This is a genomic window from Amycolatopsis sp. VS8301801F10, assembly GCF_046195355.1.
Taxonomy (GTDB): domain Bacteria; phylum Actinomycetota; class Actinomycetes; order Mycobacteriales; family Pseudonocardiaceae; genus Amycolatopsis.
In genome coordinates this window covers 5,332,979-5,390,649 of record NZ_CP176065.1, presented here as the reverse complement: position 1 = coordinate 5,390,649, position 57,671 = coordinate 5,332,979, and the positions used below count along the sequence as shown (strand labels likewise).

Annotated in this window: 48 protein-coding genes, 4 tRNA genes and 1 pseudogene (2 of these 53 running past the window's edge); 16 read left to right on the top strand and 37 right to left on the bottom strand. The window is 71.3% G+C overall.

Annotated features, from left to right (window positions below; genetic code table 11):
• The 4 genes from thrS to F9C11_RS25435 all read right to left on the bottom strand — a co-directional run.
• On the bottom strand, positions 1–114 hold the 5' portion of the coding sequence (gene thrS, locus F9C11_RS25450) for a threonine--tRNA ligase (RefSeq protein WP_409179865.1). Its footprint begins 1,914 nt before the window's first position; 114 of the gene's 2,028 nt are visible here — the first part of the coding sequence; the start codon lies at positions 112–114; the stop codon falls past the left edge of the window.
• A gap of 156 nt (positions 115–270) precedes the next feature.
• Positions 271–882, bottom strand: a complete 612-nt coding sequence (locus tag F9C11_RS25445; RefSeq protein ID WP_409179864.1) for a malonic semialdehyde reductase — start codon at positions 880–882, stop codon at positions 271–273.
• A 157-nt stretch (positions 883–1,039) separates the two neighbouring features.
• Positions 1,040–2,590 carry a sugar transferase gene (locus F9C11_RS25440; protein ID WP_409179863.1) on the bottom strand — a complete coding sequence of 517 codons (1,551 nt, stop codon included), beginning with the start codon at positions 2,588–2,590 and terminating at the stop codon, positions 1,040–1,042.
• Positions 2,591–3,181: 591 nt separating this feature from the next.
• Positions 3,182–4,063, bottom strand: a complete 882-nt coding sequence (locus tag F9C11_RS25435; RefSeq protein WP_409179862.1) for a nitroreductase/quinone reductase family protein — start codon at positions 4,061–4,063, stop codon at positions 3,182–3,184.
• 390 nt (positions 4,064–4,453) lie between these two features.
• On the opposite strand from F9C11_RS25435, the gene F9C11_RS25430 reads away from it, so the two are divergent.
• Entirely contained in the window at positions 4,454–4,993 is a 540-nt protein-coding gene (locus F9C11_RS25430; protein WP_409179861.1) for an RNA polymerase sigma factor, read from the top strand.
• Positions 4,990–5,253, top strand: a complete 264-nt coding sequence (locus F9C11_RS25425) for a hypothetical protein (protein WP_409179860.1) — start codon at positions 4,990–4,992, stop codon at positions 5,251–5,253. Before F9C11_RS25430 ends, F9C11_RS25425 begins: the two co-directional genes overlap by 4 nt.
• A gap of 50 nt (positions 5,254–5,303) precedes the next feature.
• Here the strand turns inward: F9C11_RS25425 and F9C11_RS25420 are convergent.
• Positions 5,304–5,378 (bottom strand) — tRNA-Val (locus tag F9C11_RS25420).
• A 391-nt stretch (positions 5,379–5,769) separates the two neighbouring features.
• Here F9C11_RS25420 and F9C11_RS25415 point away from each other — a divergent pair.
• From F9C11_RS25415 to F9C11_RS25400, 4 genes are all read left to right on the top strand, one after another.
• Positions 5,770–6,195: an SsgA family sporulation/cell division regulator gene (locus F9C11_RS25415; RefSeq protein WP_005159130.1), complete on the top strand. Its 426-nt coding sequence runs from the start codon at positions 5,770–5,772 to the stop codon at positions 6,193–6,195.
• Between the two features lie 126 nt (positions 6,196–6,321).
• Positions 6,322–6,394: transfer RNA gene (locus F9C11_RS25410), tRNA-Gly, on the top strand.
• Positions 6,395–6,415: 21 nt separating this feature from the next.
• A tRNA-Cys gene (locus F9C11_RS25405) sits at positions 6,416–6,486 on the top strand.
• 1 nt (position 6,487) lies between these two features.
• Positions 6,488–6,562 (top strand) — tRNA-Val (locus tag F9C11_RS25400).
• Between the two features lie 637 nt (positions 6,563–7,199).
• Here the strand turns inward: F9C11_RS25400 and F9C11_RS25395 are convergent.
• Both F9C11_RS25395 and F9C11_RS25390 read right to left on the bottom strand, forming a co-directional pair.
• The gene (locus F9C11_RS25395) at positions 7,200–7,373 is read right to left on the bottom strand and encodes a hypothetical protein (RefSeq protein WP_409179859.1); all 174 of its coding nucleotides are present in this window, start codon (positions 7,371–7,373) and stop codon (positions 7,200–7,202) included.
• 159 nt (positions 7,374–7,532) lie between these two features.
• Positions 7,533–8,654 (bottom strand): Dyp-type peroxidase, encoded by a 1,122-nt coding sequence (locus F9C11_RS25390; RefSeq protein ID WP_409179858.1) that lies wholly within the window; start codon positions 8,652–8,654, stop codon positions 7,533–7,535.
• Positions 8,655–8,828: 174 nt separating this feature from the next.
• Between F9C11_RS25390 and F9C11_RS25385 the strand changes: the two genes are divergently transcribed.
• Entirely contained in the window at positions 8,829–10,133 is a 1,305-nt protein-coding gene (locus F9C11_RS25385) for a nitrous oxide reductase family maturation protein NosD (protein ID WP_409179857.1), read from the top strand.
• Positions 10,134–10,172: 39 nt separating this feature from the next.
• On the opposite strand, the gene F9C11_RS25380 is transcribed toward F9C11_RS25385, so the two are convergent.
• Positions 10,173–10,901, bottom strand: coding sequence for a hypothetical protein (locus F9C11_RS25380; RefSeq protein WP_409179856.1), 729 nt, complete (start codon positions 10,899–10,901; stop codon positions 10,173–10,175).
• A gap of 195 nt (positions 10,902–11,096) precedes the next feature.
• Between F9C11_RS25380 and F9C11_RS25375 the strand changes: the two genes are divergently transcribed.
• Positions 11,097–13,550: an SdrD B-like domain-containing protein gene (locus tag F9C11_RS25375; RefSeq protein WP_409179855.1), complete on the top strand. Its 2,454-nt coding sequence runs from the start codon at positions 11,097–11,099 to the stop codon at positions 13,548–13,550.
• A gap of 381 nt (positions 13,551–13,931) precedes the next feature.
• Here F9C11_RS25375 and fgd read toward each other — a convergent pair whose 3' ends face one another.
• Positions 13,932–14,936 carry a glucose-6-phosphate dehydrogenase (coenzyme-F420) gene (gene fgd / locus F9C11_RS25370; protein WP_409179854.1) on the bottom strand — a complete coding sequence of 335 codons (1,005 nt, stop codon included), beginning with the start codon at positions 14,934–14,936 and terminating at the stop codon, positions 13,932–13,934.
• A gap of 384 nt (positions 14,937–15,320) precedes the next feature.
• Positions 15,321–15,698, bottom strand: coding sequence for a YciI family protein (locus F9C11_RS25365; RefSeq protein WP_409179853.1), 378 nt, complete (start codon positions 15,696–15,698; stop codon positions 15,321–15,323).
• Positions 15,699–18,008: 2,310 nt separating this feature from the next.
• On the opposite strand from F9C11_RS25365, the gene F9C11_RS25360 reads away from it, so the two are divergent.
• A complete protein-coding gene (locus F9C11_RS25360) occupies positions 18,009–18,803 on the top strand; it encodes a siderophore-interacting protein (protein ID WP_409179852.1) in 795 nt (264 codons plus the stop codon).
• A 4-nt stretch (positions 18,804–18,807) separates the two neighbouring features.
• Here F9C11_RS25360 and F9C11_RS25355 read toward each other — a convergent pair whose 3' ends face one another.
• Entirely contained in the window at positions 18,808–19,332 is a 525-nt protein-coding gene (locus F9C11_RS25355) for a methylated-DNA--[protein]-cysteine S-methyltransferase (protein WP_409179851.1), read from the bottom strand.
• Between the two features lie 43 nt (positions 19,333–19,375).
• On the opposite strand from F9C11_RS25355, the gene F9C11_RS25350 reads away from it, so the two are divergent.
• From F9C11_RS25350 to F9C11_RS25340, 3 genes are all read left to right on the top strand, one after another.
• The gene (locus tag F9C11_RS25350; protein WP_409179850.1) at positions 19,376–19,993 is read left to right on the top strand and encodes an RraA family protein; all 618 of its coding nucleotides are present in this window, start codon (positions 19,376–19,378) and stop codon (positions 19,991–19,993) included.
• A gap of 628 nt (positions 19,994–20,621) precedes the next feature.
• Complete coding sequence (locus F9C11_RS25345) at positions 20,622–20,915, top strand: hypothetical protein (RefSeq protein ID WP_409179849.1); 294 nt, start codon at positions 20,622–20,624, stop codon at positions 20,913–20,915.
• A gap of 931 nt (positions 20,916–21,846) precedes the next feature.
• A complete protein-coding gene (locus tag F9C11_RS25340) occupies positions 21,847–23,076 on the top strand; it encodes an alpha/beta fold hydrolase (RefSeq protein ID WP_409179848.1) in 1,230 nt (409 codons plus the stop codon).
• 58 nt (positions 23,077–23,134) lie between these two features.
• Here F9C11_RS25340 and F9C11_RS25335 read toward each other — a convergent pair whose 3' ends face one another.
• The 17 genes from F9C11_RS25335 to F9C11_RS25255 all read right to left on the bottom strand — a co-directional run bounded on the left by F9C11_RS25335 (position 23,135) and on the right by F9C11_RS25255 (position 40,134).
• Positions 23,135–23,986 carry an oxidoreductase gene (locus F9C11_RS25335; protein WP_409179847.1) on the bottom strand — a complete coding sequence of 284 codons (852 nt, stop codon included), beginning with the start codon at positions 23,984–23,986 and terminating at the stop codon, positions 23,135–23,137.
• 80 nt (positions 23,987–24,066) lie between these two features.
• Positions 24,067–24,924 carry a helix-turn-helix transcriptional regulator gene (locus F9C11_RS25330; protein WP_409179846.1) on the bottom strand — a complete coding sequence of 286 codons (858 nt, stop codon included), beginning with the start codon at positions 24,922–24,924 and terminating at the stop codon, positions 24,067–24,069.
• A gap of 58 nt (positions 24,925–24,982) precedes the next feature.
• Positions 24,983–26,479, bottom strand: coding sequence for a PucR family transcriptional regulator (locus F9C11_RS25325; protein ID WP_409179845.1), 1,497 nt, complete (start codon positions 26,477–26,479; stop codon positions 24,983–24,985).
• Entirely contained in the window at positions 26,476–27,546 is a 1,071-nt protein-coding gene (locus F9C11_RS25320) for a DUF917 domain-containing protein (protein WP_409179844.1), read from the bottom strand. Before F9C11_RS25320 ends, F9C11_RS25325 begins: the two co-directional genes overlap by 4 nt.
• Positions 27,547–27,560: 14 nt before the next feature.
• Complete coding sequence (locus F9C11_RS25315; RefSeq protein WP_409179843.1) at positions 27,561–28,280, bottom strand: SDR family oxidoreductase; 720 nt, start codon at positions 28,278–28,280, stop codon at positions 27,561–27,563.
• Positions 28,277–29,371 carry a DUF917 domain-containing protein gene (locus tag F9C11_RS25310; RefSeq protein ID WP_409179842.1) on the bottom strand — a complete coding sequence of 365 codons (1,095 nt, stop codon included), beginning with the start codon at positions 29,369–29,371 and terminating at the stop codon, positions 28,277–28,279. Before F9C11_RS25310 ends, F9C11_RS25315 begins: the two co-directional genes overlap by 4 nt.
• Positions 29,368–30,438 carry a DUF917 domain-containing protein gene (locus tag F9C11_RS25305; RefSeq protein ID WP_409179841.1) on the bottom strand — a complete coding sequence of 357 codons (1,071 nt, stop codon included), beginning with the start codon at positions 30,436–30,438 and terminating at the stop codon, positions 29,368–29,370. The genes F9C11_RS25310 and F9C11_RS25305 overlap by 4 nt, the downstream gene beginning before the upstream one ends.
• Before the next feature lie 5 nt (positions 30,439–30,443).
• Complete coding sequence (locus tag F9C11_RS25300) at positions 30,444–31,994, bottom strand: hydantoinase/oxoprolinase N-terminal domain-containing protein (protein ID WP_409179840.1); 1,551 nt, start codon at positions 31,992–31,994, stop codon at positions 30,444–30,446.
• A 25-nt stretch (positions 31,995–32,019) separates the two neighbouring features.
• A complete protein-coding gene (locus F9C11_RS25295) occupies positions 32,020–33,345 on the bottom strand; it encodes a purine-cytosine permease family protein (protein ID WP_409179839.1) in 1,326 nt (441 codons plus the stop codon).
• A 113-nt stretch (positions 33,346–33,458) separates the two neighbouring features.
• Positions 33,459–33,827, bottom strand: coding sequence for a fluoride efflux transporter CrcB (gene crcB / locus F9C11_RS25290; protein WP_409179838.1), 369 nt, complete (start codon positions 33,825–33,827; stop codon positions 33,459–33,461).
• Positions 33,827–34,294 carry a fluoride efflux transporter FluC gene (locus F9C11_RS25285; RefSeq protein ID WP_409179837.1) on the bottom strand — a complete coding sequence of 156 codons (468 nt, stop codon included), beginning with the start codon at positions 34,292–34,294 and terminating at the stop codon, positions 33,827–33,829. Before F9C11_RS25285 ends, crcB begins: the two co-directional genes overlap by 1 nt.
• A 126-nt stretch (positions 34,295–34,420) precedes the next feature.
• Positions 34,421–35,083 (bottom strand): enoyl-CoA hydratase/isomerase family protein, encoded by a 663-nt coding sequence (locus tag F9C11_RS25280; RefSeq protein WP_409179836.1) that lies wholly within the window; start codon positions 35,081–35,083, stop codon positions 34,421–34,423.
• A gap of 1 nt (position 35,084) precedes the next feature.
• Entirely contained in the window at positions 35,085–35,699 is a 615-nt protein-coding gene (locus F9C11_RS25275; protein ID WP_409179835.1) for a TetR/AcrR family transcriptional regulator, read from the bottom strand.
• 118 nt (positions 35,700–35,817) lie between these two features.
• A complete protein-coding gene (locus tag F9C11_RS25270) occupies positions 35,818–36,102 on the bottom strand; it encodes an isoamylase early set domain-containing protein (RefSeq protein ID WP_409179834.1) in 285 nt (94 codons plus the stop codon).
• 106 nt (positions 36,103–36,208) lie between these two features.
• Positions 36,209–37,513, bottom strand: coding sequence for an alginate lyase family protein (locus F9C11_RS25265; protein WP_409179833.1), 1,305 nt, complete (start codon positions 37,511–37,513; stop codon positions 36,209–36,211).
• An 87-nt stretch (positions 37,514–37,600) separates the two neighbouring features.
• The gene (locus F9C11_RS25260; protein ID WP_409179832.1) at positions 37,601–38,434 is read right to left on the bottom strand and encodes a fumarylacetoacetate hydrolase family protein; all 834 of its coding nucleotides are present in this window, start codon (positions 38,432–38,434) and stop codon (positions 37,601–37,603) included.
• Positions 38,434–40,134: an IlvD/Edd family dehydratase gene (locus tag F9C11_RS25255; protein ID WP_409179831.1), complete on the bottom strand. Its 1,701-nt coding sequence runs from the start codon at positions 40,132–40,134 to the stop codon at positions 38,434–38,436. The genes F9C11_RS25260 and F9C11_RS25255 overlap by 1 nt, the downstream gene beginning before the upstream one ends.
• A gap of 144 nt (positions 40,135–40,278) precedes the next feature.
• Between F9C11_RS25255 and F9C11_RS25250 the strand changes: the two genes are divergently transcribed.
• Positions 40,279–40,554 (top strand): YggT family protein, encoded by a 276-nt coding sequence (locus F9C11_RS25250; RefSeq protein ID WP_409179830.1) that lies wholly within the window; start codon positions 40,279–40,281, stop codon positions 40,552–40,554.
• 527 nt (positions 40,555–41,081) lie between these two features.
• On the opposite strand, the gene F9C11_RS25245 is transcribed toward F9C11_RS25250, so the two are convergent.
• Positions 41,082–42,218, bottom strand: a complete 1,137-nt coding sequence (locus tag F9C11_RS25245) for an acyltransferase family protein (protein WP_409179829.1) — start codon at positions 42,216–42,218, stop codon at positions 41,082–41,084.
• Positions 42,219–42,758: 540 nt separating this feature from the next.
• Between F9C11_RS25245 and F9C11_RS25240 the strand changes: the two genes are divergently transcribed.
• Both F9C11_RS25240 and F9C11_RS25235 read left to right on the top strand, forming a co-directional pair.
• A complete protein-coding gene (locus tag F9C11_RS25240; protein WP_409179828.1) occupies positions 42,759–43,370 on the top strand; it encodes a TetR/AcrR family transcriptional regulator in 612 nt (203 codons plus the stop codon).
• Between the two features lie 127 nt (positions 43,371–43,497).
• The gene (locus F9C11_RS25235; RefSeq protein ID WP_409179827.1) at positions 43,498–44,982 is read left to right on the top strand and encodes a hypothetical protein; all 1,485 of its coding nucleotides are present in this window, start codon (positions 43,498–43,500) and stop codon (positions 44,980–44,982) included.
• A 486-nt stretch (positions 44,983–45,468) separates the two neighbouring features.
• Here the strand turns inward: F9C11_RS25235 and F9C11_RS25230 are convergent, their stop codons facing one another.
• Positions 45,469–46,029, bottom strand: coding sequence for a cysteine hydrolase family protein (locus F9C11_RS25230; protein ID WP_409179826.1), 561 nt, complete (start codon positions 46,027–46,029; stop codon positions 45,469–45,471).
• 64 nt (positions 46,030–46,093) lie between these two features.
• The gene (locus F9C11_RS25225; RefSeq protein WP_409179825.1) at positions 46,094–46,627 is read right to left on the bottom strand and encodes a MarR family winged helix-turn-helix transcriptional regulator; all 534 of its coding nucleotides are present in this window, start codon (positions 46,625–46,627) and stop codon (positions 46,094–46,096) included.
• 70 nt (positions 46,628–46,697) lie between these two features.
• Between F9C11_RS25225 and F9C11_RS25220 the strand changes: the two genes are divergently transcribed.
• Positions 46,698–47,519 (top strand): oxidoreductase, encoded by an 822-nt coding sequence (locus F9C11_RS25220; RefSeq protein WP_409179824.1) that lies wholly within the window; start codon positions 46,698–46,700, stop codon positions 47,517–47,519.
• A 28-nt stretch (positions 47,520–47,547) separates the two neighbouring features.
• On the opposite strand, the gene F9C11_RS25215 is transcribed toward F9C11_RS25220, so the two are convergent.
• From F9C11_RS25215 to F9C11_RS25190, 6 genes and pseudogenes are all read right to left on the bottom strand, one after another.
• Positions 47,548–48,897 (bottom strand): S1C family serine protease, encoded by a 1,350-nt coding sequence (locus F9C11_RS25215; protein ID WP_409179823.1) that lies wholly within the window; start codon positions 48,895–48,897, stop codon positions 47,548–47,550.
• Between the two features lie 206 nt (positions 48,898–49,103).
• Positions 49,104–49,934, bottom strand: a pseudogene (locus F9C11_RS25210) (family 16 glycosylhydrolase); the annotation flags it as partial.
• Positions 49,935–50,208: 274 nt separating this feature from the next.
• Entirely contained in the window at positions 50,209–52,416 is a 2,208-nt protein-coding gene (glgB, locus tag F9C11_RS25205) for a 1,4-alpha-glucan branching protein GlgB (RefSeq protein ID WP_409179822.1), read from the bottom strand.
• Positions 52,417–52,420: 4 nt separating this feature from the next.
• On the bottom strand, positions 52,421–53,824 hold the full coding sequence (locus F9C11_RS25200; protein ID WP_409179821.1) for a maltokinase N-terminal cap-like domain-containing protein: 1,404 nt from the start codon (positions 53,822–53,824) through the stop codon (positions 52,421–52,423).
• A 1-nt stretch (position 53,825) separates the two neighbouring features.
• Entirely contained in the window at positions 53,826–55,619 is a 1,794-nt protein-coding gene (gene treS / locus F9C11_RS25195; RefSeq protein WP_409179820.1) for a maltose alpha-D-glucosyltransferase, read from the bottom strand.
• A gap of 91 nt (positions 55,620–55,710) precedes the next feature.
• On the bottom strand, positions 55,711–57,671 hold the 3' portion of the coding sequence (locus tag F9C11_RS25190; protein ID WP_409179819.1) for an alpha-1,4-glucan--maltose-1-phosphate maltosyltransferase. It continues 19 nt past the right edge of the window; only the last 1,961 of its 1,980 coding nucleotides appear in the window; its start codon lies off the right edge, out of view; the stop codon is at positions 55,711–55,713.

Genomic DNA, 57,671 nt, shown 5'->3' with positions numbered 1-57,671 from the left:
GTCCGGGCCCTTGGTGGGCAGCCCGGCTTCGCGCACCGCGGCGCCCGCCGTAGTGCCCGCCGGCACCACCACGCGCGGGGCGGGTACGGCGGCAGCTGACGACGGTTGGGACACGATCGGACTCCTTTGGGAGAAGTGACTGAAACGGCTCCCGCTGATGCTAGTCGGCGGCGGGTTCGCCGATTCGACCGCCGTCGGCCAGCACTGCCCGCGGACGCCGAAAGGCCGCCCCGGGCGTGCGGGGCGGCCTCTCGGCGACACTGCAAGGGTTCAGAGGGTCTCGACGACCTGCTCGAAGTCGAGCCGCGGCAGGCGGTCGAACCACGGGTTCTCGCCCGGCTTGCCGACGTTCACCACAACGAGCGAACGCCAGTTGTTGCCGGAGAAGAACTCCTTGTCCACGCCCGCGGCGTCGAAGCCGGTCATCGGGCCCGCGGCCAGTCCGGCGGCGCGCACGCCGATGATGAAGTAGCCGACCTGCAGCAACGAGTTCAGCTTAGAGAACTCGACGCGGCCGGCCTCGTCGGCGAAGTTGTCCTTCACGCCCGGATTGTGCGGAAAGACCTGCGGAATGTTCTCGTGGAAGTCGACGTCCGCGGCCAGGATCACGGTCAGCGGCGCGGCCTCGGTCTTGGCGCGGTTGCCCTCGGCCATGTGCGGCAGCAGGCGCTGCTTCGCCTCGTCGCTGCGGATCACCAGCGCGCGCAGCGGCTGGGTGTTCATCGAGGTCGGAGCCCACTTGACGAGGTCGTAGATCGCGCGGACCTGCTCGTCGGTCACCGGCTCCGAGCTGAAGCTGTTGGCCGTGCGGGCCTCGCGGAACAGCAGGTTCTGCACCTCGGCGGGCACCTGCAGCTGCTCGGACTCTGCGAAAGTAGTCATCGGATCCGTCGTTCCTTCCCGTGCTGTCGCCTACGCCCGGCCCCAACATGGTTGAACGCTTGACTATTTCGCCCGCCGCCCCGTTGTGACCCAGCACACGGGACGGCCGCCGGTTCCTCCGCTGACCGGCGGCCGTGGCTTTACGGATCTTCGCAGCTCAGTAGGCGCCCTGCCCGGCGAGGACGGCGCGCAAGGTCTTCCAGAGGATCACCAGGTCGAGCGCCAGCGACCAGTCCTCGACATAGCGCAGGTCGAGCCGGATGCTCTCTTCCCACGAGAGATCGCTGCGCCCGCTCACCTGCCACAGCCCGGTCAGCCCCGGTTTCACCAGCAGCCTGCGGCGCGCGGCCGGAGCGTACGTCGCCGTTTCCTCCGGCAGCGGCGGCCGGGGCCCGACCAGCGACATCCGCCCGGCGACGACGTTGAACAACTGCGGCAGCTCGTCGAGCGAATACCGGCGCAGCAGTCCGCCGACCTTCGTGACCCGGGGGTCCTTCTTCATCTTGAACAGCGGTCCCGCGCCTTCGTTCGCCTGCTCCAGGTCGCGCCGGATCAGATGCGCGTCGACGACCATGGTGCGGAATTTGAGCATGGTGAACGCTTCGCCGTCCTTGCCGATGCGCCGCTGCCGGTAGATCACCGGACCCCGGTCGCCCGCCTTCACCGCCACCGCGATCGCCAGCAGCAGCGGGGAGAACAGCGCGAGCAGCAACGCCGCCCCGCACCGGTCGACCACCTCTTTGACCAGGCGGCGGCCGCCGGTGAAGGCGGGCGCGGTCACCCGCAGCAGCGGCATGCCCAGCACCCCGCTGACGTTCAGCCGGGGCCCGGCGACCTCCATCAGCATCGGCGCGACGACCATTTCCGACGACGTGCCCTCGAGATCCCAGGCGAGCCGCTGCAGCCGCTCCGGATTCCAGTACTGGTCGGCCGTGATGGCCACGACCCGGTACCCGCCGCGGCGCACGTGCCGGGAAAGCTCCTCGAGCCGCCCGACGACCGGCACCCCTTCGATCTCCCCGGTCCCGGTGGACGTGCAGACCGCCTCGACCCGCCATCCGACGTGCGCCTCGGCCCGGGTACGCCGGATCAGGTCCGCGACGGTTCCCGCGCTGCCCGCCGCCATCACCGGCAGCAGGCACAGCCCGCGCCGGCGTTTCCGGTGCAGAATCTGCCGAAGCACATACCGCTGCGGGAACAGCACGATCGCGACGGCTGGCACGACGAAAAACACCCAGGGCTGCACTTCGAGCGCGCCGAACAACAGTCCCCCGAACGCGACCAGCACCGCCGCGGTGATCAGCGCCCGGCCCAGCGTGCGGTACTCCTCCGGGCCCTCCCCCAGCACCCGCGCGCTCCAGGCCCGGCTGACCGGAAGGGCGCACAGGATGGCGAACGCGGTGCCGAACGCGTGCATGTCGTGCGGCGCCACCCGGTCGATGACGAACGCGCTGAGCGCGATCACCGCGCAGGCCGCGACGAGATCCGCGGCGATCACGGTCCGGCGGTAGCGTTTTTCCCATTCCGCGGCGTGCGTTTTCGGCGGATCCCCCTCCGCCGGGCACACCGTGGCCGGGTCGAGCCGGTCGTCGGCGGTGCGGCCGGGCGAGGGGGCCGCCACGTCGACCGGCGGCGCGGGGACCGCCCGAAGGTCGACCCGCGGCAGCGAAACGCCGTCCGCGGGCCAGGGCCGCACCGGTTCTTCCATCAGTCCTCCCGCGCTCCGCAAGCTCCCCGGACCTGATCGCCGCCAGCACGCTGGGTCAGGACGGCCGATCACGATCCGTGATCAGCGAGAGGGTCCCGCTCCACGCCGCCGAAGGTGTGCCGCTCGCCAAGGTATCGGGTGGTCAGCAACCGGTGTTACAGACATTTTCCAGCCACGGCCTGCGGGTCTTTCCCGTCAGGAAGCACCCGGAAGATAACGGGGGTGTCACGATGGGTCACGCCGACTCGGCAACCTGAATTACCCGCAGTAGTCAAGTTTCCCACTACCTACACCGAACGGCCCAGCGGGCCCGCAGCCGAATCAGCTCCCCCGCACGGGTCAGCGGCGGCGCCCGCGCCCGCCCCCACCGCCGTTCGGGCAGAAGCTCTCCGCCGAACCGCCGATTTCCCTTGCCGGGCGCGCATTCCACGGCGGAATGCGCGGCGGCGCCCGGTTTGCGGCCGTTCGGGTGGTCTGAACCATCCGAACGGCCGGGGATCGGAGCCGCTCCGCACCTTTCTCGCGGACTGGCGCCGTGTTCTTCCCGCAACAGGATCCACAGTGGACGCCGGAGCCGGGCCGGCGTCCGGCTCAGGCCGTCGGCGGCGCCGCGGCGGTCGCGTTGAGCGCGGTCACCACGGCTCGCTCTTCGAAGCCGAAGTGCGCCTCCAGCTCCCCGGCGAGCCTTTCCAGCTCGGCCCGCAGCCGGACCGGGTCGGATTCGCCCGGGACGAAGCCGTCGACCAGCTCCCGGATCGCATCCTGCAGCCGCGCCACCACGTGGTGCTGCGCGGCGAGCTGTTCGACGACCGGAGCGAGCGCGGGGAACTGCTCGGCCAGCGCCGGGAACACCACCGAATCCTCGCCGCCGTGATGCCGCCGCAGCGCGGTGCAGAAGCTGAGGCAGCGGGCGCGCATCTGCTGAGCCAAATCCGGTTCCGGCCGGACGATCGCGGTCGCACTGCCGCCGACGACGGCGTCCGCCTGCTCGCGCAGCGCCCGCAGCTCGCCGCGAAACCATTGGTGCACTTCGACGAGCCAATCGCCCATGCCTTTGACCCGCTCGTCGATCCGGTGCAATACGACCACCGGAATCTCGCGGGTCGTCTTCGCCTGATAATCGCCGTAGCCGGGAGCTTTCTCGACCACTCGCGCGAAAAGCTTTTCGTACGCGGCTCCTCGCGGAATGGCCGCCATCGCCGGATAAGTGTCGCTGCCGGTCTCGACGGTCACCCGCGGATTCCGCCGGATGTTGTGGTACCAGGCGGGATTGCGGTCCGCACCGTTCGCCGACGCGACCACCACGCCGTTGCCGTCGAGCTCCAGATAGCCGAGGAGCACCTCGCGGCGGAGCCCGGTCTTCGCGCCGGTCGTCGTCAGCACCGCCAGCGACCAGCCCTGGAACATGCCGCCCAGCTCGCCGCCGTTCGCGCGGAACTCGGCGATCAGGCGGCGGGAAAAATCGTTGCTCACACATTTCCTTTCGGTTTCGCGGAAAGGAGGAGTCGAGCACAGGATCAGGACGCGAAAAGACCCCCGCGGGCACAGGCATGGCGCAGCGATCCGGTCGACGGATCCGCGGAACTGCGAGAGACGGAGAGCCCGATCTCTGTGCTGGCTGGTTAGCCGCTACCTCCATGCGTAGGCCCATACGGGGCGCACGGCCAAGTTAGCACAACTCCCCCGGGCGTCGTGCGGCGAAGGCTGAATCCTTTCGCCGGGCCCGGCGATCTTATGGTCGTGCGGCCACGAGGCCGACGCGCGGAAGGAGAGGTTCGATGACCATAGGCATCATTGCCATTGTCGCGGCGGTTCTGGTGTGCAGCTGCGTGGTGTTCCTGCGGGCGCGAGGAAGGTCGAAGCGTGGCTGAATCCTGGCCGGCCGCCCAGCTCGTCGCGGCGGCGCGGGACGGGGACGAGGCGTCGATCGCCGTGCTCGTCTCCGGCGCCTACCCGCACGTCCGGCGGTTCGCGTTCTCGTTGTGCGCGAGCAGCCAGGACGCCGAGGACGCGGCGCAGGAGGCGATGCTCGTCCTGTTCCGCAAGATCGGCACGCTGCGGGCGACGGCCGCGCTCGCGTCGTGGATGTTCCGGATCGTGCGCAACGAATGCCTGCGCCGGGCCCGGTCGTGGGCGCGGCGCGACGAGCCGATCCCGGAAACCGCGGGCCCGTCCGCCGAGGAGGACGTGCTGGGCAGGCTGGAGGTCGAACGCCTGTCCGCCGCCGTCGCTTCGCTGCCCGCCGACCAGCGCGGCGTGCTGATCCTGCGCGACATCCAGGGCCTGCCGGGAAAGACCGTCGCCAAGGCGCTCGGCCTGAGCACCGCGGCGATGAAGTCGCGGCTGCACCGCGCCCGCGCCGCCGTGCGCGCCCGCCTGGATCTTCCGGAGGAGGACCGATGAGCGGCCGGCCGTCGTTCGCCAGCAGGTCCCTGCCGGTCCACCTCGCCCGTGGCGTCGCCGGCTTCGGCCTGATCGCCGCGTCGGTCGCGCTGGCCCCGGTCGTCGGGTGGGCGAGCCTGCTGGCCCTGCCGGCGGGCGTGCTGGCGCTGCGCGGATGCCCGACGTGCTGGGCGATCGGGCTGGTGCAGACGCTGTCGCGGGGCCGGCTGGAGCGGACCTGCGCGGACGGGCGGTGCCGGGTGTCGCGCGGAGGCTCCTGACACGCCGACGGCCTGCCGGCGAAGATCGTCGGCAGGCCGTCGGGCGGTGCTGGTGGGCGATACTGGGATCGAACCAGTGACCTCTTCGGTGTGAACGAAGCGCTCTCCCGCTGAGCTAATCGCCCGCTCGCGGTGCGGAACCAGCCTACCCCACGACTTTCGGGGGCCTGCAAACGGGTGGTTTGATCCGGTTACCGCGCGTCTGCCAGCGAATACGGTCCGAACAACCCCGAGCTAACCAAGGTCCTTCGCGGGCGGGGGCGCGTGCGCCCGTCCGCGACATCCGTGCGACGGTGCTATCGCACAGCGGCCGAACCGCGCAAGATGTACTGGCGGCTCCCCACCGGGCGCCCGCTGAAGGCTGCGCGGCACGGACGGCGACGGACCGGACGGACCCCGGGGCAGACGGTCTCGAACGGGTGATCTCGAGCGCACTCGCGACGGATCCGGGCCCCTGGTGCGTCTCACCGTCGTCCTCGGTCGTCCGGGCCGGGAAGGGAGACGAAGGGTAGGACGATGCGCAACGATCACGTGACGCTCCGCTCGACGGCGGTCTTCGACCTGCTGGCGCCGCGGACCCCGGCGGTTCCGGTGAAGGTGGAGCTGCGCTACGACACCCGCGACCCCTATGCCGTCGTCGCCGCCTTCCGCACCGGGCGGGCCGGCTGGGTCGAATGGGTCTACGCGCGCGACCTGCTCGCCGACGGCCTGCTCGCCGACGCCGGCGACGGGGACGTCCGCATCCGGCCCTCGGTGGAGGACCCGGAGTCGGTCCTGATCGAGCTGAACTCGCCGTCCGGGCACGCCATGTTCGAGGCGTCCGCGCAGGAGCTGGCCGATTTCCTGGACCGCACGTACGACGTCGTGCTGCCGGGCAACGAACACCTGTGGGTCGACGTCGACGACGCGCTCACCCACCTGATCCCGAACGATCTTGCCTGATCACCGGCCCGGAAGCGGGCCAACAACCCCCCGGTGCCGGGACGGTCGCCGGGGTCCGATATGGTTTCTTCACACCACGGCGACGGGGTGCGAGCTTCCGGCCCGCGTTCCCGAAGCCACGGTAGTGCGGACGTAGCGCAGCTGGTAGCGCATCACCTTGCCAAGGTGAGGGTCGCGGGTTCGAATCCCGTCGTCCGCTCGGAGGGCTCAAGCCCCATGCGGTGGAGTGGCCGAGAGGCGAGGCAACGGCCTGCAAAGCCGTGTACACGGGTTCGAATCCCGTCTCCACCTCGCGCGATTAGCTCAGCGGGAGAGCGCTTCCCTGACACGGAAGAGGTCACTGGTTCAATCCCAGTATCGCGCACCATCGCGTTCCGGAAGCCCTGCTTCTCTTCGGAGAGGCGGGGCTTTCTTCGTCGGGGGTGTTGTCCTTCTTCGGACAGAGCAGGTCAAACCGGCAGCACCGGCCTCGGGCTGCGCTGCGGCTACCCCACTGTCCGCTTGAACAACGACGAGGCTGCGTTTGCGCTCCCCAAGCTGCAGCGAAGGCTTGCCATCGGCTCGGCGACTTTCGCCGCGAGCCGCGGGCCGTAGGCGGGCTGTCGCTCGAGGCCGCGTACCGGCAGGCTCCGAACCGAGGACATGGGCGACGACTGCCTCCCGGTTTCGTCGGACAGGCGCGCGCACCAGGGCATCGAGACTGGCGGAGGTGCTGGCCGCGCCGAGGTCAGCCCACCGGCCTGCGCGGGCGGCGGCTACCGGATCCCATCCGCCGGCGAGCAGGTTGGCGACAGCATCCCCTGCTTCGTCTCGAGCCAACTCGACGAGCTGCGGAACCTCCGCAGGTACCTGATGAGCTCCCCGCTGCCTGCACTTCCGGCAAGGATTCGAGCAGTTCGGCATCGGAGAGTTCGTCCGAGGCGAGCAACGCGCACTGAATACGGGGTCTTCCCTCGGCGGGCAGCTCCGGCAAGGCGGCCAAGCGGGCCCACAAACCGCGCGGCTCAGCCGGTGACCAGTCTCGGCTCGCGCCGGACTCGCAGAGGGCACGGCCCTCGGCGCGGGAGACCGACGGCAAGCCGTGCCGCGGGAAGGTCGTCCACGACGAAGAGGTCCTGGCTCCATTCGCCGGGCCAGGCCGCGACCAGCAGCTCCTGCCCCGTGGCGGCGCCCAGCATCGCCCGTTTTCCCGCCTCCGCCTTGGCGACCAGGCGACCAGGCCGTCCGCGCCTGCCCGCAGCAACGTCGCCGTCCTGGCCAGCCAGGGCAGGGACTCCGCCGAACTCGTGTGCCGCAGCCGCGCGTCGGAAACGAGCTTCCCCCCACCCGCCCCAGCATCAGTTGGGCATGGGGAACAGCGTCGAGCCCAGCGGCCGGTGCTCGGCGAAGCCCGGGAGGATCAGGAAGGTTCCGCTCGCGGTCGTGGTGGTGAACGGCAGCAGCGCGTCCGAGGTTTCCATGCTCGCCAGGGTCGCGGTGAACGTGTGCAGGTCGTTCTGGAAGCTCACGAAGAGCAGACCGGGCGCCGGCGCGTCCATGCTGTAGCTGCGGCGCAGCATCAGCCCCGTTCCGACGACGTTCGCGTGTGCGCGGCGGATGTGTGCGTCGGCAGGGACCAGGTAGCGGCCGTCCGGGGTTTTCGCGCCCAGGTCCGGGCCGTCGGCGATCACGCCGCCGGACAAGGGGATCCCGGTGTCTCTTCGGCGGCCGAAGACGGCTTCCTGCGCCGCTGCGGGCAAGGCGGCGAACCGCGTCACGTCCAGTGTCATGCGCCGGACGACGGCGATCGTGCCGCCCGCGACCGGAGGCGGGCCGGCGAGCCACAGGTCGCGCTGCTGCTCGGCGGGCGTGTGCGGGCCGATGATGCCGTCGACGAAGCCCAGGACGTTCCGCGGCGCGGTTTGTCCTTCCGAGACCGGGACGTGCGGTCCGCGTGCGCCGGATTGCCGCCAGCGTTCGCGTATGCCTGGGGTCGCCAGGAGCGCGGCCGCGGCGACGGGCGGGAGGAGCGGGTCGCTGGCGCAGATCTGCAGCAGGAGATCGCCGCCGCGGTCGGATGGGGCGATCGTCTCGTGCGCGGCCGGCGGGAGGTCTTTCGCGCCGGGCAGGTGCGGATCGCGGGTCTGGACCAGTCTCGGGCCGACGCCGACCGTCACGGTCAAGTCGCCTGGGGGCAAGCCGAGCAGCCGGTTGTCCGTGCCTGCGGTCAGGGTCAGGATCTGGCGGCCTAATTCGGCGAGAAGAGGGCCTGGCGCAACGGAAATGTCCGCGGACACGATCAGCAGATGCGGTTGTGGTTGCCGCGGGGTGGTGATGCCGGCTTGCTGGGGGCCGGCGGCCGGGATCGGGCCGGGTCCGGAGTCGGGCGGCGCGGCCGCGTGGCACCCGGCGGCGAGCCCGGCGGTCACGGCCGCCCCGAGGAAAGCGCGGCGGGACGGGCGGCGCTCAGCGGGATTCACGACGGGCAGCGTGGCAGATTCCGGCGCGCCAGGCGAATTCGGCTCGGCGGAACCCGCGGGCGGACAGCCCGGCGACCCGGGCGGTCCGCAGCCAGCGCTCCCCAACCAAGCGCACGGCCGCCGCCGGGCAACAATCACCCCAACGGAATCCGCCGCTCGTGCCAGACTGGCCGCATGCGTTTTCCCGCCATGGTGGCGATTCTGGGGCTGTCCGCGGCGCTGGTCAGCGGGTGCGGTTCTTCCTCCGCCGAAGGGCATCGGCCGGACGGGACGGGCGTGACCATCCGCGTTCCGGCCGACGCGCCGACCCTTTCCGCCGCCGTTTCCCTCGCCCAGGCGGGAGATCTCGTGCTCGTCGCGCCGGGCGAGTACCACGAAACGGTGAAGCTCACGACGCCGCGGGTCACGCTGCGCGGCGAGGTGCGGGAACGGGTGGTCGTCGACGGGCAGCTGAAGCGGGACAACGGCGTCGTCGTGTCCGCGCCGGGGGTCGCGGTGGAGAACCTGACCGTCCGGAACCACACGCAGAACGGCGTGCTCGTGACCGGTTCGGCGAAGGCCGCGTCGGGGCTGCCGGGGCGCGGAGGCGGTTACGACACCGGCGACGAGCCGGTCGGCTTCCTCAGTTCGTTCCTGGTCTCGCACGTCACCGCCACACGCAATGGCCTGTACGGGATCTACGCTTTTTCCGCGCAGAACGGCGTGATCGAGCAGTCCTACACCTCCGGCGGCGCGGATTCCGGAATCTATGTGGGCCAATGCAAACCGTGCCGGACGGTGGTGCGGGACAACGTCGCGGAGCTCAACGCGGTCGGGTACGAGGGCACGAACGCCAGCGGCGAGATGTACGTCGTCGGCAACCGGGTCGGGGCCACCGCCAACTCCGACCATCAGGAGAAGCTGCTGCCGCAGCGCGATTCCGTGGTCGCGGGCAACCTGGTCGCGGCCAACGGGCAGGCGGCGACCCCGGAGCAGGCCGACGGCGGCTGGGGCATCGGGATCGGCATCGACGGCGGCAGCGGAAACCTGGTGCTGCGCAACCGGATCGCCGGGAACCCGAACGCCGGGCTCGTCCTCACCGCGACCCAGGACGTGCCGCCGAAGGACAACCAGATCGTCGGCGACGTCTTCGCGGTGAACGGCATCGACGTCGGCTGGACCTTCCCCGGCGCGACGAAAGGCAGCGGAAACTGCCTTGATTCCGCGGCAGTGCACACGATTCCGGAGGGGTTGGCGGCGAACGCCGCTTGTCCGGCGGGAACCTCGGAGTCGCCTTCGGGCGGATGGACGAGGGCGAGACCGCCTGCGGGAATTCCGTTCACCGAGGTCGCGGCGCCGCCGGTGCAGCCGCAGTTTCCGGACGCGCGCACGGCGGGGCCCACGGTCGTCCCGGCCGTGCCGGAGTTCCCGGACGTCGAGAAAATCCCGGTGCCCGCGGCGTCGTTGCTGGCAGACCGGGCCTCGGTGGCCGCGGGCTGAGGACTGCGAGCAGAATTCCCGCGCGTTCCGGGGGGAAAATCAGCGAACCGGCGGAACCGCGATGAATTCGTGAGTGTCGAAGGAAATGACGACCGGATCCGTTTCTCCCGGGATCGCGGCCTGCACCCGGTACATGACGCCTTCCGCGTCGAGCCAGTACCGGACTTTTTCCGCGCTGCCGGGGCGGTCCCGCGAATCCGGGCCGGTGAAGACGTCGACCGCGTGCCCGTTCACCTGATCGGCCGCTACCCATTCGGCGCCGTTCTGCGGCAGCAATTGCGCGTTGTCCGGCCGGTCGCTGCCGAGGCCGAGAAGAATGGCCAGCGCCCGGTCCAGCGCGCCCGCGGCCGGATTCAGCGGGCGGCCGAACCAGCCGTCCGCCGGCGGATTCGCCGGAGGGAAATCCGGGACGGCGGTCAGCGGGCGCAGTTCGATCCGGCCGGCGGTCCACCGGATCAGACCATTGCCGGAGTCGTTGCGCCCCTTGCCTTTCAGCACTCCGTAACCGGCCTTGGCGCGGTAATCGGCCGAACCGGTGATCACGAGTTCACCCGCCGCGCCGGGCACGCTGATCGTCACCGCCCGGCCCTGTTTCCGGTAATTGCCGAATCGCGCGAGCGCGAGCCGGCTCGCCTCGTCGGCGGTGACCGGCCGCGGCCCGGAATCGGCGGAACCCGAGGCGGCATACCAGAATATTCCCGCGCCGAGCGCGACTGCGATTGCCGCGGCGAGGACGGTCCAGCGGCGCGCGATCCTTTTCCCAAGCACAGCGAGTGACCGTAGCAGGGTTGTCGATTCACCCGGTCCGTTTATCCCGGCGCCGTACCCGGGCAGGCCGTTTTCTGATTCACTGTTACAGCTTTGCGGCACGCCGCGCGAATATTCCGCGCAGAGAACGGAGATCCCGCAGTCATGACCCGAGGTGGCAGAAGAACGAGCGGCAGATTCAGGCTGGCCCGGACCATGGCCGCCGCCCTGGTGCTGGGCGGCAGCGCGCTCACGGTGACGAGCGGCACCGCCGGGGCCGCCGAGGACGGCACTCTGACCGTTCAGGTGCTCCGCGATTTCTTCGGCACCGGCATCGTCAACGCCGCCATGGACACCCCGCAGCCGGGGATGTCCGTGCTGGTCACCGACTCCGCGGGGCACCAGGTGCGCGGGCGCACGGACGCGGCGGGCAAGGTCGTGGTCGCCCCGGCCGCCCCGCTCGCCGGCGGGCGGTACCGCGTCGACGTCTCCGTTCCGGATCCGTACCGCGCGTATTTGCGGGCCGCCCCGGCGTCGACGGAGAAAAACCACTTCGACAGTTTCACGACGTTCGTGGACCTGCGGGAGGGCAAAGACGTTGCGGTGGTCACCGGCGTCTGGAACCCGGCCGACCACACGCCGCCCGACGCCCGCTATTACGTGCCGGTGCAGAGCCCGGCGGTGAACAGCGACGGCAGCGCGCCCGATCCGAACAGCCGCGCGCTGGTCGCCTTCGACCGGAAATTCCGCGGCACCTGCCCCGCCGACTCGGAATGCCCGGCCGTGCTGAACACCCAGGCGCAGGTCGGCACCACGTGGGGATTGGCGTACGACAAATACCGCGGCCGCATTTTCCAGTCGGCGTTCGCGAAACGCTTCACCGTTTACGGTCCCGAGGGCGGCGGCGCGATTTACACCACGCCGCTCGACGGCGGCGCGCCCAAGCTGTTCGCGAAGGTGCCGGACACCGCGGTCACCGAGCACGGCGCGGTCGACATGCTCAAGGACCAGCATTTCGTGGACGTGCCGGGCAAGGAAAGCCTCGGCGGGATCGCGCTCACCGAGGACGGCAAGACGCTGTACGCGGTCAATCTGCGCACCCGGAGCCTGGTGAGCTTCGACGCGACCGGGGCCTCCGCGAAACCGGACAAGACCGTGCCCATCCCGGATCCGGACTGCGCCGTGCCCAACGACTGGCGGCCGTTCGCGGTCGCGGCGCACGACGCGAAACTGTACGTCGGCGGCGTCTGCTCGGCGGAGAGCACGAAGCGGCGCGAGGACCTGAAAGCCGTGGTCTACACCTACGACGGCACGAAATTCACGCCCGTTCTCACGCACGGCCTCGACTTTCTCCGCGGTTACGTGATCACTGCGCAGAACCCGACCGAGAACATGAACCACTGGAACCCGTGGGACACCTCGTTCGCTTCGTGGGACAAGTTCATCACGACGGGCGCGGGGATCGACCCGCAACCGGAACTGGCGAGCCTCGCGTTCACCCGCGACGGCTCGATGATCCTCGGCTTCCGCGACCGGTTCATGGACGTCTTCGGCTCCGGCAAGGACCCGCGGCCCACCGACGACACGGTCCGCACCGGCATGTCCGGCGGCGACATCGCCATGGCCTGCGCCGCACCCGGCGGCGGGTACGACTGGGAGGGCACTGGCGCCTGCCCGAACCACGGCAGGCCCGAGACGAACGGCAACCAGACGCCCGGCGTCGTCGAGTACTTCCCCGGCGACTTCTACGATCCGAGCCGCTCCGGCAACGGCGTGCACCAGGAGTCCTCGCAGGGTTCGGTCGCCTACATTCCGCAGCAGCAGTGGGTGATCAGCACCCAGATGGACCCGGCGCAGCACGTCAGCTCCGACGGCGTCGGCTACTACGACGTCGACACCGGCATCGGGCCGGGGCAGGAGAATCCGAAGCACGGGTACGCGTTCGTGGGCCCGGCGAACAGCTTCGGCAAGGCGGGCGGGCTCGGCGACATCGCCTACCAGGCGGCGAACGCGCCCATCCAGATCGGCAACCTCGTCTGGTTCGACGGCGACCGCAACGGGATCCAGGACCCGAACCGCACCGACGAGGTCCCGCTCGCCAAGGCGACGGTCACCCTGCTCGACGCGGACGGCAAGAAGGTCGCCACCACCCGGACCGACAAGGCGGGCGAGTACTACTTCGGCGGCGTCGGCGCGGAATACCAGCTGAAGCCGGGCGAGAAGTACACCGTGCAGTTCGACGTCTGCACCGCGGCGACGGACAACGTGCCCGGGACGCCGCCCGCGACCGATCTGCGGTTCACGCTCCCGACCGCCGGACCGGACCGGGCGCACGATTCGAACGTCGTGCCGCCCAAGACCGGACGGCTCTGCAACGGCTACGCGCCGGTGACCGCTCCGGCCGAAGCGGGCGGCGTCGACCACACCATCGACGCCGGGGTCTACCTCCCGCCGCCGCCTGGGCCGCCCTCGTCGTCCACGCCCCCGGCGAGCAGCCCGAACCCTCCCCCGGCCGCCCACCCGCCCGCGGCGGGCTCGACGGACACGGATTCGCTGGCCTCGACCGGGATTCCGCTGCTGCCGGTGCTGCTGATCCTCGGCGGCGCGCTCGTCGCCGGAGGCACGGCGTTCCTGGCGGCGAGCCGGAGACGGCGGTTCCGGCGGCAGTGACCGCCGCGGTGACCGAGGCCCGCCCGGCCTCGGTCACCGTTGTCGCGTCAGCCATTCCGCGAGGACGCCGGGTCGAGGTGCCGCGGTCGCCGGTGACTGTCCGGAGTGGACGGACCGGTGCTCGGACAGCAACGGGAAGGTTCCGCGCGCGCAGCGCACCTGACCCGCGTCAGCCCAGGACCCGTTGGTTCAGTCACCGGCTCGCCGAGGGCGGTCACCGGACCGTGCTCGCCGATCTGCGCAGCCCACGCCGTGCTGGACCGCGGCCCGCAACTCCGGCGAGAATCGCGTCTCGACTTCGCGGAACCGTCCGGCGTGCGGAAAGCGCGCCGATGCCCTCGCCCGGCCGGAGCCGGACGGGGGTTTCGCGCGGAAAACGGGTCAGGACAGCGCGCGCAGCCGCGGCAGCACGTCCTCGGCGAACTGGCCCAGATAGCGCTCCTGGTCGTGGCCGGGGCCGTGGAAGACCAGGTGGTTCAGGCCCGCGTCGAGGTACGGCTTGATCTGCGCGACCGCCTCGTCCGGGTCGGACGCGACGATCCACCGCTTCGCGACCTGCTCGATCGGCAGCTCGTCGGCCAGCCGCTCCATCTCCTCCGCCGAGGAAACCGTGTGCTTCTGCTCCGCGCTCAGCGACAGCGGCGCCCAGAACCGCGTGTTGGCCAGCGCCTTCTCCGGGTCGCGGTCGTAGGACATCTTGATTTCGATCATCCGGTCCACGTTCGTCGCGTCGCGCTCGGCGGCGGCCGCGCCCTCGGCCATCGCGGGCATCAGCTTCTCCGTGTAGAGCTCCATGCCCTTGCCGGAGGTGCAGATCATGCCGTCGCCCGCGCGGCCCGCGTACTTCGCCACGACCGGACCGCCGGCGGCGATGTACACCGGCACCGGACGCTCCGGCCGGTCGTAGATCTTCGCGTTGACCAGCTGGTAGTAGTCGCCCTCGAAGTCGACGTTGTCCTTGCTCCACAGCTCGCGCATCAGCCGCACCGACTCGCGCAGCCGGGCGAACCGCTCCTTGAACTCCGGCCATTCCCGGCCGGACACCGCGATCTCGTTCAGCGCCTCGCCGGTGCCCGCGCCGAGGATCACGCGGTCGCCCGACAGCAGCGCCATCGTCGCGAACGCCTGCGCGATCACCGCCGGGTTGTACCGGAACGTCGGCGTCAGCACGCTGGTCCCGATCAGCACCCGGCTGGTCCGCTCCGCGACCGCGGGCATCCACGCCAGCGCCCACGGCGCGTGGCCGCCCTCGTGGCGCCACGGCAGGAAATGGTCCGACACCCACACCGAGTCCAGCCCCAGCTCCTCGGCCCGCACCGCGAACTCCACCAGCTCGCGAGGCCCGAACTGCTCCGCCGACGCCTTGTACCCGACCTTCAGCTCCACGATCGCCCTTCCCCGTCCGCATGAACCACGCAGGTTTCCGTGGCACTGTCAACCGTACCCGGACGAGCCTCGCGAAGGCGGGTGTGCTGTCGATCACTCGGCGGCCTGGTACACGGCTTTCGCCGGGGAGGGCGTTTGCTTGCCTGGTCAGGAAATCCCGATCCGGCGCGGCGGGGTTGCGGCGTCCAGTTCGGACAAACCGCGGACGGATCCGGGGGTGGAGGTGCGATGCGGGTCGGAGGCCGAACGCACCATGCGGAGCGGGTTCTGGCCGCCGCTCGGGCGCTGGGCCCGCACCGCCGCTTCCTCGCCCCCCGGTCCCCCGGTCCCCCGGGGCGAAGATCGCCGCGGTGCGGGCCCGCGCATGGCCGCGGGCTGGCTCGGCTATTCCGCCGCCGTCAGGTCCGGGAGGTCGTCGAACTCCACGACCTGGCGGACCTCGACCTCGATCTCGTCGAACAGGTCCGCGTACTGGCGCGCGTACTCGACCGCCTGGGCCCGGTCCGCGGCGTTGACCAGGGCGAATCCGCCGATGACCTCCTTGGCCTCGGTGAACGGCCCGTCCGTCGCCACCGGAGCCGCGCCGCGAGGCTTGCGGACGAGCGCGCCCTTCGCCGACGGGTGGACACCCTCGGCGGTGATCAGGATGCCGCGTTCGGTCCAGTCCTGGATGAACGCGCCCATTTTCTCCATGAACTCGGGGCTGGGGTTCCAGGCCTCGGGGGCGTTCTCGTCAAGCCGGTGCATCATCAGGAAACGCATTGACCGCTCCTCGGATCGGGGCTGGTTTCGTCCAGCCGTCACATCCTCGTCGAACGGCCGCGCGCGGAATCGACACCCTTGCCTTAGCACCGTGCGAGGGGGACCTTCGCGGCCGCGCCGCCCACGCCGCGACCCCCGCGGCCAAGGTGACGGCCGCTCCCGCGATCGGATTGTTCATCAGCGCGAGACCAGCGAGAAACGCGGTTCCGGCGAGGAGAAGCAGGGCCATCCTCAGCGTGGCGGCCCAGGCGACGACGAAATCCGCGGCACGGGAAGTCCAGGGATCGCGGGTGTCGGGCTTGCGGTGCCGGCCGCGCTTGCGACGAGCCAGAACCCGATGCGCGGAGGCGACCATCTCCTCCCGGCTGGCGACCCTGCGAGGCGGCCGGGAGAAGGGATCCCAGTCGACTACGACGCGGACTCGGTCGGGGTGCTCCGGGTCGGGGTGGAGGGGTTCTTCGGGGTTGCTCGCCTCGGTGCTCGTTGCCGGGTTGCTCGCGGCCGGGGCGGTTTGCGCCGAGTCGCTTGCGGCTCCGCCGCCGGACCGGGCTGGCTCGGCTGGAGTGCTCGCGGCCGTAGCAACCGCAACACTTCCGACTGCCCCGGTGACTGCGTTGCCGGACCTGACGGGCTCGATTGCCGCGCCCGCAGCCGAGGCCGCTTCCTCTGCGGCACTCCCAACGGCCCCGATCCCGACCGCACTTGGCTCGGCGCGCTTAGCCGCATCGCTCGCAACCGAGTCCGCTTCCGGCGCGGCACACCCGACAGCCCCGATCCCGACCGCGCTTGGCTCGCCGCGCTTAACCGCAACGCTCGCAGCCGAGTCCGCTCCCGGCGCGGCACACCCGACGGCCGCGCTTGGCTCGGCGGCCCCGGTTGGGGTGTTCGCGGCGCTCCCAGCGGGCTCGTTCTCGGGCGGACTTGATGGGCAGGGCTCGATGGGGGTGCTTGCCGCCGGATCTGATTCTGGTGCGGCGTTTCCTACTGCCTCGGCGACCGCATCGCCTGGCCCGACGGGCTCGGCTGCCGTGCTCGATTCCGGTGCGGCACTCCCGACGGCCCCGATCTCGGGTGCACATGGCTGAGGTGGCCCGGCCGCGGTGCTCGCGCCCGAATTCGCTTCCGGTGTGGCACTTCCGGCGACCTCGGTGACTGCGTCACCGGACCCGGCGGACTCGATTGCCGTGCCCGCCTCCGCTGCGGCACTTCCGGCTGCCTCGCCTTCGATCCCGTCGGTTGCCTCGGCCGCGATTCCCGCATCAGCGGCAGTTTCCGCCGCGACACTTCCGGCTGCCTCGCCTCCGAGCCCGTCGGTTGCCTCGGCGGAGGTTCCCGCATGCGCGGCAGTTTCCGCCACGGCACTTCCGGCCGTCGCGCTTAGCTCGGCGGGGTTGACCGCATCGTCCGGGCGGGCCGGAGCGGCTGGGCGAGTCTCGGGTGCGTCGGGCGCGGCTGTTTCCGTTGTGGCCTCGGCGGTTGCGGCCGGGCCGTCCGCAGCGCGCGGCTTGACCGGATCGGCAGGCTGGGCCGGTTTCTCCGTTCCGCGAAGCCGCACCGCTGCCCCGGCAGGGTCCGGTTCGCGGCGGATCGGCTGGGGCTCCCGGACCAGCACCGCGCCCTCCCGCTCGGGCGGCTCGCCAGCCTGGCGCTGCTGCCCGGTTCGACGCGGCTGGTCGGTGAGGCAGGGAACCACCGTCATGAGGTCGTCGTCCCTTTCTCTTCCGGCCGGCGGACCGCTTCCGACGGCTCTCCCGGCCCCGGCCGTCGTGCGGGTGCGGGGCCTCGGATGCGCTCATCCTGGCGAAGACGGTGCGTCACCGGCCAGTTCTACTGGCAGTGTCGCGGCGAACGGTCCCTCAGCGTCGCCCAGCGGTTCGAGTGACGGTTTTCGCTACTCTTCGCTGTCGCTGTTTCGAGCCCGGAAGGCCCTCCGCGCGGAGACTTGTCCAGACCTCTTGACGCGTCCGCGAACTGCGGGGAACCGGCTCTGACACGGGAAGATGCACGTTCATTCGCACGGTCGCCAAGCGGAGAAACTCGGGTTCGCCACCCCAGTCCACACCGCACTCATACACAGAGTGTCACGGCCCGCCAAGTTATTGAGCCGTCAACTGTCACCCACATGAGTGATACAGAGAGTGATCAGCCAAAGAAACCAGGGGGCACCAGGGATGGCCCGAACGGACGCATCCACGCTAGGCAGGACGCACGCACCGCTGCGACCAGGGCAAGTTCGAGTCCTTGCCGTCGCGGCACGCCACCGGCTACGGTCATGAGGCAAGCCTTACCTAAGCGAACCGGGACCCCGCCATGCCAACCCTCCCCCAGCGCCGCACGCCCGAGAGCAGACGGCTGCTCCGGGCGTCCGTGCTGCGAGCCGAACGCACGTCCGCGCATTTCGTGACCCTCACCGTCGGCGGGGAGGGCCTCGAGGACTTCGCGCCGCTCGGGTTCGACCAATGGTGCCGGTTGTTCTTCCCGCGCGAGGGGCAGCGCGGGCTGCGGCTTCCCACCGCTTCGGGCAACCGCTGGCTCGCCCAGCACCTGCTGATGAGCGCCGCCTCCCGGCCGTGGGTGCGGAATTACACGATCCGGGCGGCGCGGCCCGGGGAGGTCGACATCGAGTTCGCGGTGCACGGCGACGGCGGGCCCGCGTCGAGATTCGCGGAGAACGCGCGGCCGGGCGACGAGGTCGGGATTCTCGACGAGGGAATCACGTATCTCCCGCCGGAGGGCGTCACGCAGCTGCTTCTCGCCGACGAAAGCGCGGTCCCGGCGGCGCTGGCGATCCTCGAGACCTCGCCTGGCCTGCGCGGGACGGTCCTGCTGGAAGTCGGGGCGCGAGACGACATCCAGGCGGTCGACGTGCCGCTCGGTGCCGACGTCCAGTGGCTGGTCCGCGAGGACGACCGGCTGCCCGGACGGCTCGCGCTCGACGTCCTCGGCCAGCTCGACCTGTCCGAGCCGCCGGGGTACACGTGGGTCGCCGGGGAGAGCGGGCTGGCCACCGGCGCGCGGCGGTTCCTCACGCGCGAGCGCGGGGTGCCGAAGCAGGCGATCGCGTTCCAGGGGTACTGGAAACACGGTCGCGCCGCGCTGGGGTGAGCCGTCAGAACAGCCGTCCGGCGGTGTCGGCGGGCGGTTCTTCCAGCTGCAGCAGGAACCGTTTCCGGGCGACGCCGCCCGCGTATCCGGTGAGGCCGCCGCTGCTGCCGACCACCCGGTGGCAGGGCACGACGATGCTCAGCGGATTCCAGCCGTTCGCGTTGCCGACCGCCTGTGCCGCGCCGGGTTCGCCCAGTTCGACGGCCAGGTCGCGGTAGGTGCGGGTCTCGCCGTAGGGGATGCGGGTCAGCAACTGCCACACGCGGCGTTCGAACTCGGAGCCTCGCAGGTCGAACTCGAGGTCGAACGTCTGGCGCTGTCCGGCGAAGTACTCGTCGAGCTGCTGGGTCACGGTCGCGAAAGCGTCGTCGGCGCGCGGGCCGAAGTCCGGGAAGCGCGGGGTCCGGCTGTGGCCGTCGAAGTAGACCGCGACCAGCGCGCTGCCGTCGGCGACCAGGGTGAGATCGCCGACCGGCGACGCGGCGACGGTGTGCCGGAAAGCCATCTTCTCCTCCGTGATCGGTGCCACGGAACGGTATCCGGCCGGGCCGAGCGTGAGAGCATCGCCGTCCATGGACGACGGTTTCGCCGACATCCCGACCACGACCCTCGCCGACCTGCTCGGCCGCGGCCAGGTGCTCGACTACGGCGTGCGCCCCTTGTGGGGGCCGGTGCCGCGGATCGCCGGGCCCGCGTACCCGGTGCGCTGCCCGCCGGGCGACAACCTGATGCTGCACGCGGCGATCCACCACGCGCCCGCCGGAGCGGTCGTCGTCGCGGAATCCGGCGACGTCGATTACGCGCTCGCCGGCGGCAACGTCTGCGCGACCGCGCAGAAACGCGGCATCGCGGGCTTCGTCCTGGACGGCGTCATCCGCGACCTGCAGGAGGTCCGCGAAGCGCGGTTCCCGGTCTTCGCGCGCGGCGTCATCCCGATTCCCGGCACGAAGGCCGCGGTGACGCCGCTGGGCGAGCCCGCCCGGTGCGGCGGGGTGACGGTGCACGCCGGGGACATCGTGGTCGCGGACGAGGAAGGCGTGGTCGTGGTGCCCGAAGCCGACGCGGCGCGGGTGCTGGCGGACGCGCGGGCGAAGCTGGCCAAGGAGGAGGCGCAGACGCTCGACGAATGGGCGGAGGCGCACCGGGCGAAGGTGGACGCGGCCCTGGAGGCGGGCGGGTTTCGCGGCTGAGCCGGGCGCGCGAGGCTTGGCCCGCGGCGGGTGCCGCTGAGCGGGTCTTGGCTGCGGGATCGGATGCCGACGGGCTTCGGGATCGGCGGGACTCGTGCTGGGGACCGGCGCAGGCTTGGCTGGATGACGCGTGCTCGCGACGGAATTGACCGGGACGGGCGATCTCGCCCGGGTTGGGCAGACCAAGGCGCGGCGCACTCCCGCCGGGCAGGTCGGCAGGGCCCGGTTCACTCCGGCCCGACAGGTCGGCACGGCAGGTCAGCGGGGCACCGTTCACTCCGGCCAGGCAGATCGGCGCGGCAGGTCGGCAGGGCCCGGTTCACTCCGGCCGGACTGTCCACAAGGGACCCGCCGCCGCCAGCTCGGGGCCGGGTCCGGGTTCGGGCGGGAGGGGGTCGGGGTCGGGCAGCGGACGGTCCGGTCCCGGAGTCACCGGGTCGGGCTCCACCGGGCCGGGAGGGACGGGCTCCGGCGGTGCGGGCGGCGCGGTCGAGCGGGGACGGAACATCGCGGGCTCCTTTCTCTCCCTGACGGGCTACCGCACACCCGCGGCGGCGAAACATCCACCCGCTCGCGCGAGGTCGGCTAGGGTCGGAGACGGAGCCGACGACCGAGAAGAGGCGAGACGATGAGCGCGGACAAGCCCGGCGAGCAGCAGCCGCTCGACGCGGAGATCGTGGAGAGTCCCGGCACGCCGTCCGCCGACCTCCCCGAACCCGACTACAGCGACAACGGCGCGCCGTCGTTCGACTTCGTGCGGGACCGGATCGAGAAGCGGTACCAGACCTCCGTCGGCGCGCAGGAGCTGGCCGGGATCGGCGGGCCGGAGGACCTGCAGTCGCTGGACAAGAAAATCGCCGACCGCAAGGAGGCGGCGAAGGACAAGCTCGCCGAGATCCGCCGGGCGATGGGCAAGGAGTAACACCGTTTTCCGGCCGCGACCAGCTCCCGGCGGCGGAAACCTCGGCGTCGGGAGGCTGAGCGGCACTCCGCGCGGAGACCCGGGAAGGCCGGACGCACGGAGCCGCGCCGGTGAAGGCAGGCTGCGAGATGCGTTCCAGTGGAAAGTGCCCCAGCGAAAAGTGAATGCGCAAGGCTGCGCCGACGCTCCTCCCGCGGCAGCCGAGGGATGGCGACGCTCCTCCGCACCCTCGCGGTTGCCGCGGAATCGCCCAAGCGGCCGCGAGTCGGCAGAGGTCGTGCCAGCGAAAGCTGTTCCGGGCGAACAACGGCCGCCGGACGGCGAAGGGCCCATCGCGCCAACAGCGGCCGAGAGCCAGCAAAACCACATCGAGCTGGGGAAGGCCGCGGTTCGGCGAACCCTCATCGGGCCGGAGAAGGCCGCAAGCCAGCCAAACCCCGTCGGCCCAGCACAGGCGACGAGCCAGAGAAACCCGCGTCGGGCCAGAGAAGCCGCGCGCCAGCAAACCCACGTCGGGCCGGACCAGGCCGCAAGCCAGCGAACCCCGTCGGCCCGAAGCAGGCCGCAAGCCAGCCAACCCTCATCCGCCCGGAGCAGGCCGCAAATCAGCCAACCCCGTCGGCCCAGCAGGCCACGAGCCAGCGAATCCGCGTCGGCCCGGAGCAGGCTGCAAGCCAAACCAACCCCGTCGGCCCAGCAGGCCACGAGCCGGGGAAACCCGCACCGGGCCAGAGAAGCCGCGCGCCAGCAAACCCCGTCAGGCAGAGAAGGCGCGAGCCAGCGAACCCCAACCAGACCTGGAAAAGCCACCCCACCGTAACCCGCGCCGGAAAGCAACCACCGCGAACAGCGCCCACCCGACTGTCCACAATAGACCAGCCCCGCCAATTCCCGTGGCCTCCCCCGCGCCCGCTCTGGTTGAATCGCCCGCATGGCAACCACCGTGCGCGTTTCCGGCCTGGTGCTCACCGAGCACGAGTTCTCCGTTCCCCTCGACCATTCCCGCCCGGACGGGGCGAAGATCACCGTCTTCGCCCGGGAGGTCGCCGATCCGGACGGGCTCGACCGGCCGTTTCTCGTGTACCTGCAAGGGGGTCCCGGGCACGAGGCGCCGCGGCCGTCGCTCGGGGCGCCGGGCTGGCTGCCCCGGGCGTTGCGGGAGTACCGGGTCCTGATGCTCGACCAGCGCGGCACCGGGCGGTCCGCCCCGGTCGGCACGCTGCCGGGCACGCCCGCCGAGCAGGCCGAATACCTCACGCACTTCCGCGCCGACGCGATCGTGCGCGACGCGGAGTTCGTGCGCGAGCAGCTGGGCGTCAGGAAGTGGAGCGTGCTCGGCCAGTCGTTCGGCGGGTTTTGCACGCTCCACTACCTTTCCTCCGCTCCCGACGGGCTGGCCGAGGCCTTCTTCACCGGCGGGCTCCCGCCGGTCGGGCGCCATCCGGACGAGGTTTACACCGCGACGTTCGCGAACCTGCTCGAACGCAACCGCCAGTACTACCTCCGCTATCCCGGCGATCGCGACCGCGTCGAAGCGCTGCTGCCGTTGCTCGACGACGGCGCCGTGGTCCTGCCCGACGGCAGCCCGCTCACCGCGCGGTTGTTCCAGCAGCTCGGGTACCTCCTCGGCGCCGGCGGCGGCGAGGAAGCACTGCACTACCTGCTCGAACGCGACCCGAAGTCCCCCGCGTTCGCGCACGACGTCGCGAACTCGCTGCCGTTCAGCGGGCGCAATCCGCTGTACTCGGTCATCCACGAATCGTCGTACTCCGACGGATTCGCCACGCGCTGGTCCGCCGAACGGGTGCTGCCGGACGAGTTCCGCACGGACCGGACGCTGTTCACCGGCGAGCACGTGTTCCCTTGGCTCTTCGACGATCTCCACAGCCTCCGGCCGATGAAGGAGACCGCCGAACTGCTCGCGCAGCACGAATGGCCGCGGCTGTACGACGCCGATGCACTGCGCGAGTGCACGGTTCCGGCGGCGGCCGCGATCTACGCCAACGACATGTACGTCGAGCGGGTGTTCTCCGAGGAAACCGCGCGGTTGATCCCGACGCTGCGGCCGTGGCTCACCAACGAGTACGAGCACAACGGCCTGCGCGCGTCCGGCGACCACGTGCTCGGGCGGCTGATCGACCTCGTGCGCGGACGCGTCTGACTGACGTGCGGGGAACCCTGCTACCCCCTTGCGTACCAGCAGGGTTCCCCGCGCGGGGTCAGGCGACGGTGACGCCGCCGTCGGCGGAGTCGGTGGACAACGTCAGGTCCTGCCAGGCGTCGAAGTCGTCCTGGACGCGCTGGCGTCCGGCGGCGACCAGGCGCAGCGCGTCCGAGCCGAGCAGCAGGTGCACCGGCGGGTTTTCCTCGTCCAGCAGGGAGAGGATCGCGTCGCCCGCCCGGTCGGGGTCGCCGATGCCCTGACCGGCCAGTGCCTGGCGGCGGGTCCGGATCGGGTCGAACAGGGCGTCGTAGTCGGCGATGCGGCGCGGCGCGCGGACGAGCGACCGGCCCGCCCAGTCGGTTTTGAACGCGCCCGGAGCCACCGCGGTGACCCGCACGCCGAACTGCTTGACCTCCTGGGCGAGGGTGTCGGTGATGCCCTCCAGCGCGTGTTTGCTGCCCTCGTAGAACGCGAGCCCGGGGAACGTGGTGTGCCCGCCCATCGAGGTGATGACGAAGATCTGGCCGTCGCGCCGTTCGCGCAGGGCGGGCAGGACCGCCTTGATCGTGGCGACCGTGCCGAAGACGTTGACCTCGAACTGGCGGCGCAGGTCTTCCATCGACGACTCTTCGAAGGTGCCTTCGAGCCCGTAGCCGGCGTTGGCCACGAGCACGTCGATCTGGCCGAGTTCCTCCTCGACGGCCCGCACCGCGGGCTCGATCCGGTCGGCGTCGGTCAGGTCGAGAACGAAGGCACGGGCGCGTTCGGGATCCAGCGCCACGAAATCGGCGGCGTGTGCTTCGGTGCGCACGGTGCCCGCGACGTGGTGCCCGGCGGCGAGGGCGCGGCGGGCGATGGCGCGGCCGAGGCCGGTGCTGACGCCGGTGATCAGGAATTTCTTGCTCACTGCGGAAGGTCCTTTCGGGGAAATCGGGCAGGACGGCATGGACCCCGCGGGTACGGCGGGGCCCGAGGCACAAGGGAAGATCAGGACTCGGCGGCGGGCGCCGGTTCACGGCCCCAGCTGGCCAGCAGCCGCAACCGTTCCTGCGAAGGCGAACCGGCCGGTGCGCTGTAGACGACCATCGACTGGCCCGGATCGGCGACCGCGGAGAAGACCTCGTACTGCAGTTCCAGATCGCCGACGACCGGATGGCGCAGGCGTTTCAGGCCGGTGCTGCGTTCCTGGACGCGGTGTTCCGACCACCACGCCGGGAACTCGGGCGAACGCATCATCAGCTCGCCGATCAGGTTGGCGATGTGCTGATTCCGCGGCTGCGCGGCGGCGGCCATCCGCAGCCCGTGCACGTAGTCGCGGGCGACGCGTTCCCAATCCCGCCACACGAGGCGGGCTCCCGGGTCCAGCAGCGTCCAGCGCGCCATGCTGCGTTCCCGCCGCGGCAGCCGCGCCACGTCGGGAAACAGCAAGGCCCACAACGCGTTCCCGCCGACGACCGTGAGGTTCCGGTCGCTGACGAACGCCGACGCCAGCTCCATCGAGTCCAGCACCTGCCGAAGCGCCGGGCGCAGCCGGGACGCGTGCTCGGCCCGGTCGAGACGTTCAGCGGTGGCGCCCGCGAGAGCGAACAGATGCCGCCGCTCGATGTCGTCGAAGCGCAGCGCGTCGGACAGGGCGGCCAGCACCTGCTCGGACGGCTGCCGGGCCCGGCCTTGTTCCAGCCGGGTGTAGTACTCGGTGCTCACCCCGGCCAGCTGCGCGACCTCGCCGCGCCGCAAGCCGGAAACCCGCCGTCCGCCGCCGGATCCGGCCGGAAGACCGAGGTCCTCCGGCGTCAGCCCGGCGCGGCGAGCCCGCAGGAAATCGCCGAGGTCGTTCTTGCCCATGCCTCGAGTCTGCCTTCCGCGCAGTCGATCACCAAGGCGGTAGCTGGCCCTGTCAGTACTACCCGCCGGGCCGGGCGAGGATCACCGCGCGGGCGGCGAGATGCAGGGCCAGCCGTTCGTCCGGGCGCGACAGGTCGACGTGCAGCAGCTGCTCGATCCGGCCGATCCGCGCGGCGACGGTGTTCCGGTGGATCCCCAGCACAGTCGCGGTTTCGGCGAGGGAGGACTCGGCGTCGAGGTACGCCGCGAGCGTGCGGATCAGGTCTCCGGGCGCCGGGACCAGCGGGGCGAGCAACGCGCGCGCGGCCGGTTCGAAGGTGTCGGTGCGGGTCCATTCCAGGAGCAGCTGCGCCATGCCGAGTTGGTCCACGTGCAGGAAATGCCCGGTCTCCGGGCGGGTCGCGGCGAGGCGGGCGGCGTCGGCGGCTTCGGCGACTGTCGCGGTGAGACCGTCGGCGTGCGGGCGGCCGACGCCGAGGTGGGCGTCGAGCGTGCGGCGCAGGTTGCGGTGCACGGCGCGCAGCCGCGCGGACAGCGCCCGCACCCGTTCCGCGGTCGGTTCCTGTTCGAAGGTGACCCAGCCGGTCCAGCCCTCGCCGTGTTCGACGGTGACCGCGTCGATCGACTCCGCCCGCAGCGCGCGCACTACTTCCTGCGTGCGGGAAACGGTGTCGACGTCGGCGGGGACGCCGATGCGCAGGCCGACGTGCCAGCCGCCGAGCCGCCAGCCCGCGTCGGCGGCGCGGCGGCGCAGGTCGGCGCCGGGTTCGGTGTCTTGGCGCAGCAGATCGCCCAGCAGGGCGGACCGGGAACGGGCGTCGCGCTCCAGTTCGAGGCGGTGGGCCAGCAGCCAGCGCTGCACGGCGCCGGCGGCGACGGCCAGCGTCGCGGCGACGACGTCCGCGCGCGCGGCTTTCGCGCCGGTCAGCTCGGCGGCCAGCCAGACCGACGGCTGCGGCAGCACCGCGGGATGCGCGAGCAGGACACCGTCCGGGAGGGCGACGCGTTGCGGGACCGGCTCGTGCACCCGCACGCGGGCGGCCTCGGCGAGTTCTCCGGCGAGCACCTCGCCGCGGTCGTCGAGGACGGCGACGGGAGCGTCCAGCAGCCGCCGCAGCACGGTCACGATTTCCTCCGGCGGACGCAGCCGCTCCCCCAGCGCGCGGTGCGCGGCGAGCACCGCGTCGGCGCGGTCGAGGTCGGGGGCGGCCAGCGCGAGGCGGGCGTCCACGAGCAGGTCGAGCGGATCGGCGGACGTGACGAGCAGCGGCACCGACAGCCGTTCGGCCAGAAGCCGGGACGCGGCGAGCGGTTCGGCTCCGGGAAGCAGAACCCCGGCGGCTCGGGCGTCCGCGCACCGGCGCAGGAGGGCGTCGATCTGCCAGTCGGAGCCCAGCGGACGGACGATCGCCACGAGTTCGCCGGCGGCGGGCGTGCCGGAGGCGTCCAGCGCGGCGGTGACTGTCCGAAGTGGACGGTCCAAACCGGACTCTCCGGAGCACACGCGGACCGGGCCGGCCCACGAGGGCAACGCGAGCAGCTGGCGGAGGATCACTGGGCGGCCACCGGATCGCAGTCGATTCCGTACGCGCGCGGTTCCAGCAGCGGACGGCGGCGCGGGTCGGTCCAGAACGGGGACGCGGCGAGGCAGACGACGTCCACCTCCACTCCGGCGCGGATCGCGTCGCACTGCAGCGGGACGCCGGTGCGGCGGTCGAGCACCGACAGCACGTCCGGAGTGGAGGCCACCGGCAAGCCGTCCCGCAGCGCCAGCAGGTACTCGTTCTCCATTTCCAGCCGCAGCAACGCGCCGTCGCGGTGGTCGGCCAGGGTCGCCGAACCGCGGCCGAACCCGGGATGTCCGTGCTGTCCGGGGCCGACGTGCCGCGACACCTCCAGCACCCGGCCGCGGGCGAGGACCCGGCCGTCGAGGGCGGTTTCCAGCGCGGCGAGGTCCGGGCTCTCCCCCGCGGCGAGCACCCGGGCGCCGAGGGCGAGCGCCTCGCCGGTCGTGCCGAGGACCGCGTGCCCGGCCAGTTCGCCGGCCGGGATCGGGGCCAGCGCGATCGCCGCCCAGCCGCCGGAGCTGGCCAGGAACGCGCGGATCCCGCTCTCGACCACCGGGGCGGCCGCCGCGGCGAGCACCACCACCCGGCCGCCGGGTTCGGCCATCGCCGCCGGGGCGACCCCGCGGCCGGTCGCGGCGACCGAGAGCTGGTCGAGCCGCGGCAGCCCGCGCCCGGACAGGTCGGCGTCCACGCAGGGCAGCCCCAGTTCCTGGGCGACGACCAGCGGAAGCAGGCCGTTGAGACCGCCGATCTCGATGGTCATCAGCGCCTGCGCGCGCTGCCCGGTCCAGCGTTCGATCGCCGCGATCGCCGAGGCGAATTCGTCGCCGCTCGGCAGCTTCTCGGCGAACGCGGCGGTCGCGCCGACGATGCCGACCGGAACGACCAGCGTGTCCGGCGGCAGCTCGGCGGCCGGGTGCACGACGGGTTCGCCGCCGGATTCGGTCAGCCGCCGCAGCAGCACCGCCGCGGTGACGGTGTCCCCGCCCCCGCCGGACCCGAGCAGCGCGACGCCGCGTTCGAGAGCCGGCACGTCCGCGGCGGTGATGCGCATGGCTGGTCAGCGTATCAGCGGAAGCTGTAGCCGCCGTCCGGATACAGCGTCGAGCCGGTGGTGTAAGTGCTGGTGAACAGGTACAGCACGGCATCGGCCACTTCGGACTCCCGGCCGACGCGGTGCAGCAGCGTGTCCGCGCGGTACTGCGCGAAACTCGCCTCCCGCGCGGCGGCCGGGCGCCCGGCCCACAGGTTCCCGTCGATCGTGCCCGGCGACACGACGTTCACCCGGACCGGGGCGAGTTCCACCGCGAGCCCGCGGCCGAGCCCCTCGATCGCCGCGTTGCACGCGATGTACGCCGGGGCCGCGGCGGGCGGGCGCACGCTCGCCACGCCGGACATCAGCACCACCGACGCGTCGTCCGACAGCTTCGGCGCGGCGTGCTTCACCGCGTGGTACTGGCCCCAGAACTTCGTGACGAACGGGCTTTCCGCCTCCGCGTCGCTCAGGTCCCGCATCGGGCCGACGGTGTAGGACGCGGCGGGCGTGAACAGGTGGTCGACCCGCTCCAGCGCGCCGAAGAACTCGGCCAGCGACGCCTGGTCGGTGGTGTCGACCGCCTGCCAGGTCGCGGTCGGGCCCAGTTCCGCCGCGGCGGCCCGGAGCTTGTCGCCGGTCCGGCCGCCGAGGTGGACGAGCGCGCCCGCCGCGGTCGCGCGCCGGGCCACCTCCAGCCCGATCCCGGAACCGCCGCCGAGGATCACGACCACCCGGCCGTCAAGCGAATTCACGAAGCCACCTCCACGGGAACGAACTCGTGCGCCAGCCCGAAGGCCGCCGGGCCGAACGTGGCCAGCGCTTCCGGCGTGCGCATCAGCGGCGGCGTCGAAATCCCCACCACAGTGACGCGCTGGCCGTAGCGCAGCGTCTCGGTGGTGATCGGTTCGGCGGATTCCGCCTCCAGCACGCAGATCAGGTCGGGCACGAGGCAACGGACCTCGTCGTCGACGAGCGCCACCAGGTTTTCGTTCTGGAACAGGATTTCCAGCTTGTGCTCGCCGTCGAACGACACCACCGCGGCGCGGCCCCGGGCGAACCCTTCTTCGGTCCGTCGTTCCACATCGGACACTTTGCCGCGGAACAACACCCGCAAATGCGAGTACAACGTGTCGCTGAGCGCGGTCGCCAACGCATCGACGGGGTCGGCATTCTCTTCGCGGGCAAGGCGAATCGCCCGGCCGACCCGCAACGCCAGCGAGAGCGTCCGCGGCACCGCCGTGCGTTTCACGTCCGCGCCGCTCATCGAATACTCGGCGATGTGCGCGACCCCGCCGAGCCGGATGGTGATCCCGCGCGCGAGCCATTCCATCCGGCGGTTGTCGGCCCCGGTGTCGATCAGTGTGGTCTCGCCGCGCTCTCCGGCAATGCCCATCGGGGAACCCGGGACGCCGTACACGCCGAACGTTTCCATCTGCAGTTCCGGGAACGCCCGGCCCATGCCGTCGGCGTCGACCACCGGCAGCCCGAGCCGCGCGCCGACGACCAGCGGGATCATCGAGTTGATCCCGCCGCATTCGATCGGCATCGTCGCATCGGCCTTCGCGCCGAGGTGTTTTTCCAGCGCCCGCAAGGCAAGTTCCGGTTCGGCGCCGTTGGGGAGCTTCTCGTGCACGACGGTCGGCGCGCCCATTTGCGCGGTCGGGATGACGAGGGCGTCGTCGTCCAGCTCGTCCGGATCGAGCACGGTGACGGGTCCGTGCTCGCGGATCGCCTCGCGCACCAGCAGCCGCCCGACGTACGGGTCGCCGCCGCCCCCGGTGCCGAGGACGGCCGCGCCGCGGGCGAGGTCTTCGAGGTGGTCTTCGGTCAGGGTCCAGCTCATCCGGCGACCCCGATCGGATCGAGGTCGTATCCGAAGTACCGCGGGCCGGCCAGCGCGATGCCTTCCGGAGTGTGCCAGCGCGGGTCCGCCGGGGCCGCGAGCACCGCGACCCGCTGGCCGTAGCGCAGGCCCTCGGTGGTGACGGCTTCGCCGGACTCGCGGTCGAGCGTGCAGATGAGGTCCGGCACCGAAGCGCACACCTCGCCGTCCACCTCCGCCACCAGGTGCTCGTTCTGGAACCGCAGCAGCATCTCCTTCCCCGCGTCACCGTCCATTCCGGACAGTCGCGCCTCGCCGCGGGCGAACCCGGTGACGGTGCGGCGGGCGACGTCCACGACCTTGCCGCTGAACAGCGTCCGGCCGCGCAGCCGCTCCACCACGCGATCCACCGGGTTCTCGTGCTCGTCGCGGGCTTGGCGCACCAGTGCGCCGAGTTCCGCGCACAGGGTCAGCGTGCCGGGCACCATCGACTCGCGGGCCTGCGCGCCGGACATCGCGTAGTTGCTGATCATCGCCGAGCAGCCCATGTCGATGGTCGCCGACCGGGCCAGCCGCTCGGCCCAGTGATTGTCCACAGTGTCCAGTACGCCGCGGTTGCCCTTCTCGTCCGCGATGGACATCGGGGTCGCGCGGATTCCGTACAGGGTCGGCAAAACCATCTGCAGTTCCGGGAACGCGCGGCCCATGCCGTCCGCGTCCACCAGCGGCAGCCCGAGCTGCGCCGCCGCGACGACCGGGATCAGCGAGTTCACGCCGCCCGCCTCGGCGCAGGCGATGTGCGTGAGTTCCTTGCCCAGGTAGGTGGCCAGCGTCCGGGCGGCGAGCCCGACCTGTTCGGCGGACGGCAGCTTCTCCACCATCACCGTCGGCGCGCCCATCATCGCGACCGGCAGCACCACGGCGTCGTCGTCCAAATCGGACAGCGACACCAGCGGGACGGAACCGTGCTCGCGGACCGCGGCATGCGCCAGCAGCCGGCCGATGTACGGGTCTCCCCCGCCGCCGGTGCCGAGGATCGCCGCGCCGCGCGCGATGTCGTCCAAGTCGTGCGCAGTGATCTCAGCCATCGTTTTCACGCCCCCAGCTGCAGGTCGCCGACCGCCTTGACCCGGATCCGGGTGGCGTTGCCGGGCAGGTACGGGATCGGCACCTCGTCGAAGTCGACGATGCCGACGGACGCCGGGCTCGCCCCGGCGGCCACCGCGCGGTCGACCGCCTCCTGCTTCGCCTCGTCCACCACGGCCTCGCGGCGGCCCGGCTCGATCACGTACACCCGGTCGACCTCGCCGCCGATCTGCGCGATCGCCGCGCCGATCGCGTTGGCCACCGCGTAGTGGTCCGGGCGGCGGACCTCGCCGGACCCGGCCAGCTCGTCCGGCAGCAGCACCGAACCGCCGCCGACCGCGACCACCGGAAGCGGCTCGGACGACGTGCGCATCCGGTCCACGACGTCGGAAACGTCCGCCGCGATCCGGTCCAGCGCGGCCTTCACGAAGTCCCGGCCGAGGTGCGCGACCAGCGCCGGGTCGCCGATCTCGGCCCGCCCGGCGGCGACCGCGATGTCGGTGGCGGTCAAGGTGTCTCCGCCGAACACGAGCGCCTTCGAGGTCAGCTCGTAGCCGACGGAATCCGGTCCGACGGTCACGCCGGCCGCGTCGCCGCGGACCCGGCTGCCGCCGCCGATGCCGATCGAAAGGACGTCCGGCATCCGGAAGTTCGTGCGGATCCCGGCCACGCTCACGTCCGTGGTCGCCTCGCGCGGGAAACCCTGCCGCAGCACGCCGACGTCGCTCGTGGTGCCGCCGACGTCGACCACCGCGCAGGTGTCCAAACCGGACAGCACCGCCGCGCCGCGCATCGAGTTCGTCGGACCGGACGCGAAGGTCGCCACCGGGTAGCGGCGGGCGAAGTCGACGTCCATCAGCGTGCCGTCGTTCTGGCTCAGGTACAGCGGCGCGGTGATGCCCGCGCCGGTGACCGACGCGGCCAGCCCGTCCACGATGTGCGCCGCCAGCTCGCGCAGCGCGGCGTTGATGACGGTCGCGTTTTCCCGCTCCAGCAAGCCGATCCGGCCGATTTCGTGGGACAGCGAGATCGCGACGTCCGGCAGCTGCGCGGAGAGGATCTCCGCCGCCCGCGCCTCGAACTCCGCGTTCACCGGCGAGAACACCGACGTGATCGCGACGCTGCGCACCCCGGCCGCGCCCATGTCGTCGGCGGCCTTCCGCAGTTCGCTCTCGTCCAGTTCGGCGATGTGCCGTCCGTCGAACTCGTGGCCGCCGTGCACCAGGTAGCTGCGCCCGGACACCGCGTCGACCAGCCGCTGCGGCCAGTCGACCATCGGCGGCAGCGACGCGCCCGCCGGCAGGCTGAGCCGCACCGCGGCGGTCGGGGCCAGCCGGTGCGCCTCGACGAGCGCGTTGATGAAGTGCGTGGTGCCGATCATCACCGCCCGCACCGCGGCCGGGTCGAACGCGCGCTGCCGCTGCAGCCCGTCGATCGCGGCGACGATGCCCGAGGTGACGTCCTCGGTGGTGCTGGTCTTGACCGAGGCGAGCACCTCGCGGCCGTCCAGCAGGACCGCGTCGGTGTTGGTGCCGCCGACGTCGATGCCGATGCGCACGGGATTTTCCTTTCGGTTCGGGGAATCAGGCGGCCGGGGCCGGTTCGGCGTCCGCGGTGGCGCTCTTGCCGACCCCGCGGACCAGGCCGAGCTTCCCGGCGGCCACGTACAGAACGAAAGCGACGACGAGCGAGTTGATGCTGGGCAGGCCCCAGTCGACGAACTCGCCGAACAGCGCGGCGGCGATCCAGACGACGATCGTCGCGGGCACCCACACCGGGGCGGCGGTGGGCACCGCGCCCCGCGCCCGGGCCTCCTCCAGCTCGCCGCGCCACTGCTTCACCACGAAGTACTCGGCGACCATGATCCCGGCGACGGGCGGGAAGGCGACCCCGAGCACGGTCAGGAAATCGGTGAACTTCGAGAGGATCCCGGCCGCGGCGAGCACGCTGCCCACCACGCCGAGCACGGCGGTGACCAGGCCGCGGTGCGCCCGTTTCCCGGAGACGGTGCCGATGAAGTTCACGACGCCGAGCCCGGACGAGTACAGGTTCCAGTCGTTGATCTTCATCGTGCCCGCGATGACGATCAGCAGCCCGACCCAGCCGACCGACGACGTGACGATCGCGGTGATCTGCGCCGTGCCGACCGCGTGCGCGAGCAGCACGCCGGCCAGGCCGATCACGTACTCGCCGAGGGTGACGCCGACGAGCGTCTGCTTGACGACGTCGCCGGTGGTGCGGTTGAACCGGGTCATGTCCGGCGTGATCACCGCGCCGACGATGAACCCGCCCGCGACCAGCGTGGTGCCCTGCAGCAGGGACAGCGGCGGGCCCGGCGGCGCGGACGCCACGAGCGCGCCGAGGTCGTGCCGGGTCAGCTCGGACACCACCGACCAGCCGACCAGGATCAGGAACGCGGGCACCATCAGGTAGGCCGTCCACGCCATCGAGTGGAAGCCGCGCACCACGATCGCGGTCACCACCAGTCCGAACACGAGCGCCCATCCCCATTCCGGCAGTCCGCCGACCAGCGCGGCGAGCCCTTGCGCGGACACCGCGGACTGGATGCCGAACCAGCCGATCAGGCTGATCCCGATGGCCAGCCCGATGAGCGCGGAGCCGCCGCGGCCGAAGCCGGTCCAGCGCGCGATCATCGAGGTGGTCAGGCCCTCGCGGACGCCGATGACGCCGACGAGAATGGTGATCAGTTCGAGGATGACCGAGCCGAGCGTGAACGCCAGCACGGCGTTGCCGAAGCTCATCCCGAAGCCGATCGTCGCGCCGAGGAGGAACTGCGACAGCGCGGAAACCTGGCCGAACCGCTGCACGGCGACCGACCACCACGAGTAACGGGCGGAATCGGGCACCCTGGTCAGCGCGTAATCGTCGACACCGACAGCCGAGGCCATGGCGACTCCTCATCCAGGAGGGGAACGGGTTCCCAGCACCGTAAGCAGCGGCTTCGGCGAGGTCACCGTGCGATCTGCACAACCGGACAGACCCGGCTGTGCGAGTCGCACCTTCAGCCGACCAAGGCGTGGACAGCCTCGTACGCGAATGCCGCCGCGCCGACGCCCGCCGCGACGCTGACCACCACGTTCGCCGCCGCGGCGAAGTACGCCCGGCGCTCGGCCAGCCGGACGGTTTCGTAGCTGAAGGTGCTGTACGTCGTCAACGCACCGCAGAAGCCGGTGCCGAGCAGTGTGTAGACCGCCGCGGGCAGCGCGGTCCCGGCGCCGGCGAGCCCGCCGAGCAGGACGCAGCCGAGCAGGTTGACGGTGAACGTGCCCCACGGGAACAGGCTCTGGTGCCTGGATTGGACGGCCCTGTCGGTCAGGTACCGCATCGGCGCTCCGACCGCGGCGCCGAGGAAAACGAGGAGCACGGTCATCAGACAGCCGCCTTCGCCGGGACCAGCTTGCGGGTGAGCGCGTGTCCCAGCAGGACGGCGAGCAGCGCGGCGGCGAGCGTTCCGCCGAGGTAGGCGAAGGCGAGCGGCACGGTGTCCGGCTGGAGCAGGTTGCGCGCTTCGACCGCGTACGTGGAGAAAGTGGTGAAGCCGCCGAGGATGCCGACGCCGAGGAACGGCCGCACCAGGCGGTGCGCCGACCAGGCCTCGGTGACCAGCACCATCAGCACGCCGATGAGGAAGCAGCCTCCGACGTTCGTCCAGAAGGTCGCCCACGGGAAGCCGCCGCTTTCGGTGGGCAGGGCCTGCGCGAGGCCGTAGCGGGCGAGCGCGCCGAGCCCGCCGCCGAGCGCGATCACGCCGAGCACCGACCCGCGGTGGCGGACGAGTTCGCGTTGCTGCGCGGGATCCCGGAGGTCGACGTCCGGGTCGAGAGGTTCTTCGGGCACAGTCTTCTCCTACTCCACGGGCTGGGTCGCCGTTCGAGCAGGGACTGTCGGCGGCCAAGACCGCGGTTGTCCGGGCGATGCCCGGAGCGGCGAGCCCCACCGCCGCGCGCATGCGAGCCTACTCGATCAGTTTCCCGCCTCCCGCAACGCGGTCAGCGCCGGACCGAACATAGTGGACTTGATCGCGCCGAGCGTGCCGCGGTCCTTGCCCGCCAGCGGAGCGACTCGTTCCGCGGCCTCCGTCCGCAGGTCTTCCAGCGCGGCGGTCGCGTCGACCAGGCCGAGCGCTTTCGCTTGCGGACCGCCGAACCTGCTCCCCGTGGTCATCGACGCGACCGCGGCGGCCGGGGTGAGCTTCGCCTGGACGAGTGCGGCCATGCCCGGGGTGAACGGGAGGTTGAGGTCGGCCTCGGGGAAGCAGAAGTAGCCCCGGTCCTCGCGCATGACGCGGAAATCGTGGGCCATCGCGAGCATCGCGCCGCCGCCGAAAGCGTGCCCGTTGACCGCGGCGATCGTCGGGACCGGCAGTGCGAGCACCCGAGCGAAGAGTTCGTGGATGCTCGTAACGTACTTGCCCGCTTCTTCGGGATGACTGGTGAGCCAGTCGAGGTCGAGGCCGTTGGAGTAGTACTTGCCGCTGCCGATCGTGACGAGCGCGGCGGGTTCCTTGCCCGCGGTGACCGTGTCGAGGTGCGTGTGGACTTCTTCCAGCCATGGTGGCGCGAAACGGTTTTCGTCCGCGCCGAAGTCGAGCACGTGGACCGGGCCGGTGGCGGAGAGGGTGGGCATGTCAGTCCTTTCTGGACTTTTTCGGCGGTTCGAGGGCGAGGATCGCGCGGACGGCCGCGGCCAGCCGTTCCCGGCTCGCCGCGGTGGCGGGCCCGGTGGCGAGTTCGCGGCGGAGCAGGGCGGTCGGAAGGTCCACGACGCAGGCGGTGATCACCTCGACGGCCGCTCCGTCGCCGCGGTTCCAGAGCTGCCGGGCGAGCCGGACGAGGAGGCGGACCAGGCGTTTGTCCAAGGCGTGCAAGGCTTCCGCGAGTTCTTCGGGCAGCTGAGGGCCCAGCACGCGTTTGGCCGGAATGGCGATCATCATCCGCGCGGCGTCCGGACGGGCATCGGCGACCACCGCCGGGGTGTCGGCCGCCGCGACCACCGCTTCGACCGGGTTCGGCGCTTCGTCGACGAGCCGCTCTTGTTCGTCGAGGAAGAAAGTGGCGGCACGGAGCCAGGTCTGGCCGATCAGCGCGGGAAGGTTGCCGAAGGCGTGGTAGATCGTGCTGTTCGGGACGCCCGCTTCCTGGGCGAGCTTCCGGACGGTGAGCGCCTCGGGGCCGGTGTCGGCGATCAGGCGCTCGGCGACGTCGAGGATCAGCTCGGGGTCGTGGATCCGGGGGCGGGGCATGGTCCGGATAGTAATGGAGCGGATGCTCCAAAACTAGGGCGGAGTGATGCGCGGCTCAGGGGTCGCGAGCGCGACCCCCGCGCTGGACAGCTCTCCGCCGACGAGACGGGGGCGCGCGTCAGTCCGCGACGTACAGACAATCCCGCCCGTCGCGAGCGGTCGCGTCCGGGTCGTCCAGCCAGCGGCCGCCGTCGGCCAGGTAGCGGAAGCGCAGCCGCGCGCCGGGCGGGACCTCCACCGCGGCCGAGCGCGTGCCGTTCGAGCGTTTGCGGAGTTCGTGGCGGCCCGGCTGCCAGTCGTTGAAGTCGCCGACCACGCTCACCGGGCCGGGCGGGGTGTCGAGCGGCAGGACGAACGTCACCCGGCGGGCCCCGGAGCCGGAGGCCCGGCTGGTCTTGATCACGGCGGTTTCCCTTTCCCGTTCCGGCGGATCGGACGTGCTGGATCGTTTCACGACCGGCGCCGGAAACCCGGACGCGGCCGGTGCCGCGTCCGGGTGAAAACCGGGGTCAGGTGGTGGAAACGTCGTCCAGCTGCTCGGCCGCCGGGCGCACCGGGAACAGGTCGCCGCCGGGCGGGACGGGGACGCGGCCGACCGCGGCGCGGGCCTTCCAGTCGCCCGCGTCCGCCGCGGCGTGCACGCTGTCGAGGGCGGCGTACTGGATGAAATGGATGTCCGGCAACGGCCAGGGCGCGGCGCCGGTGGCCGCCGGGAGCAGGTGGTCGACGGCGGCGAAAATGCTGCCGCCCTGAGGATTCCGGTACGACCACAGGTCGACGCCCAGGTGCTTGCCCAACTGCGCGAGGCGAGTCAGCGCGACCAGGTTGAACGTGTGGTAGTGGTACGTCCGCGTGCGGGTGGACTCCTCGGGCTGGCCGCCGTCCGCGGCGATCTGGTGGTCGATCCGGGCCTTGCCGGAGTCGCGGACGATCCGCCGGGCGAGGTCGCGCTGCCCGACGTAGCTGGCGGTCGCGGCGGTGAGCAGGTCGTAGAAGGTGCCGTGGTTGTTGGCCGCCTTGGCCTCGTCGGTGCCGTTCTTGCTGGTGCGCAGCCAGGTCAGGAAGTCGGCCGACCAGCCGCGGAACGCCTTGCCGTCGGCCTTCGTCCAGCCGGGCGCGCCCGCGTCGAGGATCCGGGCGGCGTCGAGGACCTGGGTGAAGGTGTAGGAGAACTCGATGATGCCGATCCCGCGCCCGTCGGTCTTGCACGGGATGCCCTGCGCGAAGTTCAGGTTCGGGTTCATTTTCGTTGCCGCGTCGAGGAACCAGGTGCGCAGGTCGAGCGCGGCGCGCTGGGCGTATTCGGCCTTGCCGGTGTAGAACCAGGCGAGCGAAAGCTGGTAGATCGAGTTGAACGCGACGAGCCGTTCGGCCTTGTCCGGCACGTTCTTCATCTCGGGGTTGACCTGGCCGTCGCGGTCGACGTACGGGCAGCCCTGCGGGTTCTCCGGCGTTTTCGGCTGGCTGGGCCAGTAGTACGGGGCGAGGCTCAGGTAGTCGTGCTTGTCGCCGCTCGGCGGGACGCGCTCCTTGTCGACGACCGTCCACGGGCCCTTGGTCAGCGCGTCGTCGGCCTGCTTCAGCAGATTCGACAGCGACGCGCGCAGGGTCGGGTTCCCGGCCATCAGGCCGATCTTGTTGCCTGCCAGGCGAACGCCGTCGAGCACCACGGTGTCCGGCACGCAGACGAACGAGCACGAAGAAGGCGCGGGCGCGGCGGTCGCCGCTCCGGCAGTGGTCGCGAGCAGGCCCGCGACCGTCGCGAGAACCGCCGCGAGACGACGCGGACGGGAAGACCGGGAAGGAGGCAGCACCGCAACTCCGTTCAAGAATATGAATACTCCACAGATATGTGAACTGAGATTGAATAACCGAACGCGGGCGGTCGCGTCAAGAGGGCGTCACGCGCGGCGGCCGCGCCGGACCGGGTTCCGGAGGGTGCCGATCCCCTCGATCATGATGGTGACCTCGTCGTCCGCCTCGAGCGTGACGTCCGGGCCGGGAACGGCGGATGTACCGGTGGCCAGGACGGCGCCGCGCGGGAAAACGTCGCCGCGGTAGAGCCAGCCGACCAGCTCCGCGAGCCGCCGACGCAGCCGCGAGGTGGACGTCTCCCCCGCCCAGAGCAGTTCTCCGGCGCGGTGGATCGTCACGGTGATGCCGAGCGCGTACGGGTCCGGGATCTCGTGCGCGGGCACGATCCACGGCCCGGCCGCGCAAGAACCGCGGTACGTCTTGGCCTGCGGCAGGTACAGCGGGTTCTCGCCTTCGATGCTGCGCGAACTCACGTCGTTGACGATCGTGTACCCGACGATCTCGCCGTTCGCGTTGCACACCAGCGCCAATTCGGGTTCCGGAACGTCCCAGGAGGAATCCTCGCGCACGCCGATCGGCTCGCCCGGCCCGCGCACGCGGTGCCCGATGCTCTTGAAGAACAGCTCCGGCCGCTCCGCCTCGTACACCCGCGCGTAGACGTCGGCGTCGCCGCTCTCCTCCATCCGGGCCTCGCGCGACACCGCGTAGGTGACTCCGGCTGCCCACACCTCGGTGTCGTCGTCGACCGGCGCTCGTGGCTCGACCGGTTCGCCCGGGGTCAGCTCGATCGCCAGCGCCTCGGCGAAGTCGTCGGCGGGCAGGGACAGCAGGGAGCCGAGCGTGATGCCGGTCGGGAGCGCGCCGGCGGATTCGCCGTCGGTGACCTGCCAGCCGGCGGCGGTCTTCACGAGGCGGCGCATCAGTGCGAATCCCTCGGCACGGCGGAACCGCGGGCGCCGTGCAGGAAATCGAAGTCCGCGCCGAGGTGCGCCTGGGTGACGTGCTCGCGGTAGAGCCAGGCGTATCCGCTGCGGTACGGGCTTTCCGGCGGGGTCCACGCCGCGCGGCGGGCGGCGAGTTCGTCGTCGGGAACGTGCAGGGTCAGCCGGCGCGCGGGGGTGTCGAGCGTGATCCGGTCGCCGGTGCGGACGAGCGCGAGCGGGCCGCCGACCGCCGATTCCGGGCTCACGTGCAGCACGACCGTGCCGTAGCCGGTGCCGGACATCCGGCCGTCGCAGATCCGCACCACGTCGGCGATCCCCTGCTCGAGCAGCTTCTTCGGCACCGGGACGTTCGCCACCTCCGGCATGCCCGGGTAGCCCTTCGGTCCCGCGCCGCGGATGACGAGGACCGTGTCAGGGGTGACCGGCAGGTCCGGGTCGTCGGCGACGCGGTGGTAGTCCTCCGCGGTGTCGAACACGAGCGCCGGACCGGTGTGCGCGAGCAGCTCCGGCGACGCGGCCGACTGCTTCAGCACCGCGCCGTCCGGGGCGAGATTCCCGGTGAGCACAGCGGTTCCGGTGCCGGGCGGCTGGAACGGCGCCTCGACCGTGGTGATCACGTCGTCGTTCCAGCACTTCGCGGGTTCTCTCGGCTTGCCGGCGACCGTACGGACGTCGGTGCGCAGAAGCCCGGCTTCGGCGAGCCTGGTCAGCACGACGGGAATGCCTCCCGCGTAGCAGAAGTCCTCCATCAGGAACCGGCCCGAGGGCATCAGGTTCACCAACGTGGGGACAGCTCGGCCCAGCTCGTCGAAGTCGTTCATCGCGAGCGGGACGCCGACGCGCCCGGCCAGCGCGAGAAGGTGCACGATCGCGTTGGTGGACCCGCCGATCGCGGCGTTGACGCGGATCGCGTTCTCGAACGCCGCGCGGGTGAGGATCGCCGACGGCTTCAGGTCTTCCTTCACCAGCGCGACAATCCGCTGACCGGCGGCCTGCGCGGTCTCGAAGCGCCGTGCGTCGACCGCCGGCCAGGTCGCCGAACCGGGCAGCTGCATGCCGAGCGCTTCGGCGAGACAGGCCATCGTCGAGGCGGTGCCCATCGTCATGCAGTGGCCGTTCGAGCGGGCCATGCAGCCTTCGGCGAAGAAGCATTCCTCCTCGGTCATCCGGCCGGCTTTGACGTCTTCCTCGAACTTCCAGACGTGCGTGCCCGAGCCGACGTCGCCGCCGCGGAACTTGCCGTTGAGCATCGGGCCGCCGGTGACCATCACCGCGGGCAGGTCGGCGCTCGCCGCGCCCATCAGCATCGCCGGGGTCGTCTTGTCGCAGCCGGAGAGGAGGACGACGCCGTCGAGCGGGTTGGCGCGGATCAGCTCCTCGACCTCCATCGCCATCAGGTTGCGGTAGAGCATCGCGGTGGGGCGCATGAGCGTCTCGCCGGTCGCCATCGTGGGAAACGCGAGCGGGAAGCCGCCCGCCTGCCAGACGCCGCGTTTGACCGCTTCGGCGACGCGGTCGAGGTGGACGTTGCACGGGGCCAGCTCGGACGCGCTCACCGCGATCCCGATCACCGGACGGCCGTCGAACACCTCCGGGCCGAAGCCCTGGGACCGCATCCACGACCGGTGGATCATCCCCGCCCGGCCGGACGCCCCGAACCACGCCGCGCTGCGCACCCGCCGACTCCCTTCTCCGGATCCTCCTCGATACCCGATCGGGCGGATCCTGGCAATCGGCTGAGAAATCCGGTGAACCGGACACTTCGCGCGGGCGCCGGACGTTGGGAGGGTGAGAACGCTGCCGGAGACGCGAGGTGTGCGATGAGCCTGATCGGGACCCTGGTCGGGTACGTCCTGACCGTGTTCGTCGTGGTGCTGGTGGTGCGGATGGTCCTGGACTGGACCCGCCTCGCGGCGACCGGGCCCGCCTGGCTCGGGCAGGTGCGCCGGATCAGCCACCGCGCGACCGAGCCGGTGCTCGCCCCGGTGCGCCGGGTGCTGCCGCCGATCCGGGCCGGCGGGGTGGGATTCGACGTGGCGTTCACGGTGGTGTTCGTCGCGGCGCTGGTGGTGCGGTCGGTCGCATTCGCGTTGTGAGGGCGGCCGGGTGCCGGTGAGACGGCGTCGTGAGCGGGTGGTTGGCTGCCGTCTCGCCGCTGCTGGGCGTGGTCGTGCTGCCGACGGCGCCGGGGCGGCCGTGAGCGGGTGGTTTGTCGTGACAGCCGTGGTCCGGGTTTAGCTGTGGGACCGGGCGCCGCGTCGCTGCCAGCGGTCGGAGACGTTGTCGTCGGCGTGGTGATCGGTCAGGCCAGCCTCAATCACCAGGTCAGGTTCCGGCCGCGGTTGAGCAAGTTCTTCCCGCGTCCGCGCCCGCCCCCGCGAGCCGGTGAGGTTTGCTGGCGGGGCAGCTGTGCCCGGTGCTGAGTGCCAGCCGGGTTGCCGCTCGCGGCCGGGGTGGGGGTTGCCCACGAGCCGCGAGCCGGTGAAACGTGCTGCCGCAGTCGCCCTGCCCGCCGCTGAGCGTCAGCCGGGTTTGCCGCGACGGCCATGGCCGGGGTGGGGGTTGCCCACGAGCCGCGAGCCGGTGAAACGTGCTGCCGCAATCGTCCTGCCCGCCGCGAACGTCAGCCGGGTTTGCCGCTGGCGACCGGGGCGGGTTCGTCGTCGGGGCGGCGGCGGGCGGTCCAGGAGTCGTAGGCGCGCATGAGGAAACGGTGCGCGGGGCGTTCGACCAGCCGGGTGAGCGCCCAGCCCAGGAGGACGCCGGCGGCGATCATCCCGGCGGTCTGCAGGAGCGGGTCGGCGCCGAGGCCGGACAGCCAGTGCAGCACGAGGTAGCCGATTGCCTGGTGGATCAGGAAAACGCCGTAGGAGACGCCGGCGAACCAGGTGATCGCGCGCTGGGCGAACGCCGGGAGGAAGCGGTTCCAGTCCGGGCCGGCCGCGGCGAGCGAGATCACCGCGATCCCGGCCGCGATGCCGAGCGTCGAACCCCATTCGACCTTGATGCCGCCCGGCGTGACGGCCGCGCCGTGCAGGGCGTGCGCGGCGACGCAGAGGACCTCCAGCAGGACGAATTCCGCCGTGGAAACGCGTTTTGTCGTCCAGAGCCGGACCGCGATGCCCGCGACGAACAGGTGCCAGCGATGGAACCCGAACCCGTCCACGACGACGCGGTACCACTCGGGCGGCCCGGCGATGCGCAGCGGCCACTGCGCGAGCGGAACGAGCAGGGCAGTCCACATCACGACGCGGAACTTGCGGCCGTGGCCCCAGCTGCCGCGGTAGAGCAGCGCGGCGACGGTGAACGCCATGAGCTGGAGGGGAATCGTCCAGTGGGAGCCGTCGAGGAAGGGGAAGTCGGCGGGTTTCCAGTTCCAGAGCATCAGGAGGTTGCCGGCGAGGTCGCCGAAGCGCGGGCTGAACCAGCCGGGCGGCGACAGGTACCGCAGCGCGAAGTAGATCGCCACGACCGCGGCGAGGAACGGCGGCAGCAGCCGCGCGATCCGCCCCCACCAGTACCGGCCGAGCGGCCCGCGCCCGATCGTGACGGCGGCGAAGTACGCGGAAATCACCAGCAGCAGGCTCGCCCCGATCTGATGCGGGAACACGAACCGCCGCGGCCCCAGCTCGGGATGCACGACGACGCTCATGAAGGTCGCGTGGTACAGCAGCACCAGCACGACGCACCCACCGCGCACGAGGTCCCAGCTGATCCGCCGGTTCCCCGAAGACACGCTGACCGGACGGAACGAGGACACGCGCGCCACCGTAACTGGTGACGTCCGCGCGACGGGGAGGGACCCTCGGGCGTGTCGGCAGGGGCATTTCCGGTACAGGGCGCGGGTTCGCGGCCTCGGGATGGAGAAAACCCGTGGTGGCAGACGGGTTTCCGCCGGACCGGTTGGTCGACGGTCGCCGGGCAGGTGTTGCCGCGCGGCACTGCCGGATTCCGGTGAGCGAGAGGTTTTAGGTTGGGGCAAGCGGGATTCACCCGTTGGATGTGACGGACGAATGCTTGCTTGGTGCTGCTACGCGGACGAGAGGCAGCGGTTTGCGGCGCAGCTGAATCGGTCTTGCAGGCACGTTTTGCCGCCGACGCTGGGACGCTCGTCCGGGGTTGCGCACAGGTTCGCGATTCTGCGGAAAACCGTTCGTGGACGGACTACGGGGTCGGCTGCGCGCCGTGCCTCGCAGTAACGGCCGATGCGCTGCAGCGAGCTGAGCGCTCAAGCTGGTCGGGCAGCTGCGTCGGCATTCGAGGAGCGTGCGATGGCCTCGTGGAGTGCTAGAGTGAATGAATGGTTCATTCATCGAAGCCGCGTCGGGCGGACCGGACCGAGCAGCAGCGGGAGAACATCCTGCGTGCGGGCCGGGCGGTTTTCGCCCAACGGGGCCCGCGGGCGACGATGGCGGACATCGCCGCGGCGGCGGGTGTGAGCCAGGGGCTGGCGTACCGCTATTTCGCGTCCAAGGAAGAGATCTACCGCCACCTCGCGGACCAGGCCGTGCAGGCGGGGGCGGCGGAACTCGCGGCGGTCCGGGACGTTCCGGCCACGGCGGGCGAGCGGCTGTTCCTGCTGGTGACGAAGATGGTCGAGATGCGCGCGGCGGATCCCGAGACCTTCCGGCTGCTGGACCATGTGCTGCACGGAGCCGCCGACGACCTCCGGGCCTCAGCCCAGGCGCGCCGGGCGGACTTCACCGGCCTGCTGCGAACGCTGATCGTCGAAGGCCAGCGGGACGGCGAGGTCGCCGCCGGGGACCCGGACCAGCTGGCCGCCGCGATCGCCGCGATGCTCGAAGGGCTGGCCAGACTGGCGGCGGACAGCGAGCGGACGGCGTTCCCGGACGCCGAGATCGTGCTTCGGATGCTCCGGCCGCCCGCGACCGCCGACGGGGCGGCGCGATGACCGGCCGCGGCCTCCGGAGAGGCAGCGTGACGGCCGCCCGCAACCTCCAGCGGGGCAGCCTGACGGCCACCCGCAACCTCCAGCGGGGCAGCGTGACGGCCGCCCACGACCACCGGCGGGGTGCGTGATGACCGCCCGCGACCTCCGGCGGGACGGAGTGGTGGCCGAGGGCAGGTCTCCGTTCGGAGTCGTGTGGGGCCAGGTTTACGGCATGGAGCACCGGCTGGCCTCGCACCGGGCGGAGGTGTTCCTGCCCCAGGCCCGCGTTCTGGGCGCGCGGCTGACCAGGCTGTTCCTGTACTGGGGGCAGCTGGAGCCCGCGCCGGGCCAGTACCGCTGGGACGCGCTCGACGCCTATGCCGGCCAGCTCGAACCCGGCGACGAGGCGTGGGTGATGCTGGCCAGCAGCTCTCCGTGGGCGACGCGCACGCCCAGCTCGATCATCCCCTCCTCCCCCGCGACCGACCCGGACAGCTATTACCGCTTCGTGCGCACCGCGGTCGAGCGCTGCCGGGGCCGGGTCCGGTACTGGCAGATGGAGTTCGAGATGAGCGGCCCGTTCTTCTGGGCCGGGACCGCCGCGGAGTACGTCACGCAGCTCGCGGTCTTCCGCCGCGCGGTCAAGGACGCGGACCCCGCGGCGCGGATCGTGCTGGCCGGATTCCTCGACGGCGACTACGAGACCTCCGCCCCCGAACAGGACCGGGCCGCGTTCAGCGACCACCTCCTGCGCGCCGGCGCGGACCTGTTCGACCTCCTGGACCTGCACCTCTACCACGACGCCGAGACGATCCCGGCAACAATCCAGCGATTCCGCAACGCCATGCGGACGCACGGCTGCGAGCGCCCGATCTTCGTCGGCGAGTGCAACGGCCCCGGCTTCACCCAGTTCCCCGAGAACGCCGAGGTGATGCCGGACGTGCTGCGCGCGATGCACAGCCTGGCCGCCTCCGTCCAGGCCGCCGACCCCGCCGAACAGGCGCGCCACACCGAAGACGAGCATGCGACGATGCGCGCGCTGTACGCCCGGATGGCCGAATTGCCGCCGCAGACGCAGATGTTCATGGAAGGCTGCCCGGCCGAGCTAGAGCGCAAACGACACCGCGTCAACTGCCGCGAACTCGTCATGCGTGCCGTGCTCGCTCTGGCCAACGGCGTCGAGCGGGTGTGTTGCTTCGCGCTCGCGCCCGACGTGGCAGGCAAACCCGACCACGTCCTCAACCTGCTGTTCGGCAAGTACAACCTGATGGGCTACGCGGACGGCGCACTGACCGAGCGATACCCGTCCGCGGACGCCTTTCAACACCTGGCGGCTCGCCTGGACGGGGTGCGGGAGGTGCGCCGCCGCGACCTCCCCGGACACCCCGAGGCACGCGTGTTCGACGTGGACCGCGCCCCCGGCCCGCCACTGACCATCGCCTGGGAGCGACGGGACGCCTTCACCGGAGAGGATGCGCCTTCTACGCGGATCAGCTGGCCATGGCCGTACGGGGAAGCCCACGCGGTGGACGTGTTCGGCGCGACCGTGCCCGCCTCCGTTTCGGACGGGACCCTGCGCCTCCCGCTGTCGAACACGCCCGTCTACGTCCAGCCCGGCCCGGCGCGGTCCTGAACACGCGGACGTGCGGCGGACCGGATGTCCGGGCGAAGCCTCGGCTGGATCGGGCGGGCGATCGCCCGGTCTCCGCGCTCGGCTGACCGACGCCGGGTCGCGATCCCACGCTGGCACCGCGACCCGCACTGCATCGTCGGGCTACGCCCAAACCGCCGCATCGATTCGCTCGCCCAGCGACGGACGCCGAGCCATGATCCCGCACTGGCATCGCGACGCGCACCGCTGCACCTGATGCCACCCAAACCACCGCGCCGGATCGCTCCCCGGTGACGGGCACCGGGGAGGGACCCCGCAACAGCGCCGCGACCGCAGAGTTGCGCCCGAGCCGCTGCGCCGGGGTCCCTCGCTCAGCGACGGACCCCGGGACACGATGCCGCGCTAGCACCGCGCGACTCCTCGCTGCATTGTCCGGCTCCGAAGCCAGACTTCCCGGCTCCCGGCGACCAGCGACAAGCGACAAGCGACAAGCGACAAGCGACGGTCTCACTCGCCAGCTTTGAAGGACACCTCCTTCGTGGCCACCGTTCCCGCCGTGCGGCCGGGGGCCGTTTGGTGGTTCCAGTACAGGTTCGTGTGCGCGATGACCTGCTCCGGCGGCGGCGCGCCCCAGTTGGTGAGGTCTTCGGTCGTGTGGGCGTCGCCCACCAAGGTCGCGTCGTAGCCTCGGGCGAAGGCTCCGTGCAGGGTGGAGCGGATGCAGGCGTCCGTCTGGGCTCCGCTCACCACCAGGTGTCCTACGCCCAGCCCGGCGAGCACCGATTCCAGGGTGGTGTCTTCGAAGGAGTCGCCGTACTCCTTCTCCACCAGGGGTTCGGCGGGCGCGGGCTTCAGCTCCGGGACCAGCTCCCATTCGGGGCTGCCCTTCGCCAAGCCGTCGCCGCTGTGCTGGACCCACACGACGGGGACCTCGGCCTCGCGGGCTTTTTCCACCAGCGCGGCCACGTTCGCCACCACGCTGTCGCGCTCGTGCGAGCCCGTGACGACGCCGTTCTGCACGTCGACGACCAGCAGTGCGGTGTTCGGCCGGTCTTTGAGAGTGGTCATCGGTTCTTCCCTCCAGTCAGGTACCGCTCACGCTAGCGCCCACCCCCGACAAAAACCGGCGAAGTCATTCCGGGCGGAGGGCATCGTGCGGGGAGGACGGGCCGAACTCCGTCTCGAAGCGGGACAGCAGGCGGGACAGGAGCGCGTTCAAGCTCGCCAAGTCGTCCTCGTTCAGCACGGACCTGAACAGGGCCTGCTCGCGTTCGGTGCGTTTCCGGGTCGCGGCGGCCCAGCGGGCGCGGCCTTTGCGGGTGAGGCGGATGGGGCGGCTTCGGCCGTCCGAGGAGGCGGCGACGCGTTCCACCAGGCCGGCGCGCTCCAGGCGGTCGATCCGGACCGTGACGGTTCCGGAGGTGACGCCCAGGCGGTCGCCCAGTTCCTTCGGCGTGAGGACGGCGGCGCGGCCGGAGCGGTGGAGAGCCGACAGGGCCTGCCAATCCCCTGTGCTGAAGCCGTATTCCGCCGCGACGTCGCGCAGCACCTGTTCGAACTGCCGCGACAGCCGTCCGATTCGCTGCCGGGCCGCTTCCACTCGCTCGTCCACGCCGTCCGGCATCACCGCCAGCCATTCGGGCAGGCCCGCTCCCGTCGAGTCCAACTGGACACTCCCTCGATGCTCAAGGTAGTTTGGTTTGAGTATCAAGCTACCTGCTCCTGGGGAGGTCCGCGTGTCCGGACGCGTCTGGTTCATCACCGGAGCGAGCAGCGGGTTCGGCCGCGTGCTCGCGCACACTGTGCTGGCGCGCGGGGAGAAAGTCGTGGCCACGGCTCGCGACCCTCGTGCGCTCCAAGACTTGAAGACGGTCACTGCCCGGCTGGACGTCACCGATCCGGCATCGGTGGAAACGGCGGTGAACGCGGCGATCGGCGCGTACGGGCGGATCGACGTGCTGGTCAACAACGCCGGGCACGGGCTGGTCGGAGCGCTCGAGGAACTCACCGACGCGCAGGCGCGGCAGGTGCTCGAGACCAATGTGTTCGGTGTCCTGAACGTCACGCGTGCGGTGCTGCCGCATCTGCGGGCGCAGCGCAGCGGGCACATCGTGCAGTTGTCGTCGGTGGGCGGAGTCGTCGGGAACCCGGGGCACGCGCTGTACGCGACGTCGAAGTTCGCGCTGGAGGGGATGTCCGAGGCGCTCGCCGGGGAGGTCGCGCCGCTGGGGATCCGGGTGAGCCTGGTGGAACCGGGGCCGTTCCGGACGGACTTCGCCGGGCGGTCGATGACGTTCTCCGAGCCCATCGCCGACTACGCGAACACCCCGGCGGGCCGGATGCGCCGGCAGTTTTCCGCGCAGGACGGCGCGCAGCCGAACGATCCGGTCAAGGCCGCCGAGGCCATTCTCAAGCTGGTCGACACTCCGGACGCGCCGCTGCGGCTGCCGCTCGGGCCGGAGGCGGTGACGCGGATCCGGGCGAAGCTCGAGCAGCAGCTCGCCGATCTCGCGGCGTGGGAGGAAGTTTCGCTGGACACGCGTTATCCGGACGACTGAACCGCGCAGCCGTCCGGATGAACCCGCGTCAGCCCACCGGGCCTTCGGCAGGGACGACTGTGACGTTCTGCTGCTGACCGGTCTGGTCGAGCACAGTCACCGTCACCTTGTCGCCGGGGTGGTGCTGGTCCATCAGAGTGGTCAGCGCGGTGGGCGAATCGACTGCTTTGCCGTCCACCGCGGTGATCACGTCGCCCGCGGCCAAGCCGGCCTGTGCGGCCGCGCCGTCCGGGACGACCTGCTGGATCACCGCGCCCGAAACGGTCCCGCCCTGCTGCGGCCCGGCCGCGCTGACGGTGACGCCGAGGAAGGCGCTCTTTCCAATGTGGACAGTGTCGGACCCGGCGCCGCCGACGATCTGGTGCGCGATCGAGATCGCCTGGTTGATCGGGATCGCGTAGCCCTCGTGGCCGCTGGACTCCGGGGAGCTTGGCGAGGTGTCGCCGAGCCCGCCGTGCCCGCGCCGTCCGCCGCCGTCGAACTGGTACCCGGCCGACGCCGCGGTGTCCACGCCGACGACCTGGCCCCGCGCGTTCACGAGCGGGCCGCCGGAATCGCCGGACTGGATGTTCGCGTCCACCTGGATCAGGCCAGTGAGTTTCTCGGACGAGTTGTTCGATTCGTCCGACGCGGTGATCGACTGGTTCAGCGCGGTCACCCGGCCGCCCGCCGGGACGGGCGCTCCCCCGGCGCCGCCGGCGTTGCCCAGCCCGACGACCGCGTCCCCGACCTTCACCGCCGACGAATCGCCGAGCGTCTCCGTCGCCAGCCCGGACGCGCCCTCCAGCTTGAGCACCGCGACGTCGTGGCTGCGGTCGTAGCCGAGCACGGAGGCGGAATACGTCCGGCCGTCGCCGATGTCGGTGGCCTTGACGCTGGTCGCGCCTTCGACGACGTGGTTGTTCGTGAGCACCTCGCCGTCGGGGGTGAGCACGATGCCGGTGCCCGCCGCGGCCGCGCCCTGGTAGCCCAGTTCGGTGGTGATGTTGACGATGCCCGCGCTGACCTTCTTCGCGATCGCCTGCGGGTCGATCGCGGTGTTCGACGGGTCGGTCTGGTTGCCGATCGAGCCGAAGTCCTGGTTCCCGGAGACGGCGGGCGGCGCGGACGGCGTCCACACGAAGTGCCCTACCCCGAGCCCGACGGCGAGCGACAACGCGATCGCGCCGACCGCGAGAGCCGCGGCCCGCAACGGACGGCGTCGCCGCGGTGCCGCGAACTGCTGGGTCGGGTGAAGCTGAGGACCGTACGCACCGGGCGGCGGAGTGCCCCAGTGCCCCCAGTCCTGCTGGTACGGCTGCCCCGCACCCGGAGAACGCGGATGTCCGCCAAAGCTGGGCTGTCCCTGCTCGTGCGCGCCGCGCTCCTGCTCGTCCATGCTCCGCTCCCGCGTCTCGTGTCCCTCCGCCAGCTCAGGAAACACCCGGCACCTGAGATTTTCCTTGCCGTGGTCCGTGCGGAACCTGTGTACCCGGACGGCGGCGCGGAAAAGCCCCGCCCGGCTCGGGAAAACAGCCGGACGGGGCCCGCGGAGACCGCGCCTTCTCCGCGCCGCCGGGGGGGTTCCGGCGGCGCGGGTGGTCAGCTCACGTGCACGTAGTCGACCACCAGCTGTTGCGGGAACTGCGTGCTGCCGTCCGGGTCGCCCGGCCAGTCGCCGCCCACCGCGAGGTTGAGGATCAGGAAGAACGGGTGGTCGTACACCCATTTCCTGCCGTTGAGGTCCGCCGGGGTGCGGGTCTGGTAGGCCTGCCCGTCGACGAGCCAGACGATCTTCTCCGGCGACCAGTCGACGGCGTAGGTGTGGAAATCGCCGGAGAAATCGGGGCCGGTGAACGGCGCGCCGATGCCGCCCGCGCCCGAGTAGCCGGGGCCGTGGATGGTGCCGTGCACGGTGTTCGGCTCCTTGCCGATGTTCTCCATGACGTCGATTTCGCCGTCGTCCGGCCAGTGCCCGCCGCCGAGCATCCAGAACGCCGGCCACATCCCTTGCCCGCGCGGCAGTTTCATCCGCACTTCCACGTGTCCGTACGCCTGGCTGAACTTGCCGGAGGTGTTCAGCCTCGCCGAGGTGTACTCGCACGCGCCGTACCAGCAGGTGTTGCCGGAGTTCTCTTTCTTCGCGGTGATCACGAGATGGCCCTGGCCGTCGAGCGCGCCGTTCGCCGCGCCGGAGGTGTACCACTGCCGTTCGTGATTGTTGCCGTTGTTGTCGCCGGTTTCGTAGGTCCACTTGCTCCCGTCGGCGGGAGAACCGGCCGGGCCGTCGAAGTCGTCGGAGAATCCGGCGGCCGGCGCGGCGGCGGGGGCGGGGGCGGCGTTCGCGGCGGGCGGCAGCGCGACCGCGCCGGCGAGCGCGAGCGCCGCGGGAAGCGCGAGCAGCCGCCGCCGGGAGGAGGTGCGGGTGGACGTCATTGTCATCCCTCAATCACTCGAGGGGCGGCCTGGCGGCGCCACCCCGGGTTTGTTGTGGATGGCAACAAAGTATGCCGACCAGTGCCTTCACCGGCAAGACGGCGCGTGGGTCATTTTCCGACCAGCGCTCAATGAGGGTGCTGACGAAGGGAATTCCGGGCAATGCCGGGTGGCCGGACGGGCAAGCGGTCCGGTCACCGGGCCTGCTGACGTCCGCGAGGGAACCCCGTGCGGACTCTGAGTCCCTCAGGGTTCCCTCACGACCCGCCGCGGGTCACGCCTCGGGATCGGCGGCAGGGCGGTCCTCCAGCAACCACAGCACCCCGCTCGGCGGGAGCTGCAGCACCGCCGACGCGGGCTGCCCGTGCCACGGCTCCTCGGTCGCCTCCACCGCGCCCAGGTTGCCGACCCCCGAACCGCCGAAGGCTTCCGCGTCCGTGTTCAGCACCTCGGTCCAGCGTCCGGCGGACGGGAGGCCGACGCGGTAGTCGTGGTGCGGGATTCCGGCGAAGTTCGCGATGCAGGCCAGCCGCGAGCCGTCCGCGCCCAGGCGCAGGAAGCTCAGCACGTTCCCGGCCGAGTCGTTCGCGTCGATCCAGCGGAAGCCTTCCGGCCGGACGTCGCCGCTGAACAGCGCGGCGGTGTCCCGGTAGATCGCGTTCAGCTGCCGGACCAGGTCGCGCACGCCGCGGTGCAGCGGGGTGTCCAGCAGGTGCCAGTCCAGCGACCGCGACTCCGACCATTCGCGCGGCTGGCCGAATTCGCCGCCCATGAACAGCAGCTGCTTGCCCGGATGCGCCCACATGAACGCCAGCAGCGCACGCAGCCCGGCGGCCTTGTTCCAGTCGTCGCCGGGCATCCGTTCCCACAGCGAACCCTTGCCGTGCACCACTTCGTCGTGCGAGAGCGGCAGGACGAAGTTCTCGCTCCACGCGTACACGAGCGAGAAGGTCATCTCGTTGTGGTGGTACGCCCGGTGGATCGGCTCGTGCTGCAGGTAGCGGAGCGTGTCGTGCATCCAGCCCATGTTCCACTTGAAGCCGAAGCCCAGGCCGCCCAGATGCGTCGGGCGGGTGACGCCGGGCCACGCGGTGGACTCCTCGGCGACCATCACGACGCCCGGGTGTCGCTTGTAGACAGTCGCGTTCAGCTCCTGCAGAAACCGTACCGCGTCGAGGTTTTCCCGGCCGCCGTACTCGTTCGGCAGCCACTCCCCGTCCTTGCGCGAGTAGTCGAGGTACAGCATCGAGGCGACCGCGTCCACGCGCAGGCCGTCGAGATGGAACTCCTCGAGCCAGAACAGCGCGTTCGCGACGAGGAAGTTGCGCACCTCGTTGCGGCCGAAGTTGAACACGAGCGTGCCCCAGTCCGGCTGCTCGCCGCGGCGCGGGTCCTCGTGCTCGTACAGCGGGCTGCCGTCGAACCGCGCCAGGGCCCAGATGTCGCGCGGGAAGTGCGCGGGGACCCAGTCCACGAGCACGCCGATGCCGCGCTGGTGCAGATGGTCGACCAGGTACCGGAAATCGTCCGGCGACCCGAACCGCGACGTCGGGGCGTAGTACGACGTGACCTGGTAGCCCCACGACCCGCCGAACGGATGCTCGGCCACGGGCAGGAACTCCACGTGCGTGAAGCCGGTTTCCTCGACGTAGTCGGCCAATTGGTCGGCCAGCTCGCGGTAGCCGAGCCCGGGCCGCCACGAGCCGAGGTGCACCTCGTACACGCTCATCGGCGCGTCCGCCCAGTCGGTCGCCTCGCGCCGGGCGACCCACTCGCCGTCGCCCCAGGCATACGACGATTCGGTCACCTTCGACGCGGTCGCCGGCGGCACCTCGGTGGCGAACGCCATCGGGTCGGCCTTCTCGTGCCAGTGCCCGTCCGCGCCGAGGATGCGGAATTTGTAGCAGCTGCCGGCGGAAACGCCGGGCACGAACAGCTCCCAGACGCCGGACGACCCGAGCGAGCGCATCGGGTGGCCGCGGCCTTCCCACCCGTTGAAGTCGCCGATCACCCGCACGCCGCGCGCGGTCGGCGCCCACACCGCGAACGACACGCCTTCGACGACGCCGTTCGGGGTGTCGTACCGGCGCACGTGCGCGCCGAGCACGTCCCACAGCCGCTCGTGCCGTCCTTCGCCGATGAGGTGCTGGTCCAGCTCCCCCACCGTCGGCAGCCAGCGGTACGGGTCGTCGGTGACGACGGTGCGGTCGTCGTAGCCGACTTCGATCCGGTAGTCGCCGGGGTGTTCCGGCAGCGTCGCGGCGAACAGCGCGTCCGCCACGCGTTCCAGCGGGACGCGGCGCTCGCCGGCGACGACCGACACCGACGTCGCGCCGGGGCGCAGGGCGCGCACGACGATGTCGCCGCCGTCGGTGTGCACGCCGAGCACCGCGTGCGGGTCGTGGTGCTCGCCGGCCAGCAGCCGGTCGATGTCGCGCGGAGACGGCGCCGCCGAGGGCAGATCCGCGGGCACAGCGTTCACGGGGTCACTCGCTTCCGTCGGTGCTGCGGGCGATCGCCGCCAGCGGCACGCTCAGCCAGTCCGGCCGGTTCGCGTGCTCGTAGGCGACCTCGTACACCGCTTTGTCCAGTTCGAAGGCGCGGAGCAGGTCCGCGTGGTCCTGCGGGTCGCCGACCGGGCCGCCGGCGCGCGCGTACCCGGCGCAGAACGCGGCGCGGTTGCGCCGGGCCCATTCCATCGCGTGCCGGGTCACGTCCGCGTTCTCGGGCTGCCCGACGAGCCGCTGGTGCGCCGCGTAGTCGAACGACCGGAGCATGCCCGCGACGTCGCGCAGCGGCGAGCGCAGCGCGTGCCGTTCCGCGACCGGGGCGGCCGGTTCGCCCTCGAAGTCCAGCAGCAGCCATCCGTTGACGGTACGCAGCACCTGGCCCAAGTGCAGATCTCCGTGGATGTACTGCAGCGAGATCGACGACGCGTGCGCGCGCACGCCTTCGAACGCTTCGCGCAGCGCGGGCGCGTACACGGCCAGCTCCGGGACCGCTTCGGACACCTGGTCGAGGCGTTCGGTCATCGCGCGCACCGTGCGGTCCAGCTCGTCGCTGTCGGCGGGCTCGGCGCCCAGCGCGGTCGCGAGGTCCGCGTGCACCTCGGCCACCGCGGCGCCGAGCCGTTCGGCCTCGCCGGCGAAGTCGCCGCCCGCCTCGGCCGCGCGCCGGTCCGGATCGGCCAGCAGGTCCCGCACGCTCGTGGTCGCCATCGCCCAGCCGTCGACCGCGTCTGGCAGGAACTCCTGCAGCATCCCCATCGTCGCGGGCTCGTCGTGCAGTTCGCCGGAGATCGAGCCGACCACGCGCGCCACGTGCTTGCACCCGGCTTCCTGCAGCGCGCGGTGCAGCAGCAGGTCCTTGTTCAGGCCCGGGCTGAGCTTGCGGAACAGCTTGAGGATGTACTGCCCGCCGTAGACCAGCGAGGTGTTGCTCTGCTCCGAGGTGATCGGCCGCGAGCGCAGCCCGGGCTCCAGCGTCGCGTCCGGCTCCGCGGCGAAGTGCAGCGTCCCCACGGTCTGGCCGGCCGCCATCCGGTCCAGCAGCCCGGCGGTGAGGTCCGCGTCGCCGCTCGCCTCGTAGAACCTCTCGCCGATCAGCGCGGACGACGCCACCTCCGGGATCCCGGAGCGGCGGCCGACCAGCAGCTGGTACGGCTCGGTGCGGTCGCCCTGCACCACGTCGACGACCGCGTGCACCAGCAGCGGATCCGGGCCGGCCAGCACGGTGAGGCCGGCCGGGCGCACCTCGTCGACCGGCCGGTCCTTGCCCGCGAACCAGCGCTGCGCGGGCAGCCAGCCCGGCAGCAGGGCGGCCAGCGCCCCGGCCAGTCCGGACGGTTCGGGCAGGTGCGGCGGGGGACCGTGGTGCGACAGCGGACTCACCTCATTCTTCCGGCTCGAGCAGCTGGAACCAGTAGAACCCGTGGCCGGGCAGCGTGAGCAGGTACGGCAGCTCGCCGATGTCCGGGAAGCGCACCCCTCCGGTCAGCTCGACCGGCGTCGCGCCCTGGTGCGCGGACAGGTCCAGTTCCACCGGCTGCGGGAAACGGGACAGGTTGTTGACGCACAGCACGACGTCCTCGCGGCCGTCCGGGCGCAGCCACCGGCGCTGGTAGGCCAGCACGCTCGGGTTCGAGCCGCCGAGGTCGGTGAAATCGCCCTGCCCGAACGCGTGGTGCTGCTTGCGCACCTCGATCATCCGGCGCGTCCAGTTCAGCAGCGACGCCGCGTTGTCGGCCTGCGCCTCGACGTTCAGCGCCTGGTGCCCGTAGACCGGGTCCATGATCACCGGCAGGTAGATCCGGCCGGGGTCGCAGGTGGAGAACCCGGCGTTGCGGTCCGGGGTCCACTGCATCGGCGTGCGGACGGCGTCGCGGTCGCCGAGCCAGATGTTGTCGCCCATGCCGATCTCGTCGCCGTAGTACAGCACCGGGGACCCGGGCAGCGACAGCAGCAGCGCGGTGAACAGCTCCTGCTGGTTGCGGTCGTTGTCCAGCAGCGGGGCCAGCCGGCGGCGGATGCCGATGTTGGCCTTCATCCGCGGGTCCTTGGCGTATTCGGAGTACATGTAGTCGCGCTCTTCGTCGCTGACCATCTCGAGCGTCAGCTCGTCGTGGTTGCGCAGGAAGATGCCCCACTGCGTGCCGGACGGGATCTGCGGCGTCTGCAGCAGGATCTCCGAGATCGGGAACCGCGACTCCCGGCGCACCGCCATGAAGATCCGCGGCATCAGCGGGAAGTGGAAGGCCATGTGGCATTCGTCGCCGCCGGACTCCGCGTCGCCGAAGTACTCGACCACGTCGGTCGGCCACTGGTTCGCCTCGGCCAGCAGGATCCGGCCGGGGTACTCGTCGTCGACGACTTTCCGGCAGCGCTTGAGGAAATCGTGCGTGCGCGGCAGGTTCTCGCAGTTGGTGCCCTCCTGCTCGAACAGGTAGGGCACGGCGTCGAGGCGGAACCCGTCGATGCCGATGTCGAGCCAGAACCGCAGCACGTCGATCATCGCCTCCTGCACGGCCGGGTTCTCGTAGTTGAGGTCCGGCTGGTGGGAGAAGAACCGGTGCCAGTAGAACTGGCCGCGCACCGGGTCGTAGGTCCAGTTCGACGTTTCGGTGTCGACGAAGATGATCCGCGCGTCGGCGTAGCGGGAGTCGTCGTCGCTCCACACGTAGAAGTCGCCGTACGGGCCGTCCGGGTCCGAGCGCGACTGCTGGAACCACGGATGCGCGTCGGAGGTGTGGTTGAGCACCAGGTCGGTGATCACCCGGATGCCGCGCCGGTGCGCCTCGTCGAGCAGGTACACGAAATCGTCGACGCTGCCGAATTCCGGGAGCACGGCCCGGAAATCGCTGATGTCGTAACCGCCGTCGCGCAGCGGCGAGGCGTAGAACGGCGGCAGCCACAGGCAGTCCACGCCGAGCCATTCGAGGTAGTCGAGCTTGCTCGCCAGGCCGCGCAGGTCGCCGGTGCCGTCGCCGTTCGAATCGGCGAACGCGCGCACCAGCACCTCGTAGAACACCGCGCTCTTGAACCATTCCGGGTCCTTCGGCGCCGCGTGCGCGTGCGCGAAGTCCTCCGCCTGGGGTTCGACCAGCAGGCCGTCCGCCGTCACCGCCTCCCCGGTGTGCGGCACGTCCGCCAGTCCCGCCGCGGCGCCGGGCCGGCTCTCCTCGTCCATCCGTTCCCGCCTTGTCGTGAGTCGCGTGTGCTGAACTGTGGTTAACCCGATCGGGCACGGGATAACCACTCGGGTCGAAGCCGCCGCGGCGTCAGGCCGCGAGCCTGCGGCGCAGCGCCACGATGTGCGCCACCGCCCGCCACGGTTCGAGCCGGACGAAGTTCGCCTGGCCCCAGTCCCACGTCTCGCCGGTGACCTCGTCGTGCGCGATGAGCCGCTCGGGCCAGTCGAAGCCGAGCGCGGGCAGGTCGAGCCAGAGCGTGCCCTCCTGCCCGTTGTGCGGGTCGAGGTTCACCACCGCGACGACCGTGTCGCCGGTCGCCGGGTCCTGTTTGGAGTAGGCGAGCAGCGCGTCGTTGTCGATGTGGTGGAAGCGCAGCGACCGCATGCCCTGCAGCGCCGGATGCGCGCGGCGGATGGCATTGAGCCGGGTGAGCCACGGTTCGAGCGAACGGCCCTCGGCGAGCGCGCGGGCGAAATCGCGCGGGCGCAGCTGGTATTTCTCCGAGTCGAGGTACTCCTCGCTGCCCGGCCGCACCGCCTCGGATTCGAACAGCTCGTAGCCGGAGTACACGCCCCAGGTCGGCGACATCGTCGCGGCGAGCGCGGCGCGCAGCGCGAACATGCCCGGACCGCCGTGCTGCAGCGATTCGTGCAGGATGTCCGGAGTGTTGACGAAGAGGTTGGGGCGGCCGTGGTCCCAGTGCTCGACGAGGTCCGTGCCGAACTCGGTCAGCTCTTCTTTCGTGGTGCGCCAGGTGAAATACGTGTAGCTCTGGGTGAAGCCGAGCTTCGCCAGCCCCCACAGCCGGGCCGGACGGGTGAACGCCTCGGCGAGGAACAGCACGTCCGGATGCGCGTCCTTCACCGACTGGATGAGCCACGCCCAGAAGTCCGGCGGCTTGGTGTGCGGGTTGTCGACCCGGAAGATCCGCACCCCGTGCGACACCCAGTGCAGCACGACGCGCAGCACCTCGTCGTAGATGCCGCGCGGGTCGTTGTCGAAGTTGACCGGGTAGATGTCCTGGTACTTCTTCGGCGGGTTCTCCGCGTAGGCGATCGTGCCGTCCGGTCGGGTGGTGAAGAACTCCGGGTACTTGACCACCCACGGATGGTCCGGCGCGGCCTGCAGCGCGAGGTCGAGCGCGACCTCGAGGCCGAGTTCCCCCGCGCGCGCCACGAACGAGTCGAAATCCTCGATCGTGCCCAGCTCCGGGTGGACGGCGTCGTGCCCGCCCTCGTCCGCGCCGATCGCCCACGGCGAGCCGACGTCGTCCGGCGTCGCGTGCAGAGTGTTGTTGGGGCCCTTGCGGTTCACCCGGCCGATGGGGTGGATCGGCGGCAGGTAGACGACGTCGAAACCCATGCCCGCGACGCGGTCCAGCTCGCGTTCGGCGGTGGCGAAGGTGCCGTGCACCGGGCGGCCCTGCGCGTCGACGCCTCCGGTGGACCGGGGGAAGAATTCGTACCAGGAACCGAAAGCGGCGCGTTTGCGGTCGACCCACAGCTTCAGCACGCGGCCCTTGGTGATCAGCTCGCGCACCGGGAAGTCGTGCATGAGCTGGCGGACCTCGGGCGAGAGCGCCGGGCCGACGCGCTCGGCGAGATCGCGTTCGTCGTCGCGCAGCGCGGCCGCGGCCCCGGCGAGCAGCGGACGCTCGGCCCGGCGCTCCGGGCGGCGCGACACGCGGTCGAGCAGCCGCGCGCCGGTCTCCAGGTCGTTCGCCAGCTCCCCCGGCCCCTGCCCGGCGGCGATCTTCACCTCGACCGCGTGCTCCCAGGTGGCCCACGGATCGCTCCACGCGTCCACCCGATAGGTCCACATGCCCTCGGCGTCGGGGACGATCACCGCGGCGAACCGGTCGAGCCCGCGGCCCTGCTCGGCCATCCGCGTCTGGCGCGCGGCCCGGTCGCCGGGGCCGCGCCAGGCGACCGTCGCGGCGATCGCGTCGTGACCCTCCCGCCAGACCGTGGCGGTGACGGGGAAATGTTCGCCTGCAACGGCTTTGGCCGGATACCGGCCGCAGCTGACCATGGGTGCGACGTCGTCGA

Coding starts and splice junctions, on each gene's coding strand:
- F9C11_RS25250 (WP_409179830.1), top strand. CDS start 40,279: ATGAGCCTGATCGGGACCCTGGTCGGGTACGTCCTGACCGTGTTCGTC.
- treS (WP_409179820.1), bottom strand. CDS start 55,619: ATGGACGAGGAGAGCCGGCCCGGCGCCGCGGCGGGACTGGCGGACGTG.
- F9C11_RS25320 (WP_409179844.1), bottom strand. CDS start 27,546: ATGCGCATCACCGCCGCGGACGTGCCGGCTCTCGAACGCGGCGTCGCG.
- F9C11_RS25415 (WP_005159130.1), top strand. CDS start 5,770: ATGCGCAACGATCACGTGACGCTCCGCTCGACGGCGGTCTTCGACCTG.
- F9C11_RS25295 (WP_409179839.1), bottom strand. CDS start 33,345: ATGGCCTCGGCTGTCGGTGTCGACGATTACGCGCTGACCAGGGTGCCC.
- F9C11_RS25445 (WP_409179864.1), bottom strand. CDS start 882: ATGACTACTTTCGCAGAGTCCGAGCAGCTGCAGGTGCCCGCCGAGGTG.
- F9C11_RS25310 (WP_409179842.1), bottom strand. CDS start 29,371: ATGAGCTGGACCCTGACCGAAGACCACCTCGAAGACCTCGCCCGCGGC.
- F9C11_RS25280 (WP_409179836.1), bottom strand. CDS start 35,083: ATGCCCACCCTCTCCGCCACCGGCCCGGTCCACGTGCTCGACTTCGGC.
- F9C11_RS25230 (WP_409179826.1), bottom strand. CDS start 46,029: ATGACCACTCTCAAAGACCGGCCGAACACCGCACTGCTGGTCGTCGAC.
- F9C11_RS25365 (WP_409179853.1), bottom strand. CDS start 15,698: ATGCGTTTCCTGATGATGCACCGGCTTGACGAGAACGCCCCCGAGGCC.
- F9C11_RS25330 (WP_409179846.1), bottom strand. CDS start 24,924: ATGGGCAAGAACGACCTCGGCGATTTCCTGCGGGCTCGCCGCGCCGGG.
- F9C11_RS25440 (WP_409179863.1), bottom strand. CDS start 2,590: ATGGAAGAACCGGTGCGGCCCTGGCCCGCGGACGGCGTTTCGCTGCCG.
- F9C11_RS25305 (WP_409179841.1), bottom strand. CDS start 30,438: ATGGCTGAGATCACTGCGCACGACTTGGACGACATCGCGCGCGGCGCG.
- F9C11_RS25425 (WP_409179860.1), top strand. CDS start 4,990: ATGAGCGGCCGGCCGTCGTTCGCCAGCAGGTCCCTGCCGGTCCACCTC.
- F9C11_RS25340 (WP_409179848.1), top strand. CDS start 21,847: ATGGCAACCACCGTGCGCGTTTCCGGCCTGGTGCTCACCGAGCACGAG.
- crcB (WP_409179838.1), bottom strand. CDS start 33,827: ATGACCGTGCTCCTCGTTTTCCTCGGCGCCGCGGTCGGAGCGCCGATG.
- F9C11_RS25215 (WP_409179823.1), bottom strand. CDS start 48,897: ATGGACGAGCAGGAGCGCGGCGCGCACGAGCAGGGACAGCCCAGCTTT.
- F9C11_RS25350 (WP_409179850.1), top strand. CDS start 19,376: ATGGACGACGGTTTCGCCGACATCCCGACCACGACCCTCGCCGACCTG.
- F9C11_RS25345 (WP_409179849.1), top strand. CDS start 20,622: ATGAGCGCGGACAAGCCCGGCGAGCAGCAGCCGCTCGACGCGGAGATC.
- F9C11_RS25395 (WP_409179859.1), bottom strand. CDS start 7,373: ATGCTGGGCGCCGCCACGGGGCAGGAGCTGCTGGTCGCGGCCTGGCCC.
- F9C11_RS25385 (WP_409179857.1), top strand. CDS start 8,829: ATGCGTTTTCCCGCCATGGTGGCGATTCTGGGGCTGTCCGCGGCGCTG.
- F9C11_RS25275 (WP_409179835.1), bottom strand. CDS start 35,699: ATGCCCCGCCCCCGGATCCACGACCCCGAGCTGATCCTCGACGTCGCC.
- F9C11_RS25375 (WP_409179855.1), top strand. CDS start 11,097: ATGGCCGCCGCCCTGGTGCTGGGCGGCAGCGCGCTCACGGTGACGAGC.
- F9C11_RS25235 (WP_409179827.1), top strand. CDS start 43,498: ATGACCGCCCGCGACCTCCGGCGGGACGGAGTGGTGGCCGAGGGCAGG.
- F9C11_RS25240 (WP_409179828.1), top strand. CDS start 42,759: ATGGTTCATTCATCGAAGCCGCGTCGGGCGGACCGGACCGAGCAGCAG.
- F9C11_RS25260 (WP_409179832.1), bottom strand. CDS start 38,434: ATGCGCCGCCTCGTGAAGACCGCCGCCGGCTGGCAGGTCACCGACGGC.
- F9C11_RS25360 (WP_409179852.1), top strand. CDS start 18,009: ATGCCAACCCTCCCCCAGCGCCGCACGCCCGAGAGCAGACGGCTGCTC.